The organism is Nocardiopsis sp. CC223A, assembly GCF_030766825.1.
Lineage (GTDB): Bacteria > Actinomycetota > Actinomycetes > Streptosporangiales > Streptosporangiaceae > Nocardiopsis.
The window spans coordinates 1-57,487 of sequence record NZ_JASFDV010000015.1 but is presented as its reverse complement, the minus strand read 5'-3'; the positions used below and the strand labels follow the sequence as shown (position 1 = coordinate 57,487).

48 protein-coding genes and 3 tRNA genes (1 of these 51 cut by a window edge) are annotated in these 57,487 nt (G+C 73.6%); 22 read left to right on the top strand and 29 right to left on the bottom strand.

What is annotated here, in order from left to right; genetic code table 11:
* On the top strand, positions 1–1,107 hold the 3' portion of the coding sequence (locus QJS33_RS08520) for a type IIA DNA topoisomerase subunit B (protein WP_306367326.1). Its footprint begins 1,002 nt before the window's first position; only the last 1,107 of its 2,109 coding nucleotides appear in the window; its start codon lies off the left edge, out of view; the stop codon is at positions 1,105–1,107.
* A gap of 434 nt (positions 1,108–1,541) precedes the next feature.
* Here the strand turns inward: QJS33_RS08520 and QJS33_RS08515 are convergent, their stop codons facing one another.
* The 5 genes from QJS33_RS08515 to QJS33_RS08495 all read right to left on the bottom strand — a co-directional run bounded on the left by QJS33_RS08515 (position 1,542) and on the right by QJS33_RS08495 (position 9,321).
* Positions 1,542–2,666 (bottom strand): PLP-dependent cysteine synthase family protein, encoded by a 1,125-nt coding sequence (locus tag QJS33_RS08515; RefSeq protein WP_306367325.1) that lies wholly within the window; start codon positions 2,664–2,666, stop codon positions 1,542–1,544.
* Between the two features lie 75 nt (positions 2,667–2,741).
* Positions 2,742–3,068, bottom strand: a complete 327-nt coding sequence (locus QJS33_RS08510; RefSeq protein ID WP_306367324.1) for a tetratricopeptide repeat protein — start codon at positions 3,066–3,068, stop codon at positions 2,742–2,744.
* A gap of 115 nt (positions 3,069–3,183) precedes the next feature.
* Entirely contained in the window at positions 3,184–3,714 is a 531-nt protein-coding gene (locus QJS33_RS08505; protein WP_306367323.1) for a carbonic anhydrase, read from the bottom strand.
* Positions 3,715–3,793: 79 nt separating this feature from the next.
* Positions 3,794–6,280: a DNA topoisomerase (ATP-hydrolyzing) subunit A gene (locus QJS33_RS08500; protein ID WP_306367322.1), complete on the bottom strand. Its 2,487-nt coding sequence runs from the start codon at positions 6,278–6,280 to the stop codon at positions 3,794–3,796.
* Between the two features lie 188 nt (positions 6,281–6,468).
* Complete coding sequence (locus QJS33_RS08495; protein WP_306367321.1) at positions 6,469–9,321, bottom strand: glycosyl hydrolase; 2,853 nt, start codon at positions 9,319–9,321, stop codon at positions 6,469–6,471.
* Positions 9,322–9,598: 277 nt separating this feature from the next.
* Here QJS33_RS08495 and QJS33_RS08490 point away from each other — a divergent pair, with 277 nt between their 5' ends.
* A complete protein-coding gene (locus QJS33_RS08490) occupies positions 9,599–11,764 on the top strand; it encodes an ATP-dependent DNA helicase RecQ (protein ID WP_306367320.1) in 2,166 nt (721 codons plus the stop codon).
* A gap of 371 nt (positions 11,765–12,135) precedes the next feature.
* On the opposite strand, the gene QJS33_RS08485 is transcribed toward QJS33_RS08490, so the two are convergent.
* The gene (locus QJS33_RS08485) at positions 12,136–13,071 is read right to left on the bottom strand and encodes a carbohydrate kinase family protein (RefSeq protein ID WP_306367364.1); all 936 of its coding nucleotides are present in this window, start codon (positions 13,069–13,071) and stop codon (positions 12,136–12,138) included.
* A gap of 287 nt (positions 13,072–13,358) precedes the next feature.
* On the opposite strand from QJS33_RS08485, the gene QJS33_RS08480 reads away from it, so the two are divergent.
* The 4 genes from QJS33_RS08480 (at position 13,359) to QJS33_RS08465 (ending at position 18,611) form a co-directional block, all read left to right on the top strand.
* Positions 13,359–16,073: a bifunctional GNAT family N-acetyltransferase/acetate--CoA ligase family protein gene (locus tag QJS33_RS08480; RefSeq protein ID WP_306367319.1), complete on the top strand. Its 2,715-nt coding sequence runs from the start codon at positions 13,359–13,361 to the stop codon at positions 16,071–16,073.
* Between the two features lie 130 nt (positions 16,074–16,203).
* Positions 16,204–16,776 carry a DUF5998 family protein gene (locus QJS33_RS08475; RefSeq protein ID WP_306367363.1) on the top strand — a complete coding sequence of 191 codons (573 nt, stop codon included), beginning with the start codon at positions 16,204–16,206 and terminating at the stop codon, positions 16,774–16,776.
* A gap of 289 nt (positions 16,777–17,065) precedes the next feature.
* Complete coding sequence (locus tag QJS33_RS08470; protein ID WP_306367318.1) at positions 17,066–17,887, top strand: enoyl-CoA hydratase-related protein; 822 nt, start codon at positions 17,066–17,068, stop codon at positions 17,885–17,887.
* A 70-nt stretch (positions 17,888–17,957) separates the two neighbouring features.
* Positions 17,958–18,611, top strand: coding sequence for an MBL fold metallo-hydrolase (locus QJS33_RS08465; protein WP_306367317.1), 654 nt, complete (start codon positions 17,958–17,960; stop codon positions 18,609–18,611).
* A gap of 1 nt (position 18,612) precedes the next feature.
* On the opposite strand, the gene QJS33_RS08460 is transcribed toward QJS33_RS08465, so the two are convergent.
* The 3 genes from QJS33_RS08460 to QJS33_RS08450 form a co-directional block, all read right to left on the bottom strand.
* Entirely contained in the window at positions 18,613–20,610 is a 1,998-nt protein-coding gene (locus QJS33_RS08460; protein WP_306367316.1) for a CHAT domain-containing protein, read from the bottom strand.
* A gap of 446 nt (positions 20,611–21,056) precedes the next feature.
* Entirely contained in the window at positions 21,057–21,467 is a 411-nt protein-coding gene (locus tag QJS33_RS08455; protein WP_306367315.1) for a hypothetical protein, read from the bottom strand.
* Positions 21,464–22,006 carry an RNA polymerase sigma factor gene (locus QJS33_RS08450; protein ID WP_306367314.1) on the bottom strand — a complete coding sequence of 181 codons (543 nt, stop codon included), beginning with the start codon at positions 22,004–22,006 and terminating at the stop codon, positions 21,464–21,466. The genes QJS33_RS08455 and QJS33_RS08450 overlap by 4 nt, the downstream gene beginning before the upstream one ends.
* Before the next feature lie 282 nt (positions 22,007–22,288).
* Here QJS33_RS08450 and QJS33_RS08445 point away from each other — a divergent pair, with 282 nt between their 5' ends.
* Both QJS33_RS08445 and QJS33_RS08440 read left to right on the top strand, forming a co-directional pair.
* Positions 22,289–22,783: a DUF3145 domain-containing protein gene (locus QJS33_RS08445; protein ID WP_306367313.1), complete on the top strand. Its 495-nt coding sequence runs from the start codon at positions 22,289–22,291 to the stop codon at positions 22,781–22,783.
* On the top strand, positions 22,762–22,902 hold the full coding sequence (locus tag QJS33_RS08440; protein WP_372339618.1) for a DUF3145 family protein: 141 nt from the start codon (positions 22,762–22,764) through the stop codon (positions 22,900–22,902). The genes QJS33_RS08445 and QJS33_RS08440 overlap by 22 nt, the downstream gene beginning before the upstream one ends.
* On the opposite strand, the gene QJS33_RS08435 is transcribed toward QJS33_RS08440, so the two are convergent.
* The 4 genes from QJS33_RS08435 to QJS33_RS08420 form a co-directional block, all read right to left on the bottom strand.
* On the bottom strand, positions 22,899–23,306 hold the full coding sequence (locus tag QJS33_RS08435; RefSeq protein WP_306367312.1) for a DUF1707 domain-containing protein: 408 nt from the start codon (positions 23,304–23,306) through the stop codon (positions 22,899–22,901). The genes QJS33_RS08440 and QJS33_RS08435 overlap by 4 nt on opposite strands.
* 66 nt (positions 23,307–23,372) lie before the next feature.
* On the bottom strand, positions 23,373–24,197 hold the full coding sequence (locus QJS33_RS08430) for a 3'(2'),5'-bisphosphate nucleotidase CysQ (protein WP_306367362.1): 825 nt from the start codon (positions 24,195–24,197) through the stop codon (positions 23,373–23,375).
* Between the two features lie 20 nt (positions 24,198–24,217).
* Entirely contained in the window at positions 24,218–25,252 is a 1,035-nt protein-coding gene (locus QJS33_RS08425; protein WP_306367311.1) for an ATP-grasp domain-containing protein, read from the bottom strand.
* Positions 25,253–25,505: 253 nt separating this feature from the next.
* Positions 25,506–26,042 (bottom strand): YbhB/YbcL family Raf kinase inhibitor-like protein, encoded by a 537-nt coding sequence (locus QJS33_RS08420; RefSeq protein ID WP_306367310.1) that lies wholly within the window; start codon positions 26,040–26,042, stop codon positions 25,506–25,508.
* Between the two features lie 177 nt (positions 26,043–26,219).
* Here QJS33_RS08420 and QJS33_RS08415 point away from each other — a divergent pair, with 177 nt between their 5' ends.
* Positions 26,220–27,185, top strand: a complete 966-nt coding sequence (locus QJS33_RS08415; RefSeq protein WP_306367309.1) for an LLM class F420-dependent oxidoreductase — start codon at positions 26,220–26,222, stop codon at positions 27,183–27,185.
* Between the two features lie 31 nt (positions 27,186–27,216).
* Here QJS33_RS08415 and QJS33_RS08410 read toward each other — a convergent pair whose 3' ends face one another.
* From QJS33_RS08410 to QJS33_RS08395, 4 genes are all read right to left on the bottom strand, one after another.
* Complete coding sequence (locus QJS33_RS08410; RefSeq protein ID WP_306367308.1) at positions 27,217–28,434, bottom strand: CdaR family transcriptional regulator; 1,218 nt, start codon at positions 28,432–28,434, stop codon at positions 27,217–27,219.
* 586 nt (positions 28,435–29,020) lie between these two features.
* On the bottom strand, positions 29,021–29,587 hold the full coding sequence (locus QJS33_RS08405; RefSeq protein ID WP_306367307.1) for an SRPBCC domain-containing protein: 567 nt from the start codon (positions 29,585–29,587) through the stop codon (positions 29,021–29,023).
* Between the two features lie 70 nt (positions 29,588–29,657).
* Entirely contained in the window at positions 29,658–30,266 is a 609-nt protein-coding gene (locus QJS33_RS08400) for a TetR/AcrR family transcriptional regulator (protein ID WP_306367306.1), read from the bottom strand.
* Positions 30,267–30,285: 19 nt separating this feature from the next.
* Positions 30,286–31,782 (bottom strand): MFS transporter, encoded by a 1,497-nt coding sequence (locus tag QJS33_RS08395; protein WP_306367305.1) that lies wholly within the window; start codon positions 31,780–31,782, stop codon positions 30,286–30,288.
* 218 nt (positions 31,783–32,000) lie between these two features.
* Here QJS33_RS08395 and QJS33_RS08390 point away from each other — a divergent pair, with 218 nt between their 5' ends.
* The 4 genes from QJS33_RS08390 (at position 32,001) to QJS33_RS08375 (ending at position 38,298) form a co-directional block, all read left to right on the top strand.
* Positions 32,001–32,558, top strand: coding sequence for a hypothetical protein (locus tag QJS33_RS08390; protein WP_306367304.1), 558 nt, complete (start codon positions 32,001–32,003; stop codon positions 32,556–32,558).
* Between the two features lie 130 nt (positions 32,559–32,688).
* The gene (locus QJS33_RS08385; RefSeq protein WP_306367303.1) at positions 32,689–34,695 is read left to right on the top strand and encodes a dynamin family protein; all 2,007 of its coding nucleotides are present in this window, start codon (positions 32,689–32,691) and stop codon (positions 34,693–34,695) included.
* Entirely contained in the window at positions 34,688–36,346 is a 1,659-nt protein-coding gene (locus QJS33_RS08380; protein ID WP_306367302.1) for a hypothetical protein, read from the top strand. Before QJS33_RS08385 ends, QJS33_RS08380 begins: the two co-directional genes overlap by 8 nt.
* Positions 36,343–38,298, top strand: coding sequence for a dynamin family protein (locus QJS33_RS08375; protein ID WP_306367301.1), 1,956 nt, complete (start codon positions 36,343–36,345; stop codon positions 38,296–38,298). Before QJS33_RS08380 ends, QJS33_RS08375 begins: the two co-directional genes overlap by 4 nt.
* A gap of 45 nt (positions 38,299–38,343) precedes the next feature.
* Here QJS33_RS08375 and QJS33_RS08370 read toward each other — a convergent pair whose 3' ends face one another.
* The 5 genes from QJS33_RS08370 to QJS33_RS08350 all read right to left on the bottom strand — a co-directional run bounded on the left by QJS33_RS08370 (position 38,344) and on the right by QJS33_RS08350 (position 43,401).
* Positions 38,344–39,177, bottom strand: a complete 834-nt coding sequence (locus tag QJS33_RS08370; protein ID WP_306367300.1) for a hypothetical protein — start codon at positions 39,175–39,177, stop codon at positions 38,344–38,346.
* Positions 39,174–39,944 carry a Crp/Fnr family transcriptional regulator gene (locus QJS33_RS08365; protein WP_306367299.1) on the bottom strand — a complete coding sequence of 257 codons (771 nt, stop codon included), beginning with the start codon at positions 39,942–39,944 and terminating at the stop codon, positions 39,174–39,176. The genes QJS33_RS08370 and QJS33_RS08365 overlap by 4 nt, the downstream gene beginning before the upstream one ends.
* Positions 39,945–40,263: 319 nt before the next feature.
* Positions 40,264–41,295, bottom strand: a complete 1,032-nt coding sequence (locus tag QJS33_RS08360; protein WP_306367298.1) for an iron chelate uptake ABC transporter family permease subunit — start codon at positions 41,293–41,295, stop codon at positions 40,264–40,266.
* The gene (locus QJS33_RS08355) at positions 41,292–42,338 is read right to left on the bottom strand and encodes an iron chelate uptake ABC transporter family permease subunit (RefSeq protein ID WP_306367297.1); all 1,047 of its coding nucleotides are present in this window, start codon (positions 42,336–42,338) and stop codon (positions 41,292–41,294) included. The genes QJS33_RS08360 and QJS33_RS08355 overlap by 4 nt, the downstream gene beginning before the upstream one ends.
* Positions 42,339–42,399: 61 nt before the next feature.
* Complete coding sequence (locus QJS33_RS08350) at positions 42,400–43,401, bottom strand: ABC transporter substrate-binding protein (RefSeq protein WP_306367296.1); 1,002 nt, start codon at positions 43,399–43,401, stop codon at positions 42,400–42,402.
* 143 nt (positions 43,402–43,544) lie between these two features.
* Here QJS33_RS08350 and QJS33_RS08345 point away from each other — a divergent pair, with 143 nt between their 5' ends.
* Entirely contained in the window at positions 43,545–44,300 is a 756-nt protein-coding gene (locus QJS33_RS08345) for an AraC family transcriptional regulator (RefSeq protein WP_306367295.1), read from the top strand.
* 160 nt (positions 44,301–44,460) lie between these two features.
* Positions 44,461–44,841 carry a hypothetical protein gene (locus QJS33_RS08340; protein WP_306367294.1) on the top strand — a complete coding sequence of 127 codons (381 nt, stop codon included), beginning with the start codon at positions 44,461–44,463 and terminating at the stop codon, positions 44,839–44,841.
* An 85-nt stretch (positions 44,842–44,926) separates the two neighbouring features.
* Here QJS33_RS08340 and QJS33_RS08335 read toward each other — a convergent pair.
* The 3 genes from QJS33_RS08335 to QJS33_RS08325 form a co-directional block, all read right to left on the bottom strand.
* A tRNA-Val gene (locus tag QJS33_RS08335) sits at positions 44,927–45,000 on the bottom strand.
* A gap of 15 nt (positions 45,001–45,015) precedes the next feature.
* Positions 45,016–45,086 (bottom strand) — tRNA-Cys (locus tag QJS33_RS08330).
* Between the two features lie 40 nt (positions 45,087–45,126).
* A tRNA-Gly gene (locus QJS33_RS08325) sits at positions 45,127–45,199 on the bottom strand.
* Positions 45,200–45,392: 193 nt separating this feature from the next.
* Here QJS33_RS08325 and QJS33_RS08320 point away from each other — a divergent pair.
* Positions 45,393–46,568 (top strand): molybdopterin molybdotransferase MoeA, encoded by a 1,176-nt coding sequence (locus tag QJS33_RS08320; RefSeq protein ID WP_306367361.1) that lies wholly within the window; start codon positions 45,393–45,395, stop codon positions 46,566–46,568.
* A 56-nt stretch (positions 46,569–46,624) separates the two neighbouring features.
* Here the strand turns inward: QJS33_RS08320 and QJS33_RS08315 are convergent, their stop codons facing one another.
* Entirely contained in the window at positions 46,625–48,241 is a 1,617-nt protein-coding gene (locus tag QJS33_RS08315) for an MFS transporter (protein WP_306367293.1), read from the bottom strand.
* 193 nt (positions 48,242–48,434) lie between these two features.
* Between QJS33_RS08315 and QJS33_RS08310 the strand changes: the two genes are divergently transcribed.
* The 3 genes from QJS33_RS08310 (at position 48,435) to QJS33_RS08300 (ending at position 50,920) form a co-directional block, all read left to right on the top strand.
* A complete protein-coding gene (locus tag QJS33_RS08310; RefSeq protein ID WP_306367292.1) occupies positions 48,435–48,986 on the top strand; it encodes a TetR/AcrR family transcriptional regulator in 552 nt (183 codons plus the stop codon).
* 309 nt (positions 48,987–49,295) lie between these two features.
* Positions 49,296–50,486 (top strand): mannose-6-phosphate isomerase, class I, encoded by a 1,191-nt coding sequence (gene manA / locus QJS33_RS08305; protein WP_306367291.1) that lies wholly within the window; start codon positions 49,296–49,298, stop codon positions 50,484–50,486.
* Between the two features lie 59 nt (positions 50,487–50,545).
* Positions 50,546–50,920, top strand: coding sequence for an FKBP-type peptidyl-prolyl cis-trans isomerase (locus QJS33_RS08300; RefSeq protein WP_306367290.1), 375 nt, complete (start codon positions 50,546–50,548; stop codon positions 50,918–50,920).
* Positions 50,921–50,983: 63 nt separating this feature from the next.
* Here QJS33_RS08300 and QJS33_RS08295 read toward each other — a convergent pair whose 3' ends face one another.
* A complete protein-coding gene (locus QJS33_RS08295; protein WP_306367289.1) occupies positions 50,984–52,159 on the bottom strand; it encodes an acyl-CoA dehydrogenase family protein in 1,176 nt (391 codons plus the stop codon).
* Between the two features lie 179 nt (positions 52,160–52,338).
* Here QJS33_RS08295 and QJS33_RS08290 point away from each other — a divergent pair, with 179 nt between their 5' ends.
* Positions 52,339–52,980 carry a TetR/AcrR family transcriptional regulator gene (locus QJS33_RS08290; protein ID WP_306367288.1) on the top strand — a complete coding sequence of 214 codons (642 nt, stop codon included), beginning with the start codon at positions 52,339–52,341 and terminating at the stop codon, positions 52,978–52,980.
* Between the two features lie 32 nt (positions 52,981–53,012).
* Here the strand turns inward: QJS33_RS08290 and QJS33_RS08285 are convergent, their stop codons facing one another.
* Both QJS33_RS08285 and QJS33_RS08280 read right to left on the bottom strand, forming a co-directional pair.
* Positions 53,013–54,677, bottom strand: a complete 1,665-nt coding sequence (locus QJS33_RS08285) for a hypothetical protein (RefSeq protein WP_306367287.1) — start codon at positions 54,675–54,677, stop codon at positions 53,013–53,015.
* Positions 54,662–55,456 carry an ABC transporter ATP-binding protein gene (locus QJS33_RS08280; protein WP_306367286.1) on the bottom strand — a complete coding sequence of 265 codons (795 nt, stop codon included), beginning with the start codon at positions 55,454–55,456 and terminating at the stop codon, positions 54,662–54,664. Before QJS33_RS08280 ends, QJS33_RS08285 begins: the two co-directional genes overlap by 16 nt.
* Positions 55,457–55,643: 187 nt before the next feature.
* Here QJS33_RS08280 and QJS33_RS08275 point away from each other — a divergent pair, with 187 nt between their 5' ends.
* Both QJS33_RS08275 and QJS33_RS08270 read left to right on the top strand, forming a co-directional pair.
* Positions 55,644–57,011: a sensor histidine kinase gene (locus QJS33_RS08275; RefSeq protein ID WP_306367285.1), complete on the top strand. Its 1,368-nt coding sequence runs from the start codon at positions 55,644–55,646 to the stop codon at positions 57,009–57,011.
* A gap of 4 nt (positions 57,012–57,015) precedes the next feature.
* Positions 57,016–57,487: response regulator transcription factor (locus QJS33_RS08270; RefSeq protein WP_372339615.1), on the top strand; the 472-nt coding region annotated here is incomplete at its 3' end.

The window sequence follows — 57,487 nt, the reverse complement described above, 5'->3', positions numbered from 1 at the left end:
CGGGCCCTGGTCCGGGTCATCAACGACCAGCTGCGCGCCGTCAAGCTGCTCAAGAACAGCGATGACCCCGTCACCAAGGACGACACCCAGGAGGGCCTCACCGCGGTCGTCACCGTCCGCCTGCCCGAGCCCCAGTTCGAGGGCCAGACCAAGGAGATCCTGGGCACCTCCGCGGCCGCCCGCATCGTCTCCCAGGTGGTCGGCCGGGAACTGCGCGAATTCCTCACCTCCACCAACAGGGCGGACAAGGCCAAGGCCCGCACCGTCATGGAGAAGGTGGTCAACGCCGCGAAGGCCCGCCTGGCCGCCCGCCAGCAGCGTGAGACCCAGCGGCGCAAGAACGCCCTGGAGAACTCGGCACTGCCCGCCAAGCTGGTGGACTGCCGCAGCGAGGGCCTGGACCGCAGCGAACTGTTCATCGTCGAGGGGGACTCGGCGCTGGGCACCGCCAAGCTGGCCCGCGACTCGGAGTTCCAGGCGCTGCTGCCCATCCGCGGCAAGATCCTCAACGTGCAGAAGTCGTCGGTCGCCGACATGCTCAAGAACGCCGAGTGCGCCGCCATCATCCAGGTGATCGGCGCCGGCTCGGGGCGCAGCTTCGACCTCGACGCCGCCCGCTACGGCCGGGTCATCCTCATGGCCGACGCCGACGTGGACGGCGCGCACATCCGCTGTCTGCTGCTCACCCTCATCTACCGCTACATGCGGCCGATGCTGGAGGCGGGCCGGGTGTTCGCCGCGGTTCCGCCGCTGCACCGCATCGAGCTCACCAACACCCGCCGCAAGCGGGGCGCCAAGCCCGAGGACAAGTACATCTACACGTACTCCGACGCCGAGCTGACGCGCACCCTGCTGGACCTGGAGAAGCGCGGCATCTCCTGGAAGGAGCCGGTGCAGCGCTACAAGGGTCTGGGCGAGATGGACGCCGACCAGCTGGCCGAGACCACCATGGACCCGCGGTACCGCACCCTGCGCCGCATCCGGGTGGAGCAGGCGGAGGAGGCCGCCAACGTGTTCAACCTGCTCATGGGCAACGAGGTCGCGCCGCGCCGCCGGTTCATCCAGCAGGGTGCCCAGGAGCTGGACGTCGCCCGCATCGACGCGTAGAGGCGTTGCTCTTCCGGACCTCCGCTCCGCTTCGGCCCGCCCGCCGCCACCCCCGGCGGGCGGCCCACCCGAACACGGTGTCGCGGTCGACGCCCGGGGATCGGGCGACCTCGGTGACACCGCCGCCATCGGCCATCCGTTCCAGGAACCGTGCTCGCAGACGGGCCGGTGCCTGCTTCGAGAACGACACGGTGGTCGCAACCTCCCCGAAGCCAGGGTGTCGCGACCACCGCTGGAACCCGAGGTGTCTCCCCCCGGGGCCCGGTGCCGTACCGGGGAAGCTCCTATAGATGTCAAGTGGCTTGTAGGAGCTGTTCTTCGGCCGCGCGTGTGGCGGCACCGCCCGGTGGGTCGACGATTCCCCATCAGGACAGCCGGGGCGTCAGCCAGGCGGCGGGTCAGACCCGCGAGCGGTGCCATCTACATCCTCACGGTCAGGCGGGCGGGGCCCAGACACCGTCGTCGAGGAAGCGGTCGATGGCGTCCCGGTACGGGGCGGGGTCCAGGTCGCGCTCGGCCACCCAGGCGTCGTTGTAGTAGCTGTGCCGGTAGCGTTCGCCGCCGTCGCAGATCAGGGTCACCACGCTGCCCCGACGGCCCTCTGCGCGCATTCGGGCCACCAGGTGCCACACGCCCCACAGGTTGGTCCCGGTGGAGCCGCCCGCCGACAGGCCGGTGCGGTCGTACAGGTGACGCATGGCGGCGATGCTCGCCGCGTCGGGCACCGGCATCATCAGGTCGATCACCGACGGCACGAAGCTCGGCTCCATGCGCGGGCGGCCGATCCCCTCGATGCGCGAGGGCATCCCCGTCCCGTAGTCCGCGGCGCCGGTCACCCACCCCGGGAAGAACGCCGAGTTCTCCGGGTCCACCACCGCCAGCCGGGTGTGCAGCCGCTTGTAGCGCAGGTAGCGGCCGATCGTCGCAGAGGTGCCGCCGGTGCCGGCGCCCACCACGATCCAGTCCGGGCACGGGTGCCGCTCCATCGACAGCTGCTCGAAGATCGACTCGGCGATGTTGTTGTTGCCACGCCAGTCCGTCGCCCGCTCGGCGTAGGTGAACTGGTCCATGTAGTGACCGCCGCTCTCCGCGGCCAGCCGCTCCGCCTCGGAGTACATGTCCGGCGGGGAGTCCACGAAGTGGCAGCGGCCCCCGTAGCGCTCGATCAGGGCGATCTTCTCCGGGCTCGTCCTGCGGGGGATGACCGTGACGAAGTCCAGGCCCAGCAGTCGCGCGAAGTACGCCTCCGACACCGCGGTGGAGCCGGAGCTGGCCTCCACGATCGTGGTGCCCTCCTCGATCCACCCGTTGGCCAGCCCGTACAGGAACAGGGACCGGGCCAGCCGGTGCTTGAGGCTGCCGGTGGGGTGGACCGACTCGTCCTTGAGGTAGAGGTCGATGCCCCACTCGGGGGGCAGCGGGAACACGTGCAGGTGCGTGTCGGCCGAGCGGTTCGCGTCCGCGGTCACCTTGCGGACCGCCTCGTCGGCCCAGGAGCGCCGCGAGTCGCTGCATCGGTCCACCCAGGGGGTGCCGTCGGGGTCTGTCGAAGGTGCCATGACCAGCAGGGTAGCGGGCACGTACGGCGAGACCCCCGGGACCGCACGTCCCGGGGGCCGTCTGCGCGGGCGGCCTCAGTCGAGCGAGCCGCCCGACATCACCGCGTGCATACGGCGGTAGGTGGCCGCCTCGTCGTGCCTGCTCTGGCGTTCCAGGGTGCGGGCGAGCGCGATGTGCGCCCAGTGGTCCACCGGGTCGAGTTCGATGATCCGGCGGAACGTCCGCTCCGCCTTGGTCAACTGTGCGGAGTGGAAGTAGGCGCGGCCGAGAAGCTCCAGCAGGGAACGGCTCTCGGGCTCGTCCTCCACCGCCGGTTCCAGGGTTTTGGCCGCGTAGATGGGGTCGCCCAGCTCCATGAACATGCGGGCGCGGTTGAAGATGTCGTACGTGCTCTCTTCCACGAGTGCTCCTCCCGGCGGCACGGGGGCCGTCCTCGGGTCAAACGGTCGGGGAGATGACCGCATTCCCCTGATTGATCCCCGGTCACCGGGGGCGCACACGCCCGTGAGCCCCCTCTCAGAGGTCGACGGGAGAGATCCGCCCGGTGTCCACGTCGTAGATCGCCCCCGCCACCGGCAGCCCGGCGGGCAGCAGCGGGTGGTGGCGGATGCGCTCCAGGTCGTGCCGCAGCGCCCCCAACTGGTCGTTGTCGGTGTGGAACTCCAGGCTGCGGGTGTCCACCCCGTACTCCTCCAGGATGGTGTCGTGCACCGCGTCGTCGCTGGGCACGGACGCCATCTTGCAGCGGGTGTGCGGCAGGACCAGCACCCGCTCCACCCCCAGCAGGTACACGGCCAGCACCAGGGTCCGCAGGGTGTCATCGGTGACCCGGGCGCCCGCGTTGCGCAGGATCTTGGCGTCACCGGGCTTGAGACCCAGCATGTCCAGCGGCTCGATCCTGGAGTCCATGCAGGTCACCAGGGCCAGACCGCGCGCGGCGACGGGCTTGAGCCCGGCCAGCGAATACCGGGACGCGTAGTCGTCGTTGGCGGCGATGACGTCGTCGAACGCCCCGCCCGCCGGGCTGCTCCCGCTGCCGTTGCCCATGAAGTCCCCCTCTTTCCGTGCTCAAGACGATGCCGTGCACATCGAACCAGGTCGATGTGCACGGCATGTTGCGGCTTCCTCAGGCCCCGGATCCCGGTGCCGTGATACCGAAGTCGGTTCGTCCACTCCCTACCGTAACGATCGCGCGCGGCAGAGCCTCACCCGACCCGTCCCGACGCTCGGTCGTGTCGGGCAGGCGCACCGGCCTGCCGTCGGCGCGGGCGGCCCGCGCCGGATTCCGGCCGATCCACGCCATGAGCAGGGTGTCCTCGCCCTTGAGGTAGCGGTGGCAGCGTACACCGCCGGTGGCGCGGCCCTTGGCCGGGTAGGCGGTGAACGGGGTGACCTTGGCCGCTCCGGCCTGGGTGCCCTCCAGCGCGTTGCCCGCACCGGACACGGTGACCACCACCGAGTCGTCGGGGCTGCTCACCGCGCCGAACCACAGCACGCGGGCCTCCTCCGGCAGGCGCACGCCCGCCACACCGCCGGCCGGGCGGCCCTGCGGGCGCACCGCGGAGGCGGGGAAACGCAGCAGCTGGGCCTCGGAGGTGACGAACGCCAGGTCCTCCTCGCCCGTGGACAGCTGGGAGACGCCGATGATCCGGTCGTCGTCCTTGAGGGTGATGACCTCGAAGTCGTCCTTGTTGGGCGGGTAGTCCGGGGCGACCCGCTTGACCACGCCGGCGACGGTGCCCAGGACGAAGCCGGGCCCGGAGGCGTCCATGGACACCGCCGACACCACCCGTTCGTCCCCGTCGAGCTGGACGAACTCGGTGACCGGCAGACCCGACGCCAGCGGCGGGGCCTCCTCGCCCTCGTCGGGCAGCTCGGGCAGCTCCACCACCGGGACGCGGATCATCCGGCCCAGGTCGGTGACCAGGCCGATGTCCGAACGGGAGGTGGTGGGCACCGAAACGGCGATCGCGTCGTGCCGCACGCGCAGCCCCTCGAACATGGGCGGCGGGGCGGCGCCCTTGCTGCGGCCGATCCGCCCGTCCACGTCCATGAGCACGTGGCAGGGCTGGTCGGCCATCTCCAGCGGGATCACCGCGGCGCGGGAGGCTCCGTCGCTCTCGCGCAGCTGCGTGCGGCGCGGGGTGGCGAACTTCTTGGAGACGTCGCCCAGCTCCTTGGAGACGACCCGGCGCAGCTTCTTGTCCGACTCCAGGATCGACGTGAGTTCGTCGATCTCGTTGTTGAGCTGGTCGCGCTCGGTCTCCAGCTCCAGCCGGTCGAACCTGGTCAGACGGCGCAGCGGGGTGTCCAGGATGTAGCGGGCCTGGACGTCCGACAGGCTGTAGGCCGCCATCAGCGACTCGCGGGCCGCGGTGGAGTCCTCGGCCTCGCGGATGAGCGCGATGACGCGGTCGATGTCGAGCAGGGCCACCAGCAGGCCGTCCACCAGGTGCAGGCGCTCGCGGCGCTTGCGGCGACGGAACTCGCTGCGGCGGCGCACGACCTCCAGGCGGTGGCCGACGTAGACCTGGAGGAGTTCGCGCAGGCCCAGGGTCTGGGGCTGGCCGTCGACCAGGGCCACGTTGTTGATGCCGAAGGACTCCTCCATCGGCGTCAGCCGGTAGAGCTCCTCCAGGACGGCCTCGGGGTTGAAGCCGTTCTTGAGCTCGATGACCAACCGCAGCCCCTGGGTGCGGTCGGTCAGGTCCTTCAGGTCGGAGATGCCCTGGAGCTTCTTGGACTGCACCAGCTCCTTGATGCGGGCGACGACCTTCTCCGGGCCGACGTTGTAGGGCAGCTCGGTGACGATCAGGCCGGTGCGCCGGGCGCTGACCTTCTCGATGGCGACGGTGGCGCGGGTCTTGAACGTGCCCCGCCCGGCCCGGTAGGCGTCGCGGATGCCGTCCAGGCCGACGATGGTGCCGCCGGTGGGCAGGTCCGGACCCGGGACGAACTCGGTGAGCTCCTCCAGGGTGGCCTCGGGGTGGGCGATGAGGTGGCGGGCCGCCGCGATGACCTCGCCCAGGTTGTGCGGGGCCATGTTGGTGGCCATGCCGACCGCGATGCCGGAGGCACCGTTGACCAGCAGGTTCGGGAAGGCCGCGGGCAGGACCTCGGGTTCGGTCTCCTGGCCGTCGTAGTTGGGCTTGAAGTCGACGACGTCCTCGTCGATGCCCGACACGAGCAGTTCGGCGGCCCGGTCCAGGCGGGCCTCGGTGTAACGCATGGCGGCGGGGGCGTCGTCGCCGCCCAGGGAGCCGAAGTTGCCGTGGCCGTCCACCAGGGGGACGCGCATGGCGAAGGGCTGGCTCAGGCGCACCAGCGCGTCGTAGATGGCGGAGTCGCCATGAGGGTGCAGGCGGCCCATCACCTCACCGACCACGCGGGCGCACTTGACGTGCCCGCGTTCCGGACGCAGCCCCATTTCGTTCATCTGGTACAGGATGCGGCGCTGGACGGGCTTCATGCCGTCGCGCGCGTCGGGCAGGGCGCGCTGGTAGATCACCGAGTAGGCGTACTCAAGGAAGCTGCCGCGCATTTCCTCCGAGACGTCGATGTCGATGATCTTCTCGGCGAGATCCTCAGGGGGGTGGGAAGTTGTACGGGCCATGTCCGTAATTCTGGCCCGAACCAGAGACTGAAACGTACACGGGCACGTGGTCGGGCGTGTGTGAGCCGCACGACTGATGGTTTTCGTCCGTGGTGGTGGGGTTTTATGACCCCCCGCACACGGGGGCGGCCCCGCTCCGGGAGCGAGCCGGAGCGGGGCCACCGGGGACGCCGGACGGCGTCCGCGCGTCAGTCGCCGAAGGGGACGGTCAGGGTGGCACCCCCGTCCGCGCCGGTCCGCACGGCGGAGTCGGCCGTGCCCAGGGCGCTCCAGATCCGCAGGCGCACGGTCCCGCCGTCGAGGTCGGCGAAGCCGCCGGAGACGGAGGACGGGCCCGACCCCTGCGTGTAGGACTCCCACCCGGTGACGTCGTTGGTGGCGAAGTAGGGGTAGGTCTCGGTCCGGTCGACGGTCCCGTCACCGTCGAAGTCGTACTCGACGCGCACCTGGACGGCGTTGGCGACCGAGTTCCCGGAGTCCACCGGCAGGGAGAAGGAGGTCCCCCCGCCGTCGAAGGATCCGCTGACACCCTCCAGTTCGAGCACCACCGCGTCCGCGGGCGGGGTGCCGTCGCGGTTGACCCCGCCGGCGTCGGGCACCGTGATGGCGCCCTCGGAGCCGGGGGGTTCGGTCGACAGGGCCGAGCCGCTCGGGTACAGCACGCCGTCGCCCAGGTCACCGTCCCCGGGGTCGGGGTCGCCCGGGTCGCCCCCGCCGCCCTCGCCGACGGTGGAGGCCAGGGCGCCCGGGGCCACCTCCAGTTCGGTGCCGTCGGAGAACGTGACGGTGATCGGTGAGCCGCCGGGGTTGAACGCGGTGTAGGCACGGCCGTCCCCGTCGGAGAACACCGCGTAGTGGGCGGTGTCGGCCGTGACGGAGGTGTCCACGGTGCCGACCTCGGCCAGCGTGGAGATCCACTGGTAGGTGTGCGCCTTGGAGCCGCCCGCCTCCGGTTCGTAGGTCTGCCACTGCGCCTCGAACATGTCCAGCGCGGCGTCGCCGTCCGACAGCGCCCGGTGCGCCCAGTGGATGTCGCGCCAGATGTCGGGCTCGCGGCCCAGGCGGTCCACGAGGGAGTCGTACATCGCCCCGGCGTGCGCGGGGTCGTGACCCAGGTAGAGGGAGCCCGCGGTGATCGGCAGGTAGTTGATGCCGTAGTGCTCCTCGTCACCGCCGTCCCACCAGATGCGGTAGTCGCCGCCGTCGCCCCAGACCATGCCGACCACGTCGTGGTCGAACGCGTCGGGGAAGGTCTCCCCGCCGTGGTCCTGCCAGTAGCGGGTGACGGTGGAGGCCTGGGTGGTGTGCAGGAAGACGCCCAGGTCGCGCAGCTCGTCGTCGCCGGTCAGCGCGCCGAAGAGGGCGGTGGAGGAGGCGAAGTGCATGCCTTCGGAGGAGGACTCCTGGTTGTTGCCCGCGGCGAACCCGGCGTGGCCGGAGGCCCAGCCGTGCCCGGCGTAGGGGGAGAAGGAGCGCAGGCGCGGGAAGAGGCCGTCCTCGGTGGCGGCCACGTCGTCGATGACCATGCGCACCATGCCGCCCCAGGCGTCCTCGGCCGCCCAGCCGCGGTCGTAGCGGGCGATGGTGGCGGCGGCCGATACCAGGTAGCCGTAGTGGAAGTCGTGGTCGTTGAGCTCGGTGGTGGCGCCGAAGCTGTCCGGGTAGCCCAGGAGCGTTCCCCAGTCGGCCTCGTAGTGCAGACCGCGGTCGCCTCCGGCGGTCAGCCAGTCCTCGACACGCCCCTTGAGCAGGCCCAGGAGCTCGTCGCGGGCCTCGGTGTACCCGATGGAGTCGGCGATGGGCACCAGCTGGGCCAGGCGCCCCATGGCCTTGCCGTCCCAGTAGGTGTCGCCGGGGGAGGGGAAGTGCGCGTCCTCGTCGAGCACCTCGTCGATGAGCAGGCGCAGCCGGTCGTGGTCGGCGGAGTCGACCGTGGGCAGGCTCGGCAGGATGCCCTGCGCGGTCAGCTCCGTGGTGAAGGAACCGCCCAGGGCCACGCGCATCTCCCCGCGCGGGGAGGCGTAGGACAGGCCGGCGACCTCGTCGTCGCTGTTGTCCCAGTGGTGCGGGTACATCGCCAGGACGGTGCCCTCGGTGCCGCCCTCCAGCGCCTCGGTCTCCACCCGGTAGGTGCTGGTGAGGGTGGCGGCCGCCTCGTCGTAGTCGTACTCGACGACGGAGCCGGTGACCGCGGAATGGGCGTAGGGGGCGAAGTCGTCCAGCGCGTCGGGCGAGGGCAGCAGGGCGACGGAGTAGTGCCCGCCGTCCCCGGTGGGCGCGGTGAAGGTGTTCCCCGAGCGGGACCACGGGGATCCGGTGGGCGAGAACAGGGCGTAGTGGTTGCCGTTGACGGTGGCGCCGACCGTGGAGCCGTCCTCGTGCCAGACGTCCGGGGAGCCGGTGAAGGCCACCTCGGCGTCGCCGCCGTCGGTGCGGGCGTGCGCGAAGGGCAGGCCCTGGCCGATGGTGACGTCCAGGGTGGGGCCGCCCGACCAGCGGGCGGTCACGGTCCAGTCGCCGCTGTCGGCGACCCGGGTGTCGGGGGAGTCCAGGCCGACGGCGCCCAGGGAGAGGTCGGCGGTGTGCGGGAACTCGTACTTGAGGCCGTCCGCGACGAGTCGGGGCTCGCGGGGGTGGCCCATCTCCAGGCCCTCGGCGTGGGGCCGGTAGGTGGCCGGGTGGGCGTAGAGGTTCTCGCCGTAGGGGTTGTCCGGGTAACGCTGGAAGATGAGCGAGGACCACCACTCGTTGGTGGGCGCCGGTCCTTGGAAGTCGCCGGTGACCTTGGGGTCGACCGGTGCCCCGTTGAGGTCGGAGGGGCCGGTGGCGCCGGCGGGGAGGGCGTCGTCGTAGCTCCCGGAGCCGACCGGGACGAGGGCCGTCGCCGCGGCCGCCGGGGTCGCGTTCGGGCCGGTGGCGAGGGTGGTGACGGTGAGGGCGGTCGCGCCGCCGATCGCGAGCGCCGCCAGGACGGCGGCGGTGCCGCGGCCGGGGGACCGGCGGGAGGGGGTGGGGGAGGGGGGTGGGCGGTTGTCGTCCATCGGTGCGCCTCTCTGGGTTCAGCGGGGGGTTCGCACATGGGAGCGCTCCCATGCGTGAGGAACCGTGTTCAGAGTGTGCGCAGGGGAAGATGTGGGCGCAATGGAGGAAACTTTGAAAGTTTCTGTTTTGTTACCGTTGTCGACTCCCGGGTCCGTTCGGGGACCGGCGCCCGGCGGGGTTCGCGCCGGAGGCGTCCGTTGGGGGGACGGGTGACGTGGCGGGTGCGCGCCTGTGGACAACGGCCCGGACGTCGGCCCGCTCTGGTACGAAGGAATCATGGCCACCACCCCTGACCCCACCCTCACCACCGACCCCGCCGCCGGGGAGCTGCGCGAGCGCGCCGAGGCGCACCTGCGCGCCCTGGCCGGGGACTCCGCCCGGCTGCGCGAGGACCAGTGGACCGCGATCCACGCCCTGGTCGCCGACCGGCGCCGGGCCCTGGTCGTCCAGCGCACCGGCTGGGGCAAGTCGGCGGTGTACTTCGTGGCCACCGCGCTGCTGCGGGCCCGGGGCGCGGGGCCCACCGTCATCGTCTCGCCGCTGCTGGCCCTCATGCGCAACCAGATCTCCGCCGCCGAGCGCGCGGGCATCCACGCCCGCACGGTCAACAGCGCCAACACCACCGACTGGCAGGCCGTCTACGCCGACGTGGCGGCGGGCGGGGTGGACGTGCTGCTGGTCAGCCCCGAGCGCCTCAACAACCCCGAGTTCCGCGAGCGGGTGCTGCCCGAGCTGGCCGCCGGGGCCGGACTGGTCGTCATCGACGAGGCCCACTGCGTCTCCGACTGGGGGCACGACTTCCGCCCCGACTACCGGCGCATCCGCTCCCTGCTGCTGGACCTGCCGGACGGCGTGCCGGTGCTGGCCACCACCGCCACCGCCAACGAGCGCGTCACCCGCGACGTCGCCGAGCAGCTGCGGGCCGGGACCGACCGGGACGAGACCCTCGTGCTGCGCGGCGCCCTGGACCGGGAGAGCCTGCACCTGTCGGTGGTGGACCTGCCCGAGCCCACCGACCGGCTGGCCTGGCTGGCCGATCGGCTGCCCCGCATCCCCGGTTCCGGGATCGTCTACACCCTCACCGTCGCGGCCGCCGAGGAGACCGCCCGGTTCCTGGCCGAGCAGGGCATGGAGGTGCGCTCCTACACCGGGCAGACCGACCCGGACGAGCGCCGCGCCGCCGAGGACGACCTGCTCGCCGACCGGGTCAAGGCGCTGGTGGCCACCAGCGCCCTGGGCATGGGCTTCGACAAACCCGACCTGGGGTTCGTCGTGCACCTGGGTGCGCCCTCCTCGCCGATCTCCTACTACCAGCAGGTCGGCCGGGCCGGGCGCGGCGTCGAGCGGGCCGAGGTGGTGCTGCTCCCCGGGCGCGAGGACGTCCGCATCTGGGAGTACTTCGCGAGCCTGTCCTTCCCGCCGGAGGAGACCGTGCGCCGCACCCTCGACGCGCTGGCCGAGGGCGGGCCGCTGTCCGTCGCCCGCCTGGAGACCCGGGTGGACCTGCGCCGCAGCCGCCTGGAGCAGATGCTCAAGGTCCTGGACGTCGACGGGGCGGTACGCCGGGTGCGCGGCGGCTGGGAGGCCACCGGGCGGCCCTGGTCCTACGACACCGAACGCTACGAGGCGGTCGCCAAGGCGCGGGAGACCGAGCAGCGGGCGATGCTGGACTACATCGCCCTGGACACCTGCCGGATGGAGTTCCTGCGCCGCCAGCTGGACGACCCGGCGGCGACCGCCTGCGGGCGCTGCGACAACTGCACCGGCCGCACCTGGGAGACCGGGGTCGACCCCGGCCGCCGGGAGGCGGCCGCCGCCCACCTGGACCGGCCGGGCGTGCTCATCGAGCCGCGCCGCCAGTGGCCCACCGGCATGGACACCCTGGGGGTGTCGCTGTCGGGGCGGATCAAACCCGAGCTCCAGGCCGCGCCGGGCCGTGCCCTGGGCCGGTTCACCGACATCGGCTGGGGGACCGAACTGCGCGCCCTGCTCGCCGAGGGCGCCCCGGAGGCCCCGGTGAGCGACCACGTCCTCCAGGGGCTGGTGCGCGTCCTGGCCGCCTGGGACTGGGACCGGCGGCCGGTGGGCGCGGTGGTCATGCCCTCGCGCACCCGACCACGGATGATCAACGACCTGGCCGGACGCCTGTGCGCTCTGGGCCGCCTCGCCCCGGTGGGCTCCCTGGCCTACGCCACCCCGGAGGGCCCGGGGGAGCGGCGGCACAACAGCGCCATGCGCCTGGCCCAGGTGCACCGGGCCCTGGTCCCGGCCCCCGGCCTGGCCGAGGCCCTGGCCGACCTCCAGGCCGCGACCCCGGGTCCCGTCCTGCTCATCGACGACCACACCGACACCGGATGGAGCCTCACCGTCGGCGCCGCGATCCTGCGCGAACTCGGCGCCCCCGCCGTCCTGCCCCTCACCCTCGCCACCACCGGCGGCTGACCCGCGGCACCGGGCGCACCCACCGACAGCACGCCGACGCGTGCGGCCGCGGCCGTCCGTCACGCGGTCCCGGTCCCGGGCGCGTGTTCGGTCGCCCGGGTGCGCCGGTACCGGGTGCGTCCGGCCTGCGCCGGGCCCCCTGCCTGGCGCGTGGCGGGCAGCCCGCAACGGCCGGCAGCGGCGCAGCCCCTCCCCGCCTCCCCGTCGCGTCCCGCCTCCCCGTCGCGTCCCGCCTCCTCCGTCGCGTCCCGCCTCCTCCGTCGCGTCCCGCCTCCTCCGCCGCGTCCCGCCTCCTCCGCCGCGGGTCCGGACACGCGAACGGGGCCCGGCCGCGGCCGGGCCCCGTTCGCGGAACGTCGCGGGGGTGCGGGTCAGCGGATGCGCTGGCCGCGCGGGGCGCCGCGCCGCACCGGCTGGCCGTTGCCCAGGTCCGGGCGTGCGCCCGGCTGGTGCAGGGCCCGTGCCGCCAGACGGTGCGCCCGTGCCAGGGCCTCCTTGGGGTGGCGGCCCGCCAGCCACGCGGGCAGGAAGCCCGCGATGAACGCGTCGCCCGCGCCCACCGAGCCCGGCGAGGGCTCCACCTGGTCGGCCGGGGCCCGCACCACGTCATCGCGGGTCTTGGACGCCCACAGGCCGCCCTCCTCGCCCAGCTTCAGCACCACGTTCGGGAACCAGGCGGTGAGCACCTTGGCCGCCGCATCCGGGTCCTCCCGGCCGGTCAGCACCTTGGCCTGGGCCAGGTTCGCGAACAGCAGGCGGGCGCCCTGCGTCCAGTCCAGGAAGTTCTCCGCGCCGGCCCGCTCCAGCGGGGCGTGCGAGCCGCCGTCCACCGAGATGGACATGCCGCTCTCGCGCGCCATCCGCAGCGCCACCCGCGCCGCCCGGCGCGAGTCCGCGTTGATCAGCGTGTAGCCCGACACGTGCAGGTGCCCGTCCGGGCCGAACACGTCGCGCGGCAGGTCCTCGGGCTGAAGGCGGGCGTTGGCGCCCGGGTCGCTCAGCATCGTCCGGTCGCCCCGGTGCGTGATCATCACCACGCAGGTCCCGGTCGCGACCTCGGGGTCCATCACCATCCGCGAGTCGAGCCCGTAGCCCATCAGCTCCATCTCGCGGGTGCGACCGGTGATGTCGGAGCCGCGCCGACCCACGAACGTGGTGTCGGTGCCCTCCACCGACAGCCAGGAGGCGATGTTGGCCCCCGATCCGCCGCCGTACATCACCACCGACGCCGGGGTGTCGCTGCCGCGGGCCAACGGGTGGAACGCGCGCGCTACGGCGTCGGTCATCAGATCACCGATCACGACCACTCGTGTCATATCGCCAGCCACCACCGAGTCATGAGAATTCGTGCCCGCTCGACGTTAACAGGTGAATCGTCAGCGGTGTGTAACGAAGTGACGGCACCCCGGACACGCGCTGATTCGGGAACCTCGTCCCGGAGCCGAGCCCCGTGGGCAAGCGTATCCGGCCATAGGGTGCTCGCTCCCGGATGGGGACCTTCGACCCCCGGGAACAAGGGCGGACCGCCGGCGATCTCGCACCGGCCGCATCGACTTTCCCCGGAATCGACCGATTGTCGTCTAGTCTCGCAGTCGTGCAGTCCTACCCGAACCACTGGGAAGCCGACGTCGTTCTGACCGACGGAGGCACCGCCCACCTGCGCCCCATCACCCCCGGCGACGCCGACCTGTTGCGCGAGTTCCACGGCAGACTCTCCCCGGAGACGATCTACTACCGGTTCTTCGCGCCCTACCCCCGCCTCTCCGACCGCGACGTCAGACGCTTCACCACGGTCGACTACGAGGACCGGGTGGCCCTGGTCGCCACCATCTCCGACGCCCTCGTCGCCGTGGTGCGCTACGACAAGGTCGCCCCGGAGGAGGCCGAGGTCGCCTTCGTCGTGGAGGACGCCCACCAGGGGCGCGGGCTGGCCTCCGTCCTGCTGGAGCACATCGGCGCGGCCGCCCGCGAACGCGGCATCCGCCGGTTCATCGCGGACGTGCTCCCGGAGAACCGGCGGATGATCAACGTCTTCCGCGAAGCCGGGTACACCGCCCAGCAGACCTTCGACGAGGGGGTCATCCGGCTCACCCTGGACATCCAGCCCACCGACGACTCCACCGAGGTCATGCGGGCCCGCGAACAGCGGGCCGAGTCGCGCTCCATCGCCCGGCTGCTGTTCCCGGAGTCCGTCGCGGTCATCGGCGCCAGCCGCACCGCCCACACCATCGGCCAGACCGCCCTGCGCAACCTCCTCGACAGCGAGTTCCAGGGTCCCGTCTACCCCGTCCACCCCGAGGCCAGGGCCGTCGTGGGCGTGCGCGCCTACCCCTCCGTGCTGGACATCCCCGACCAGGTGGACCTGGCCGTCGTCGCCGTGCGCGCCGAAGCGGTCGTCGACGTGGTGGAGCAGTGCGCCGAGAAGGGCGTGCACGGCCTGATCGTGGTCAGCTCGGGGTTCGGCGAGACCGGCCCCGAGGGGCGCGCCCGCCAGGACGAGCTGGTGCGCACCGCCCGCGCCGCCGGGATGCGCGTGGTCGGACCCAACTGCCTGGGCGTCGCCAACACCGACCCGTCGGTGTCCCTGAACGCCACTCTGTCGCCCGACCTGCCGCAGAGCGGGCCCATCGGGTTCTTCTCCCAGTCCGGGGCCCTGGGGCGGGCCATCCTACAGCGCGTCGCCGACCGGGGGATGGGCCTGTCCACGTTCGTCTCCGCGGGCAACCGCGCCGACGTGTCCGGCAACGACCTCATGCAGTACTGGCAGGAGGACCCGTCCACCGAGGTCGTCCTCCAGTACCTGGAGTCCCTGGGCAACCCGCGCAAGTTCACCCGCCTGGCCCGGCGCCTGGCCAAGCTGAAGCCGGTCGTGGCGGTGCGCAGCGGCGGGTCCGCGCAGACCACCCCCACCGGCCACGCGGCGGGCGGGCTGGCCCTGCCCGACTACGCCGTCACCTCGCTGTTCCAGCAGGCCGGGGTGGTCCGGGTCGACGACATCACGCAGATGTTCGACGCCGCCCAGGTGTTCGCCTACCAGCCCCTGCCCAAGGGGCCCCGGGTCGGCGTCATCGGCAACTCCGACTCCCTGGAGCTGCTGGTCAAGGACGCGGCGATCCGCCAGGGCCTCAAGCCGCACGACCCCGTCAACCTGGGCCCGCAGGCCACCGCGGACGACTTCGACCGCGCCCTGGAGGCGGCCCTGGCCGACGACGACGTCCACTCCGTCGTGGTCGTGTTCGTCCCCGCCCTGCACCCCATCTCCGACGACGTCGCGCGGGTGCTGCGGGCCCGTTCCCTGGGCTCGGACAAGCCCATCGTCACCACCTACCTGGCCCGCCAGGGCGTTCCCGACGAGCTGCGCCACGTGGGCGAGCGCGGGGAGACGCTGCGCGGCTCGGTGCCCTCCTACCCCGCGCCCGAGGACGCCGTGCGCGCCCTGGCCTATGCCACCCGGTACACCCAGTGGCGCGACCGCAAGCCCGGCCGCCACCCCGAGCTGCCCGACATCGACGGCGCCCGCGCCCGGGCCACCATCACCCGGGCGCTCAAGAACGGCCCGGGCGAGGAGGAGGTCTGGTTCGGCGGCGAGCGCCGTTACGACGAGGACACCGCGGTCTCCGCCGAGGACACCCGTGAACTCCTCTCCTGCTACGGCATCACCGCCTACCCCGACATCCCCGTGTCCTCTCCCGACGAGGCCGTGGTGGCCGCCGGGCGCCTGGGCTACCCCGTCGTGGTCAAGGCCGACTCCCCCGACCTGCGGGTGCGGTCCGGGGGCACCTTCGTCCGCGCCGACCTGCGCACCCCCGACGACGTGCGCAGCGCCTACCTGTCGCTGGCCGACCGGTTCGGTGCCGAGGCCGACCTGGTCGTGCAGCGCATGGTCGCCCCCGGGGTGCCCACCGTGGTGCGGGCGGGCGACAACCGGTCGTTCGGCTCGGTGGTCTCCTTCGGCCTGGCCGACGTCACCGCCGAACTCCTCGACGACCGCGCGTTCCGGCTGGCCCCGCTCACCGACATGGACGCCGCCGACCTCATCCACGCCGTGCGGGCCGCGCCGCTGCTGTTCGGGCTGCCCGCCGGGGCCACCTCGCTGGCCGAACAGCCCAATGTGGAGGCGCTGGAGGAACTCCTCATCCGGGTGTCGCGCCTGGTGGAGGCGTTCCCCGAGATCGGCTACATCGACCTGGACCCGGTGCTGGTCAACGCCACCGGCGCGCACGTGCTGGGCGCCCGCATGTGGCTGCGCGAGGCCCCCGACATCCGGCCCGACGCCGGGCCCCGGCGCTTGCGCGGGGTGACGTTCTGATGCGGTGGCCGGTGCCCGCGCACGGGCGAGGGGTGGCGTCCTGATCAGGCATTGGGCATCCCGTTTCGCCCAGCGGTCGCGAAGTGCCGCGGGGAGCAGGCAGGATAGGGATATGAGGAAAACACGCGCCGTGTCCACGGACTGGCGGCTGGAGATCGAACGCAGCGGCTACTATCCCGCGCTGGTGATCGACGCCGTCGCCACGGCCCTGGGCGACGAGAACGCCGAGGCGTTCGTCGTGCACCACGAGGCGACCTTCGACCCGGCGATGGAGATGCGTCGGCACATCACCGTCATGCTGCTCACCGCCACCCGGCTCGTGGTGTGCCACACCGACGAGCACCCGCCCACCGAGACCGGCGGTACCTCGCACGCGTCCACCACCACCGACAGCATCCAGCTCGGCAACATCCAGTCGGTCGCCCTCACCAGGGTCGTGCCCAACCCCGCGCAGTACACGCCCGGGAGCATGCCCAGCGAACTGGTCCTCAGCGTCAACCTCTCCGTCAACTGGGGCGCGGTCGCCCACATCGACCTGGAGCCGGCCTCCTGCGCCGACGAGAGCTGCGAGCTCGACCACGGCTACACCGGCGCCATCACCGCCGAGCCGCTCACGCTGCGGGTGAGCGAGGCGGCCGACGGGGCCGAGGCCGTCGCCACCATGCTGAACTTCGCGAACGCGCTGTCGGCGGCCACCCGCTGACACCGGATTCCCGCGGGGCCGGGGACCGCAACGGTCCCCGGCCCCGTTGTGCTTCACACGTTCGCCCTCTGACCGTGACAGGGACTTAACGAACACGGGCCACTCGGCCGTGGTGCCTTAACAATCCGTCCGTCTAGGGTGGAATCGGATTCGTGCATTCCGCCACAAGAGAGGCGCGTCCGGTCACAAACCGGGCGTTCTCGGGTGCGCCGTACCCCGACGGTGCGCACGCTCTCACACACTCCCCGCACCCGCGGAGATGATGGACCCGGAGAAAGGTCGGTCTGCGATGACGCAGCACTCGTCCCCGACGACCAAGGACGACACGCCACTGGTACGCCTTGAGGTGGACAGGGGAGTGGCCACGGTCACCCTCGACTCCCCCCGCAACCGCAACGCGCTGTCCGCGCGGCTGCGGTCGGAACTCTCCAAGGCGCTGTCCGACGCCATGGCCGACGACGAGGTGCGCGCCGTCGTCCTCACCGGCACCGGACCCGTGTTCTGCGCCGGGGCCGACCTCAAGGAGGTCGCCGCCGCCCTGGCCGGGGAGCCCGTCGAGCCGGCCCCCGAGCTGCCGGAGGTCTTCGAGCAGATCATGGGCGCCCCCAAGCCCGTCATCGCCGCCCTCAACGGCGCCGCCCGCGCCGGCGGCATCGGCCTGGTCGCCGCCGCCGACATCGCCCTGGCCCCCAAGAGCGCCACCTTCGCGTTCACCGAGGTGCGCATCGGCGTGGTGCCCGCGATCATCTCCGTCCCCGTGTCCGCGCGGATGCACTCGCGCCAGCTCAGCCGCTACTTCCTCACCGGCGAGCTGTTCGACGCCTCCGCCGCCGCCAAGGCCGGGCTCATCACCCAGGCGGTACCCGACCGTGACATGGCGCACGCCCTCGACGCGGTCCTCCAGGGCATCCGCGGCTCCGCGCCCAAGGCGCTCTCGCGCACCAAAGAACTGCTCGGCGAACTCGGCGCCGGGGCGCTGGCCGCCCCCGAACGGCGGGCCGAGGCGTTCTCCCGCATGGGCGAGCTGTCCGCCGAGTTCTTCGCCGCCGAGGACGCCGCCGAGGGGCGGCTGTCCTTCTTCGAGAAGCGCCCCCCGCGCTGGGCCAGGTGACCACGGCCGGACGCCCCTCCTTTCGGGGCGTCCGGTGCGTTCGCTCCTGTGAAGAGGTCACAATGGTCGGGTGAGCTACTCCGGAGATACCAGGGTCGGCGGCCCCGCCGACCTGCGACGACTACCGCATCTGACCATCACCAAGATCAGTGTCGGCCCCATGGAGAACAACGCCTACCTGCTGCGTTGCCGCTCCACCGGCGAAGCCGTCCTCATCGACGCCGCCGCCGAACCCGACCGCATCCTCGAACTCGTCGGCTCCGACGGACTCGACCGGGTGATCACCACCCACCGCCACCAGGACCACTGGCAGGCCCTGGCCGAGGTCGTCGGTGAGACCGGCGCCCGGACCGTGGCCCACCCCGAGGACGGAGGGGAGCTGCCCGTCTCCGTCGACGAACCCGTCGTCCACGGCTCGCGGATCCCCGTCGGGGACGGCCACCTCACCGTCATCCACCTGCGCGGCCACACACCCGGGTCCATCGCGCTGCGCTACGACGACCCCGAGGGTCACACCCACCTGTTCACCGGGGACAGCCTCTTCCCGGGCGGAGTCGGCCGCACCTGGTCCGACGAGGACTTCCGGACCCTTCTCGGTGATGTCGAGGAGCGCGTGTTCGGGGTCCTGCCCGACGACACCTGGGTCTACCCCGGCCACGGCCGCGACACCACTCTGGGCGTGGAGCGCCCCCACCTGGACGAGTGGCGCGAACGGGGCTGGTGAGTCAGGCCCCCAGACACACGAAGCCGTGCCGTCCCAGATGGGCGGCCACCGCTTCGGGCGGAGCGGCACCCGCCGCCAGCGCCCGGTGGAAACCGGCCACGGCCCGCCCGGTCCCGGCATCGCGCACCGGGGCCGGGCTGGCCACCACCGCGCGCACCCCCGCCGCCAGCAGCGCCCCGGCGAAGCGTCCGGCCCCGCACGAGGTCAGCACCACCACCTCCGGCGGTGCCGCCGACACCAGGTCCAGGGCCAGCAGCGGGCCGTCGGCCAGGGCGACCGACGACAGCAGCGGGGAACGTTCCGCCACCCGGCCGTGCCCGGACAGGTGCACCAGGTCGCAGCCCGCGGCCCCCGCCGCGACCTCGTGGACCCGGGCGGCCCTGCGCGCCCCCGAATGGACCCCGCCCAGGTCGGCGACCTCCCGAGCGGCGCCCCGCGGCGTCGGTCCCGACGCCAGCAGGACCCGCCGCCAGTGGGGGAGCGGCCGTGCCGCCCGGTCCACCCACGACCGTGCCGACGGCACCACCGCGACGGGACGACCGCGCAGCCCGGGCAGCGCACCCCACGGTGGGTGACCCAGCCGCGGATCGGCGGCGATCACCAGCGGCCGGTCGCGCACCAGCGCCAGCACGGGGGCCAGGGCCGCGGCGACCCCCCGCGCCACCCGAGCGGGCGGGCCCAGCGACCGGGCGTGCACCCGGCCGTCGACCACGACCAGCGCCACCACCTCGCCCACGACCACCAGACGCACGAACGCCCGGTCGGCCAACAGCCCGGACAACCGGGCGCCCACCGGACCGCACTCCCGGTCGGGCACGCCGCGTGCGTACCGTGCCCGCTCCCACCGCCGCGCGTACACCAGGCAGTGCCGGTCCCGCCCGTTCGCCAGCGCCTCCCGGTACCGCTCGACCACCGGGTCGCACCGCCCCGCCGGCACCCGCGGCTCCGGGGGCACGGAGAACTCGGCCCACTCCAGCGCCCCGCGCAGATCACCCCGCGCCAGCGCCACCTCCACCCCGGCCCGTACCACCTGCGGATCCCCGGCCACGTGCGGATCCCCTCCCGCCGGTCCCGCGCAAGCCGCCCACGGATCACCGATCTCCTGTGATTCATGGGTCACCCGCGGACCAGAGGTCTCCTGCCGCCCGTGGGCCGTCCGTGGGCCACCGGTCGCCCGGGGGGTCCGGGCCGGGTGTGATCCGTGGACCACCCGCGGCCCGCCGGGCATCCGCGGGGCGGGGGGCCACGGGGGAAGCCGGACGTCCACCGCCCGGTGCGCCGCCACCAGACGGGGGACGGGCCGGGAAACGCTCAACGGTCGCCGCAGCTCCAGTGCGGCGTGCGCCCGCTCCTGCGGCGAGGTGTACAACCGCTCCAACGGGGCCGCGCACACCCGGTCGGCCATCGCCTCCACCCGTACCGCCAAGCGGAACCACAGCGACCCCGGACCGTGTGCGTCCTGGACCCGGCGGACCAGTTCCCGCGCCCGGTACCGGTCACCGCGCAGCAACCGCAGCTTGGCCTCCACCAGCAGGGTGACCGGCTGCGCCGACCGGCCGTGCGCCCACGGGCCGTCCGCCAGTGTCAGCGCGGCCTCCTCCAGACGGCCCTCGGCCAGCAGGGCCTCCGCCAGGTCGGTGCACAGCGCCTCGCGCCGGTCGGCGGGCAGCCGGTGCGCCAGGTCCGTGAACACGGCGATCGCCCCGGCGGGGTCGCCCCTGCGCAGCGTCAGACAGCCCAGGTTCTGCCGGGTGACCAGTTCCAACAGGTCCAGGTTCCGCTCCCGGGCCAGGGAACGGGCCTCCTCCAGGTGGTCCTCGGCAGCGCCGAAACCGCCGCACAGGATCCTGGCCAACCCCAGGTTGGCGAGGAACCCGGGCAGGACCGGTGCGGCCTCCTCGGCCAACGGGTGCCGCCGCAGCCGGGCATGGGTGCCGTCCAGGATCTCCACGGTCTGGTCGAACAGGCCGCGTTCGGCCAGGTCGACACCGAGGATCACGCGTTGGAGGAGAAGGCGGCCGGACCTTTCCACCCGCCCGTCCCGGCCTGTTCGCCAACGGACGGAGGGGGTCGAGGAACGGGGTGCGGGAGGGGACGGGGTCAAGGTCCGGCCGCCTTTCTCCGAGGGGGAGGAGCACCTCTAGGAATAGCAGCGGGTCACCGCCCGTGTGGAGGCGTGAACCCGAAGTCACCTCGGAGTCGGTCGCTCAAACGGGGGCAAGACGGGGCGAAAACCGACGACGGCCCGGTGGTTCCTGTCGGGGTGCAATGGCAATTCGGAACCGCCCGATCTGTGACCGTTGGGCCCCGCCGCCGAGGACGGAGCCGCGGGTCACCCTCTGGGGGGTGTTCCCGGCCTTCTCCCCCGCGCAGGGTGCGCCGCCCCCGCGGGAGGCCCGAACGCGCACGGCGCCGGGGTCCCGCGGCCCGCACACCGGACGGCGGTCAGAGGGTGAACCATTCCGTGATGAGCGGGGCCTCGGCGTCACGGCGGAGGGTGAGCCGGATCGGCCCGCGGTGCAGATCCTGTAGGGCGAACTCGCCGGTCTCCTCGATGGAGGCGACGTCCTCGCGCCGGCCGCCCGGCCGGTGGGCCTCCAGCAGGGCGTACCCGAACTCGCCCCGGACCGTCCCGGACAGGGTCCGGGACGGTCCGCGGGCGTGCAGGGACAGGTCGATGCGCACGTCCTCGAACTCGAAGGCCAGCTCTCCGACGACCGGGTCGTCCACCGACCGCACCTCTTCGAGGCGGGGCCCCCGGTCGACCACGAGGGCGGCGAGGTCCATGTCGTCCGCACTCCGGTCGAAGGCCGCCAGTGCGGCCTCCCGGCCCTCCATGCCCTCCCGGCCGCTCATATCTCGTCCTCCAAGGTGTTGCGCAGCCTGCGGACCATGCGGCGGCGCTCGTTGAACGCGACCCGGCGGTCCTGCGGCGGCGGGGCGGCATCGGGTTCGAGGAAGCGCAGGGCGGCCCGGCGCTCGGCCGGGTCGCGCAGCCGGTCGACCGCCCGGCGCAGCGCCTCGTCGCGCTCCTTGCGCAGGTACTCGGCCTCCGGGTCCGGGGCGTCCCCGTCGACGTGGGCGAACTTCTCCGGATCGGTCGGGTACTGGCGGGCGTCGCGCCTGCGCTGGCGCAGGCACTTGTCGCGGGTGACCCGGGACAGCCAGGCGCGCAGGTGGTGCGGCTCGCGCAGCCGGGGCAGGTGCAGGTTGAGGGTCAGCCACACCGTCTGCACGACGTCCTCGCGGTCGGGCGCGGACAGTCCGAAGGAACGGGCGATGCCGTTGACCATCGGCAGGTGGCGGTCGACGATGTCCCGCCAGGCCCCACGGCTGCCGCACGCCGCCTGTCGCACGAGTTCGGCATCGTCAAGGTCGAGTCCGGTTGTGGCCAATGTTCGGGGACGTTCGTGCCGTGGGTCGCTGGAAAGTACGGTTTCAGGGTCCTCGTGCGACTGGTCTGGCAAACACGCCCCCACTATGATCGGACTCCCCCTATAGCACCTTCGGGGCACAGGTTACTCCGGAGGGGCGGGGGATGCCGGAAGATCCCAGAAGATCGCTGGTCCTCAGGGTGCCCTTCGGGCACAATGGGGCAAAGGCATTCAGGCGGGTATGCAACCTTCTCGTGGTACGAGGGCGTCGGGGAAGCGCACTCGTTCGTATCAGGAGGTTCGGTGTCCGCACGTGGCGTCTTGTACGTCCACTCCGCGCCCGCGGCGCTGTGCCCACACGTCGAGTGGGCGGTCGCGGGTGTCGTAGGAGTGCCCGTGAAACTCGATTGGGTCGCCCAACCAGCGGCACCCGGCAACCACCGTGCCGAGCTGAACTGGCAGGGGCGGCCGGGGACCGCGGGGGAGGTGGCCTCGGCGCTGAACACGTGGCAGCGCCTGCGGTTCGAGGTGACCGAGGAGGGGTCGCCCGGCTGCGACGGCGTGCGCTACAGCTACACGCCGTCCCTCGGCATGTTCACCGCGGTCACCAGCGCGGCCGGGGAGGTCCTGGTGCCGGAGGGCCGGCTGCGCCTGGCCGTGGAGGAGGCCGCCGCGGGCGGGTCCGACCTGGCGGCGGCGATCGACCGCCTCACCGGTCGTGCCTGGGACGAGGAGCTGGAGCCGTTCCGCTATGCCGGTGACGGTGCGCCCGTCCGCTGGCTCCATGCCGTCGGCTAGCGGGGTTCTCCCTCGTCGGGCCGAATCGCCTCACCGGTCGTGCCTGGGGTGGGGAGTTGGAGCCGTTCCGCTATGCCGGTGACGGTGCGCCCGTCCGCTGGCTCCATGCCGTCGGCTAGCGGGGTTCTCCCTCGTCGGGCCAGATGAGGGAGGCCAACAGCACCGCCGCCCAGATGCCCAACGGGACGAGCGGCCAGTACGGCACGAGTTCGCCGCCGATGAGGACCGCCGCGCCCCACACCCCGGTGAGGAGTACGGCGATGCCCAGCCACCAGCGCCACTCGTCGGCGTGCTCCCAGCGGGGCTCCTCCCGGGCGGGCGGTACGAGCGGCGGCCGGGCGGGCGCGGGCAGGTCGGCGATGAGTCGGTCGAGCTCCCCGATCAGCACCGCGCGCAGTGCCGACTCCACCCGGCGCTCGTACTCGACCAGGTCCAGGCGGCCCTCCACGAACGCCGTGGTGAGCCGTTCGACGATCTGCTCGCGCTCATCGTCGGAGGCGCGTGTACGGTACCCGTTCTCCACTTCCCACCCCCTGGGGCGCGGTGCGGTGCCCACACGATACGCGCGCGCCCCGGGGCGGGGGAAGGGTCATCGGTCGGCGAGCCAGCGCGCGACCGTGCGGCAGGTCGCCGGGTCGGCTCCGCCGACCAGCCCGGTGTGCTCGTACCCTCCGCGGTACCGGAAGGGCGTGCCGTCCAGCCGGGTGAGCAGCCCCCCGGTCTCGGCCAGGATCAGGCCGGGAGCGGCCACGTCCCAGTCGCGCACGGGCACGTCCTTGACGAACAGGTGGGCGGTCCCCTCGGCGATCAGGCACAGTTTCAGGGAGATGCTGCCGCTCTCCAGGTAGCCGTCGTACCCGAAGTGCTCGGCGACCCGGGCGGCGATGCCGCGCGGCTCGGGGGTGTTGTCGGTGAGCACCCCGTGCCCGGGCGGGGCGGCCCGGTGCCGGGGCAGGGGGACGCCGTCGCGGCGGGCGCCCCGGCCGCGCACGGCGGTGTACAGGGTCCGGGGCTCGGGGGCGTACACGGCGGCGACCTCGGGGCGGTCGCCGATGACCAGGGCGGCCTGGGTGACGTACCCGGGGAACCCGTGCGCGTAGCTGGCGGTCCCGTCGATGGGGTCGATCAGCCAGTACCGGGGCGGACGCTCCCGGGCCAGGGAATCGGGGTCCTCCTCGCTGACCACGGGGATGCCCGGATCGATCGCGGTGAGCCGCTCCGACAGCGCCCGGTGCGCCCGGGCGTCGGCCTCGGCCTTGAACTGGCTCCCCTCCCACACGCCCCGCAGTGCCGCGGCGTCCGCGCGCCACTCGCGCAGCAGGACGCCGACCTCGGTGACCGCCCCGGCCACCGCCTCCGCGAGCGGGTGCCCGCCGCCCGGCTCTCCCGTGGCCGCGCCGCCCGTCCCGCCCATCGGCTCGCTCACGGTCCCGCTCACCGACCCGTCACCGGTACCACCGGCGCCGGGCCGGGGTCCCGGACCGGAACGCCGACGGTGGCGGGCGCCGGGCTGATGCCGTGCGAGGTGAACTGCTCCTCGTCGATGAAGTCGTCGGTCCAGCGCCGCACCATGGTCACCCCCTCGCGCCAGTCGTCGGCGAGCCGCGGGCCGTTCCCGATCGCCTGGCCCACCAGGCCGGCGATCTCGTCGACCCCGGCGGCGGCGGTGAGCGCGGAGGTGGAGGAGAAACGCGGGTTGATCTCGAACACCCGGGGCGTGCCGCTCTCGTCCAGGCACAGCTGGACGTTGAAGGGCCCGTCGGCCCGCAGGGACTCCTGGACCGCCCGGCAGGTCTCGATGACCGCCTCGTTGCGGCGGGTCACCGCGTACTTGGTGACGCCCTGCTTGAGGACGACCTCCTTGGGGACGACGGCCTGTACACCGCCGTCGCGCCAGGCCACCACGGACACGGTGTACTCGGGGCCGGTGATCCGTTCCTGGACGATGAGCTCGTCGGCGGGGTGACCGCTCTCGGCCACGACCCGGGCCAGGTCGTCGACCGAGTCGATGATCCGCACCCCGCGGCTGCCCCGGCCGCTGCGCGGCTTGACCACCAGTCCCCGTTCGGCGTCGAAGGTGTCGGTGGGCCATTCGGAGGCGAGCCGGGTGCGGGGGACACCGATCCCGGCGGCGTCGAGTTCGCGCATGAGCCGGTACTTGTCCAGGCAGGTGGCGACGAACTCGGGCAGCGGCAGCAGCACGGCGACCCCGTCCTCGGCCAGGCCGCCGACGTGCAGCAGTTCCTCGTCGACCAGGGGGATGACGGCGACCGCGCCCTCCTCGGCGCACAGCGCGCGCATGCGGGGCAGGAAGGCCTCGCTGTCACCCGGGGGGACGAGGTGGCCGCGGTCGGCGAGGTACAGGCCCGGTGCGGTCGGGTCGACGTCGGTGGCGACCACACGGTAGCCCTGCGCCCGCAGGTGGAGGATGGTGCCGGGGGTGGGCGCCGACCCCGCCGTCGTCACCACGATGGTCGGTTTCCTCGAAGACTTCTCTGGCACCGGACGAACCCTTCCAAGCCGTGTCTGGCGGATCGCGGGGGGATGGACCGAGAGTAGTCTCCGGCGGGCGTGATGGCCCGTCATTGGCCGGATCCGGCTCGGCGGTGAACCGTTGGACCCCCTCGCGCGTGTATCCATCGGCCCCCGGGAGGAAGAGGGCCGAGGGCGGGTGCTCTCTGGGGAGAGGACACCCGCCCTCGACACGCCGTCCGTCCCCGCCCTACTTCTGTTCGTAGACGGGGGTGATGATCGCGCGCCCGATGGAGTGCGAGAACAGGTTGAACCCGAGGAACGCCGGGCTGGCGGAGGCGTCCACGGCCAGTTCGGGCACGTTCACGGCGTGCACCACGAAGAAGTACCGGTGCGGTCCGTGCCCGGCCGGCGGTGCGGCGCCGATGTAGCGGTGGCCGCCCGCGTCGTTGCGCAGGGTGACGGCACCGGCGGGCAGGGCGCCGGCCTCACCGGATCCGGCCCCGGCGGGCAGTTCGGTGACGTCGGCGGGGATGTTGGCCACGGCCCAGTGCCAGAACCCGCTGGCGGTGGGGGCGTCGGGGTCGAAGCAGGTCACGGCGAAGCTCTGCGTCCCCTCGGGGGCGCCGCTCCAGGACAGCTGTGGCGAGACGTCCTCGCCGCCCGCGCCCATGATCCCGCTGACCTGGGCGCGGGACAGGAGCCGCCCGTCGGCGACGTCGGTGCTGGTCACGGTGAACGGCGCGACCGGGGGCAGGAAGTCGTAGGGGGAGGGTGGTACGGCCACGGTGAGGGCCTCTTTCGTCCGCTGTGTTCTTCGGGCCCTACGAACATACTCCGGTGCGGGACCGCACTTCCGGTGCGGGACCGGGTCGCCATGTCGCGGGCCCGCCCGAAGACAACAGACCGACCGGGCGGTATGGTCGGGGGTCACCGGCACGGACGACACCGACAGGGAGCCACCATGACCAGTCGCTGGGGCATGACCGTTCCGCTTGAGGGGATCCCGCTCCTCGACCAGCGGGCGATCATCGAGCGCATGCCCGACCAGGGCTACACCGACCTGTGGTCGGCCGAAGCGGGCGCCACCGACGCGTTCACCCCCCTGGCCCTGGCCTCGGTCTGGGCTCCCGACCTGCGCCTGGGCACCGCCATCGTGCCCGCCTACACGCGCGGCCCGGCGACCCTGGCGATGAGCGCGGCGACGATGGCCGCGGCCGCGCCCGGCCGGTTCGCCCTGGGGATCGGCACCTCCTCCAACGTCATCGTCGAACGCTGGAACGCCATCCCCTTCACCGAGCCCTTCAAGAAGGTCCGCGACACCGTCCGCTTCCTGCGCGAGGCGTTCACCGGCGCCCGGGTCAAGGCCGACTACGACACGTTCTCCGTCCAGGGCTTCACCCTGGGCGCGGTGCCGCCGCAGGTCCCGCCGATCCTGGTGGCGGCGCTGCGGCCGGGCATGCTGCGGCTGGCCGGGCGTGAGGCCGACGGCGCGATCATCAACTGGCTGTCCCCCGAGGACGTGCGGACCGTGGTCCCGTACGTGCACGAACAGGGCGAGGGCAAGGAGATCGTCGCCCGGATCTTCGTCATCCCCGGCGCCGACGCGGACACCGCCCGGGGGATCGGCCGCTGGGCGATCTCGGCCTACCTCAACGTCCCGGTGTACCGGGCGTTCCACGAGTGGCTGGGCCGCGAGGAGCTGAACCCGATGTGGAAGGCCTGGGACGAGGGGGACCGCAAGGGCGCGCTGGCCGCCATCCCCGACTCGGTGGTCGACGAGCTGATCGTGCACGGCCCGGCCGAGTACTGCCGTGAGCGCATCGGCGCCTACGTCGAGAACGGGGTGACCACCCCGGCCCTGGCCCCGATCCTGCCGCCGGGGATCGACCCGGCCGGGGTGGTCCGGGACCTCGCCCCGCGGGACTGACCCCGATCCGCCCGGGGCCTCCGTGCGACCCTCACGGGTCTTCGACGGTCCCGGGCAGCCGGCGGGCGCGCAGCACGAGTTCGAGTTCGAACCGCTCGCCGGGGTCGCGCAGCCGCGCCCCGAACAGCTCCTCCAGCCGCCGCATCCGGTACCGCACGGTCTGCGGGTGGATGCGCAGCCGCTCGGCGGCCTCGTTGGCGTTGGATCCGGCCTCCAGCCAGGCCAGCAGGGTCTGGGCCATCCGCTCCCGCTGGTGCGGGCGCAGCTCGGCCAGCGGAGCCAGCCGGGCCCGGGCCATCGCGGAGAGCAGGCCGGTGTCGCGGGAGAACAGCAGCGCCAGCAGGTGGTCGTCCCAGCGCACCAGGCCGTTCCCGGGGACCGCCCCGGAACGCACGAGTTCGGCCAGATCCCGGGCCCGCTCCAGCGACTCCGGAACTCGCTCCAGCGGCACGCTCGGCCCCAGTACCGCGCAGGCGCCCCGCAGCGACCGCTCCAGCGCCCGCAGCCTGCCGGGGCCCTCGGGATCGGGGAGCAGCGCGCAGGGTTCGGGGCGCTCCAGGTCGACCAGCGCGTCGGGCGGCAGCGACGGGGGCAGGGTGTCGGGCCGCCCGGCCCCGCCGCCCGCCGGCCCGGGGCGGACCAGGACCACGGCGGCGCGCTCGGGTGTGCGCCAGTGGGCGCCGCGGGCCAGCGCCGCGACCGCCGCCGGGTCCCGGCCGACCCCGGTCAGCAGGGCCTCCAGCAACCGGGTGCGGCGGTGCCGGGAGGCGTCGACGCCCGCGGAGCTCACCCGGGCGTGCCCCTGGGCGGCGGCCGCGCCGAGCTCCTCCTGGAAGAGCAGGACGGCCTCGCCCAGCGGCCCCAGCCGGTCGCGGGACAGGGCGTCGTCGTCGGACAGGACACGCCAGACGACGGCGGCGATGACGCGCATTCCGGCGTGCAGGCGCTCCAGGCCGCGTCCGTGTCCGGCCTCGTGGGCGCCGAACGCCCGGAAACGCGCGAGCAGTGCCTCGTCGGGGCCGCGATCCGTCCCCAACCGCGCCATGAAGCCCTGCACCCCGATGTCGAGCAGGCGGCGCGCCCCGATCTTCGAGCCCGGTGCCACCAGGGCCTCACCGAGCCTGCGGTGGATACCGGCGAGGGCCTCCTCCACCAGCACCGGCGCCAGGGAGCGCAGGCGGGCGCCCACCTCCGGGGGGATGTCGGAGAACGGGTCCGTGCGGCCGCTCTCCCGCGGGGGACGGGTCATGTCTCCTCCGGCGCGGACGCACGGCGGAGCCGTCCGTGGCACGCCCGCGCGTGCTCCGTGCGCCAGATCGGGGGGTGCGTCCCGCCGGGGGTGACGGGGGACACACCAATATCACCAGAGCCGTCCTCCGGGGACAAGACCGGCCCCCTGGTAACGCGGCCCGGGCGGTACCGGGACCGGAAGGGGCCGGCCGCCGGTCACAGACCGGGACGACGATCCGGTCGGCCAGGACGCCCGGTGCCGGGCCCGGCTCCAGGCGGACGAAGCCGGTGGTCCTCTGGCAGACCATCGGGTACCCGGGCCTCCTCTCGACCTTCCGGACGTCGGCGGGCGCCACCACGACGGCCGGCACATCGCCGGTCTGCAACAGGGTCTTGGGCGGCGCCGGGGCCTCCCCCCGCCCCGATCCCGGCCGCCGCTCACCTTCTGCTCTTCCGCCACAGCCTCGCCGACTCCTCGCGCAGGTCGAACCGCATGATGCGGGGCGCGATCCGGCCGGTCGGCGGCACGATGGTGAGGAGACCGCACAGGTGGCCGACGGTGTAGGCGGTGGCGACGTCGTCCTGTGGCTCCGTGGCCGGTACGGCTAGCCGAAGAGCAGGTAGCCCAGCAGCATGCTGCCCGCCACCACCAGCAGGGCGGCCGCCGACCACAGCCGCTGGACGCCGACCCCGTCCCGCTTCGGCGCGGCCGGGCCCCCGTCCGTGCCGCCCCGGGGCGCATGCTCGTCCAGGCGGCGGGCACAGCGCTCCATCAGCCCGCCCGCGACCTCGGTGAGCACGGGCTCGCTCCAGCGGGTCAGCCCGCCGGTCAGCTCCAGGTCGGTGGTCACGGACACGGCGGTGTGCTCCCCGCGTCCGTGCAGGTCGGCGGTGATGAGGGCCGCGCCGGTCCCCTCGCCGCGCCGGGACCGGCCGGTCGCCTCGACGACGATGCGGCGGGCGCTCTCGTCCTTCTCCACCAGGCGTGCGGTTCCGTGGCAGGCGACCACGGCGGGGCCGACCTTGATGCGCGCCTCGGCCAGGTGCGTGTCGCCGTCGGCCCCGACCAGCCGTACCCCGGGAATACAGGGGACGAGGGACTCCACGTCGGTGAGCAGCTCCCAGGACCGCTCGACGGGTGCGTGGACGACGAATTCGTTGCTGATCCTCATGGGATGCCCTCCGCTCGGGCCCTGGAGGAGGTGCGGACCCGGCGGGCCCTGTCCCGGGTACGGTGCGACGTCAGGTCCTGCGGCCCGGAACCGCCGACGTCGCGCCGCGTGGTCCCCGGCCCCCGGCGGGCGGGTCGGGTACGGCGGGGGCGCAGGCGTCGATGTGGGCCTGCACGGCCGGAGCGTACAGGTCCAGAAGTTCCTCGTCGGGGAGCTTCCGGAACAGGCCCACGACCCGCAGGCCCTCGGCGAGCCCGATCATCTGGCAGGCGACGGCGCTCGCGTGGCGCCGGTCCGGGGTGGTGTCGCCGATGATACGGGCCACGCTGTCCAGGAGTTCCTCGCACACCGGAACGCGGTCGGCCCCCGGGGACTCGCGCACCCGGGCGGTGGTCATCAGCCAGTTCTCGGGCAGACCGTGCCTGTGGCGGGTGAGGACCTTCTGCACCAGCGCCCGGCCCAGCGCGGACCGGGGCAGGTCGAGGTCGCCCGTGGGGATGCGGTGCGGCCCCATGGCGTCGAAGAGTTCGGCCTTGCTCCCGTAGTGCTTGATGACCAGGGCCGGGGAAACACCGGCCGCCGCGGCGATGTCGCGGACGGTCACCCCTTTGTACCCGTGTTCGCTGAAGAGCGCCCGGGCGGCGGCGATGATCGCCTCACGGCTGTCGGTTCTGGTCACGGTGCGGAGCTCCCGGCGTTCAGGTCCCCGTGGATTCCCGGGGATGACGAGGGTAACCGTCCGCGTCGGGGGCCGGCACCGAGTGGTCCCGGGGCGGTGCCGGCACGGGACCCGGGTCGGGTTCGGCCTCCCGCCCCCGCACCGGGATGAACAGCCCGACGGCGACGCCCGCGGCGCAGGCCGCGACCCCGGCCCACAGCGCGGCGTCCATGCCCGCGGCCGACGGGTGGGGCACGCCGTCCACGGTCACCGTCAGCGACGCGAACAACAGGGCGAGCAGCGCGCTGGCCGAGGAGGTGCCCAGGGAGCGGACCAGCGCGTTGATCCCGTTGGCGGCGGCGGTCCCGCCACGGGGCACCGCGCTCATGATCAGGACGGGCATCGCCGCGAAGGAAATGGCCGTGCCCACACTGACCAGGGTGCTCCCCAGGACCGCGTTGACCAGGGAACCGGGGACCAGTACCCGGACCAGGTAGGTCAGCCCCATGAGGGCCAGCCCGATCAGCAGGGTCGGCTTGCCGCCCCACCGGTCGAGCATGCGGCCGGCCACGGGGGAGAACGCCAGCATCATCAGCCCGCTCGGCACCATGAGGAGACCCGCCGTGACCACCGGCAGCGCCAGGCCGTACCCGGTCTCCGTCGGCACCTGGAGCTCCTGGGTGAGGACGAGGCCGTTGAGGAACATCGCGAACCCGGCGAAGTAGGACGCGATGTTGGTCAGCAGCACCGGCGGCAGCACCGCCGTGCGCAGGTCGACCATGGGGGCGCGGGTCTTGAGCTGGAGCGGGATCCACAGGGCCAGGAACAGGACCGACACCCCGGTCAGGGCGAGCACCCGCGGTCCGCCCCAGCCCCAGGCGGCGCCCTTGGACAACACGAGCAGCAGGCCGACCAGGACGACGGACAGCACCAGGGCGCCCAGGATGTCGAAGCGGCCCGGGGAGCGCTGCGGCGACTCGGCGACCGACAGCCGGATGAGCGCGATGAGCACGGCGCCGACGGCGGCGGTGGACCAGAACAGGGACGTCCATCCGAACGCGCCGTAGAGCACCCCCGACAGCGGGAGTCCGAGCGCGCCGCCGATGCCCAGGGTCGCGCTCATCAGCGCGACGCCCCCGGCCAGTTTCTCCCGGGGCAGCTGGTCGCGCATGATGCTGATGCCCACCGGGATGAGGGAGGCCCCGAACCCCTGCATGGCGCGCCCGATCAGGAGCGGCACGAAGCTCCCGCCGACGGCGGCGATGAGGGACCCGGCCGTCATCACCGCGAGCGAGACCAGCAGCATGCGGCGCTTGCCGTACATGTCGGCCATGCGGGCGACGATCGGGGTGGCCACGGCGCCGGCCAGCAGGGTGGCGGTGACCAGCCAGGAGGCGTCGTCGGCGGACACGTCCAGGATCCCGGGCAGGTCCGGGAGGAGCGGGATGACCAGGGTCTGCTGGAGGGCGACGATCATGCCGCAGAGGGTGAGGACGCCGGTGGTGAGCCAGGCGGGCATCCGCGGTGCGGACGACATGGGGCCTCCGGGGGGTGGGAGGGGGTGAACAACTGTTCACCGCCAGGGTAAACAGTGTTCAGTCCCGGTGGCACGCCCCGGCGGCCGAACGTGGCGTGGATCACCTCCGATCCCTGGGCGCACCCGCGAAATCACGTACGCGCGGATACGCCGCACGCTGTACGCCGTGTCGCCGCCCCACACGAATACTGGCCGCACAGGTGATGAGCGGAGGGGCCATGGACACGGCGGGAACCACGGAGCGGACACGGCGGGGCGGGCGGAGGCGATCACGGCCGACCCCGCGGCGGCGCCCGGGCAGGCTCGGCCCCCGCACCCGCAAGGCCGTCCTCATCGTGCACATCGCGGCCTCCGGTGCCTGGCTCGGGCTCGATCTGGTCCTGGGGATCCTGGTGGTCACCGCTCTGCTGGGCGGTGACGGAGCGGCCCTGGCGGTGGCCGCGGCGGCGTTCGCCACCTGGCCCATGATCGCGGTCGGCGCACTCACCCTGGCCAGCGGTGTGGTGCTGGGACTGGGGAGCAGGTACGGGCTGGTGCGCTACAAATGGGTGCTGGTCAAGCTGGTGCTCAACGTGGTCCTGGTGCTCCTGGTGGTCTTCGCGCTCTCCCCGGCCGTCGGGGCGCTGGCCGAGGAGGCGCGGGCGGCGTCGGCCTCCGGGGGTGCCCTGGCCTTCGATCCGGAGATGCTCTTCCCTCCGGTGGTCTCCTCCACGGCGGTCGCGTTCGCCATCGCGGTCTCGGTGACCAAACCCTGGGGGCCGACGACGGGGCGTTGACGGCCCCCGCCCACAGGGTGCGGTGGGTGACGGGGCGGCCGCGTAGGGGATTGCTCCGCGGAACCGAGCATTTGCGCTATTCAGCCCGGTCGATGCCGTGGTCTCGTTCTCTCGAACGAGGGGAGCGGCCATGCGGATGCCACCAGGGGTCACGGCGGCCGGGGAACGGCTCGACTTCGCCGAGGGACTGCTCGGCCTGTACGACGGGGACGACCCGCGGCGCGCCCTGTGGGGCGCGACGCTGGGCCGTGCCCGCAGGAGGCTGGCGGAACAGCACTACCACCTGGCGGTGCTGGGCGCCTTCAGCAGCGGCAAGAGCACCTTCATCAACGCGCTCCTGGAGATCGAGCTCCTGGCCTCAGGGATCGGCGAGACCACCGCCGCGGTGGTCCACATCTCCTACGGCCGCCGGTTCACCCTCCGGGTCGGGTTCCGGGACGGAGACCGATGGGAGGGGGAGGGCCCGGTACCGGTCGGAGAAGGACGGCTCCGACCGGTCCGGGCCGCCACCGCCGCCCGCGCCGTCCACGAGGTGAAGCGGGCACTGGACGTCCTGCCGCTGCGCGACGCCCTGCGCACCGTCACGACCGACCCCGCCGTGGCGCCCCTGGTCGCCTCGGTGCGGGTCGAGCTCCCCTCGCCCCTGCTGGCCAGCGGGCTCGTGCTCATCGACACACCCGGCGCCGAGTCCACCCGCGGGTACGCCGACCTGACCCGGCAGGCGATCGCCGACGCCGACGCCGCCGTCGTCGTCAACCAGCAGAGCAAGGTCCTGCCCGAGAGCATGGCGGCGTTCCTCACGGAGGAACTGGACGACGGGCTGCGCGCCCGCTGCGTGTTCGTGGTGACCCGCGCCGACGACATCGAACCGGACGAGCTCGACCCCATGGACGCCGCCGCCCGCCGCCGGATCGGCGACCACCTCGGGGTCGATCCCGATCTGGCGTGGGTCGCACCGCTGCACGTGGTCAGGTCGCTGCGCCCGGAGGGGGCCGCGACCGCGGACCGCGTCTGGGTGGAGCGCTTCGAGCTCACCCGGACCTGGCTGCGTCGCGTCACCGAGCTGCGCCGCCCCTCCGCGGTCGCCGACACCGCCCTGCGGGTCGTCTCCGGCGCACTCGCCGAACTCGAACAGGACCTCGGGGAGTACCGCGACGGCCTCGAACGGCGACGTGTCGAACTGGACGCGGCCACCCCCGCCGACATGAACGAACTCCTCGCCCGCCAGGTCGAGACCGGTCTGGGCGCCCTCACCGCCGAACGCGCCTCCCTCGGCACCGACCTCCAGCGGGACGCCGAGAACACCCTCGCCGGCATCCGCGAGCGGATGCACGAGGCCATGAAACCCTGCGCCAACGCCGCGCAGGTGCGCCAGGTGCTCACCACCGACATCGCCCCCTGGGCGGACACCCGGCTGCGGGTCTTCCTGGACATGGGCGCCGATCGCGTCCACAGGCGGATCGGCGGCTGCCTGGACTCGGTGCTGGCCGATCTGCGGGCCGCCTTCATGCTGGCCTACGACGCGCTCCGCAGGATCGACACGGCGCCCCGCGCCGAACTCGCCCGCTCCGACGCCCGCGGCGGTGCCCTCGACATGCGCCCCGCCGCGCACGACTTCGTGGCGGCCGAGGCGTTCCTCGCCGCCGACGGCCGCCGCGACGTCATGTCCATCGGCGGCGGCTTCGGCGCCGGAGCCCTCATCGGGTCGTTCCTACTGCCCGGGGTGGGCACCGTGCTGGGCGGCATCATCGGAGGCTTCCTGGGCGGCCACCTCTTCGTCCGGGACATGGAAACGGTCCGCGACGAAGCCGTCACCCGGGCCTACGGGCCGTTGGAGGACGCGGTCTCCGACATCGTCGACCACCTGCTGGAGGCCGCCGACGGCCTGGTCGCGCAGGCCGAATCCGAACTGCGCGGCCGCGCCCGCTGGTACCGGGACACCTACGCCGACACCGTGGCCGCCCTGCACCGCGCCCACCGCGCCGAACAGGAGACCCTCACCGAGCGATCCCGTGCCCTGGCCGAGGGGCACGCCGAGGCGGTCGCACACCGCGCGGAGGTCGCGCGCGAGCGCGCCCGGCTGCGCGGCGTCGCCGCCCTCACCACCACCGACCACTTCGGAGGTCTCGATGACTGAGCCGCCGCGCCCCTTCGGCGAGCGACTCTCCGCCGCCCGTACCCTGGCCGACCTGGCCGGGGCCGACACCGCCCTGCTCGACGAACTCTCCGACATCGCCGCGCACGCCGAACGCGAACAGGTCCGTGTGGCCGTCGCGATGGGACCCGTGCCCGAGCGCATCCGGCTGCTCAACGCCCTGGTCGGCCGCCCGATCCTGCCGCGCGGCCGGGGCGCCGACCTTCCGGTGCTGGTCCACCCCGCCGACCGCGACACCTGGGAGGCCCGGACCGGCCGGGGCTGGACCCGCCTGGAGGCGGCGCCCGGACCCGACCCGGAGATCACCGCCGTCCGGGCCGGCACCCCGGCGCTGGCCGACCGGGGGCTGGAGTTCCTCCTCGTCCCCGAGGGCGACCAGGCCGCCCACGCCGCCGACGCCGTCCTGCTGACCCTGACCGCGACCGCGGCCTTCACCCTCACCGAACGGTCGCTCCTGGAGGGGCTGTTCGACCGCGGCCTGGCACCCGGGCACGTCCTCATCGTCCTCGTCCACACCGAACTCGTGGACGAGGAGGAGCGTGACGAGGTCGTGCGCTACGTCCGCGAGCGCGCTCACGAGATGTCACCGGACCTGGGCGTCGCCGTCGTACCGGCGGGGGACGGCTCCGCCCCGCTCCCCGAGGACGTCCGCGCCTGGCTGGCGTACGCCGCCGACGGGCCCGGCGCCGCGCGCGACCACCACGTCGCCCACCGGCTCGCCGCCTGCCTGACCCGGATCGGAGAGCGCGCCGCGGCGGGGGAGCGGGAGGCCGCCGCCGACCGCGCGCTGCGGGCCCGGGAGGCCGCGGCCGCCCGGCACGTCCACGAGGACCGGCTCCGCGAGTTCGACCTGCTGCGCGAGGACGTCCGCGCCCGCCGCAACGCCGTGTACACGCGCCTGCGGGAGGACCGCGACCGCACCCGCGACACCCTGGCCGCCGCACTCCGCTACGAACTGGGCAACAGCACCAACCCCCAGCGCTGGTGGACCCGCGACCTGCCGCACCGGATCGGGCAGCGGCTCACCCTCTGGAACGAGCAGATCCGCCTCAAGCTCCAGCCGGTCGCGGCCCAGGACATCACCGCGGTGGACGCGGCCCTGTCGGAATCCTTCGGCCTGCACCTGCGGGTACCCGACCCGCCGGCCTCCGGGTTCGCCAGGGTCGAGGTCCCGGTGCCCGACGACCGGGACCTGACCGACCTGGGCCGCCGCCGGGTCGTCTACCGGGTCGCGCCCTCCGGGGCGGCCCTGGCGGCGGCGCTGCTGCTGCCCGGCTTCGGCCCGGTGCTGGCCCTGACCGCCTCGGTGGTCGGCACCACCCTGGGCGAGGTCCGGTTGCGCTCCCTCGCCCAGGAGCAGCGCGACACGGTGGGAGAGCGGCTGCCCGTGCTGGTGGACGCCGAGATCGACGCCTGCGCGGACGCCGTCCGCGACGAGCTGGACCGGCTCTACGGCTACCTGGAGGACGAGGTGACCCGCTCACGCGAGGAGTGGCACCGCGGCGACGGGCCCTCCGTGCCCGCCATCGAACCCGGACCGGACTGGACCGCGATCGCGGACCGGGTCCGGGAACTGACCGCCGAGGTCCTCGCTGAGGCGGGGCCCGTACAGACGAGGGGAGCGGGACGATGACCCGGACCACACGGGTGATCAGCGGATACCAGGCGTTCGGCCAGGTGCGGGGGGAACTCCTGGACCTGGTGGACGGGCTGGCCGGAGCGGTCGGGGAACTCGGCCAGAGGACACTGGGGGGCCAGGTCGCCGACCTGCGCCACCGTGTGCTCAGGGACGACTTCTCGGTCGTGTTCATGGGCGAGTTCAACGCGGGCAAGAGCACCCTCGTCAACGCCCTGCTCGGCGAGAAGGTGCTCCCCGCCAAGGGGTGGCCGACCACCGCCGTCCTCACCGTCGTCACCTGGGGAGAGGAGCGCGCCGTCACCCTCCACCCGCTCGCCGCGGACGCGCGGCCACTCGCCGTCGCCCCCGAGGAACTCGTCCACCACATCACGATCGACGCCGACGGCACCTCACCCCGGACCTGGGAACGGGCCGAGGTCGCCTGGCCGCTGGAGCTGTGCCGCAACAACGTCCGGATCGTCGACTCGCCCGGCCTCAACGAGGACCCCGAGCGCTCCCGCATCACCCTCCGGTACACGGCCGAGGCCGACGCCGTGGTGTTCGTGGTCAACGCGGTCCAGGCCCTGACGGAGAGCGAGCGCACCGTCATCGACCAGGACCTGGGCGTGTTCGACCACGACAACCTCTACCTCGTGGTCAACCGGATCGACCAGGTGGACCAGGACGAGGTCGACGAGTTCCGCGAGAACGTGCTGCGCCGGGTCCGCGACAGGTGGGGGCTGACCGGGGAGCGGGTCCTGTTCACCGACGCGCGCGGCGCGCTGCGCGGGCGCACCGAGGGCGCGCCGGGCGCCCTCGCGGCCTCCGGCGTGCCCGAATTCGAGGAGAACCTGGAGCGCTTCCTCACCGAGCAGCGCAGCCGGGTCAAGATCATCGGTGCGTCCTCGGAGATCCGCGCCCTGGCCGCGCGGGCCCGCTCCACCATCGACGACCTGTACACCCTCATGGACCAGGACCTGGAACGGCTCACCGAGGAGTACGAGCGCCAGCAGATCCCCCTGGACCGGCTGTGGGAGGAGCGCAGCGGTATCGACCGCACCGTCCGCAACCACCTGGAGGCCACCCGGCTCATGGTGGTCGACGCCGCCGAGCGGATGCTCCGGTCCGCCGCCGCCTCCTGCGTCGAGTGGGCGCAGGAGGGCGATCACGAGAGCCGGGTCACCCTCAAGTTCTGGAAGGCCAGGTCCCAGGCCCAGGCGCGGGCCCAGGAGGTGACGGAGGACCTGAGCGGCCGCATCATGGCCCACGTCGAACACTGGCGGGAGACGGAGCTGGCGGCCCTGCTGGACGAGCGCGCCACCGACCTGGAGGAGCAGATCGGCGAGCGGTTCGTCTCCTTCGCCGAGAACCTCGAATCGATCCGGACCTCCCTGCTCAACGCCGGCGACCCCGACGGCGGGGAGCACCTGCCCTCCACGCTCTCCCGGATCACCGGGGTCGGCGTCGGCCTGCTCCTCAACCCGGGAGCCCTGCTGGTCGGCTCCCAGCTCGGGTTCAAGGAGATGGCCAAGACGCTCGTCCCGCAGCTGGCGGTCGCCTTCGGCCTGAGCATGCTGGGCTTCGGCCCCGTCATGCTCGCCGCCGCGGTCTTCACCACCGGGTTCGTGAACACCCTGCTCAAGATGGACAAGCTGAACGACAGGATCGTGCGCACCACGGCCGAGTCCGTCGCCGCGACACTGCGCGCCAAGGTCCCGGAGCTGGCCGCCGACCTCGCCGCCGACGTCCACCGGGAACTGGACGCCCACCGGCAGCGCGTCGACCGCGACCTCGCCGACTCCATCACCGAGGTCCGCGACCAGGTGCAGTACGCGCTCCAGCAGCGGGACCAGGCCAAGGAGGCCGCCGACGAGCGCAGGCGGCGGCTCGCCGGGCACCAGCGCTCCCTGGACTCCATCCAGGACCGGGCGGCGCGCAAGGTCGAGGAGTGGGCCGCCGCCCGTTGACCGGACCGCGGACGCCCGGCCGGGCCCCCGCGGTCCGGTCGGGCCTCACCCCGCGTCGGCGTCCGTGCCGCCGTCCGCTTCGCCGCCCGCACCGGGGTCCTCCTGCGCGTCGGCCGGGCCCCCGTCCCCGTCGGAACCGGAGGACAGGGTGTGGTCCAGCACGAACCCCATGGCGGCGGCCCCGGCCGCGGCCCCCGCCCCGCGCGCCATCCCGTCGGTCAGGGACAGGCCCAGCCCCCGCACCCGCCGGTCGTGTTCGGGCGCGGCCCGCGGGCCGGGGGCGGCGGCCGTCTCCGGCAGGCCGATCCAGGCGTCCCCGGACAGCCGCTCCGGCCGCAGCTCCACCGCCACCCGGGTGAACCCCTCCGGGGCCAGACCCGGGTAGTCCCCCTGTTCGACCAGGTCCCGGTACAGGTGGTGGGGCAGGATCACCCCCACGTCGCGCCCGGGGTTCTCCGCCAGGGCGGCGCGCAGCGGCCCGCAGTCGCACAGCCGGGACACCTCCAGTACCCCGTCGCCGCTCCACCCGTTGGCCCCGCGGTGGGTGATGCCCTGGCCGACGGCCACCCGCAGCCGCATGCGCAGGGAGGCCCGCACCCGCAGGTTGCCCCGGCCCACGGCGTCGCCCAGGGCCGTGTACAGCAGGGACACCGCCCGCGGCTCGTCGTCCAGCTTCTGCGGAAGCAGGACCAGCAGCCCGTCGCCCTGTTCCTGGACGTCGACCCGCCGCCGGGGGACCCCCGCGGCGGTCACCGCCTCCTCCACCACGGAGCGCAGCCGTTTCTGGAGGGAGAGCTGTTCGGTGTTGCGCCGGGTGCTGTACGACTCGATGTCCGCCATGAGGCAGACGCGCCGTTTCCCGGGCGGCAGCCCGCTCACGTCCTGCGCCTCGCGGGCTCCGGAGCCGTCTCCTCCGCCAGGGCGGCCAGCCGGTCCGTGTCGGCGATGACCAGGGACCGGTACCGGGTGAGCAGCACCCCGGAGGAGCGGAGCACGCCCAGCGCCCGACGGACGCTCTGCTCGGTGGCGCCCACCAGGGCGGACAGGTCGGCCTGGCTGAGCGGGACGGAGATGGCCAGGCCCTCCTCGGTGCGGCGGCCGCAGTACCGGCCCAGCCGGTCCAGCACCCGGACCAGCCGCAGCATCACCGGCGCCCCGGAGCTGTCCGTGCGGTGCCCGATGGCCTCGCGCAACTTGGCGTTGACGTTGTGCTGCACGGCGGTGCCCACCCCGGGGTGCTCGTGCAGGAAGGTCCGCAGCGCCCCGCCGCCGATGGTCCGCACCCGGGTGGGGGCGGCCGCCTCCACCGTGGCGGACCGGGGCCGCCCGTCCAGGACCGAGAGTTCGCCCACGATGTCGCCCGCCATGCGGACGGCCAGCAGGGTGGTGTGGCCGTCGGCGTGCCCGCCGAGCACCTTCACGCAGCCGTCGAGGATCAGGTGCGCGTCGTGTCCGGCCTCGCCGAACCGCATCAGCATCGCACCCCGTTCGAAGCGGCGCGGGGTGCCCAGGCGCAGCAGGGCCGCCCGGTCGTCCGGTGGGAGCGAGGCGAGCAGGCTCCGCGGATGCCACGCCGTCTCGCGTGCGGTGTGCGCTGAGGTCGCCGGGGTGTCCGAGGGGGGTCGGACCGCTGAATGGTTCGCCATGACAGCCGCCAGGGGTCGGGTTTCGGAGGTCTCGACGGTTCCGTCGCCGCAGCGGGGAGGGATCCGCGGCATGGCGGGCGGGGACGGGGGTGCTGAAGTCCGCCATCGCAGCTTAGCCCGAAGCCCCCCGGGGTACGGCGAACTCCGGGAAAAGCCTCACTCCGTGACGAAGTGCGGGGAAAGCCGCGACGGAACAGGAGGGACGGCTCATCGGACCGTCCGGGGAAACGCTGCCGGGGGACGGCGAACGCGGGCCCGGACGCCCGGCGGGGCCGCCCCGGGGCACGGGGCGGTGCGCGGTGCCGCGGCGGCTCCGCGGTCAGGAGCGGCCGCTCTCGCGTACCAGCAGCCACACCAGGTACCCGCCGCCCAGGCACACCGTCACCGCACCCACCGGCAGTGCCGTGTCCGGCAGGGCGTGCTGCGCGACCAGGTCGGCCAGCGACAGCAGGACCGCGCCCACCAACGCCGCCCCCACCGGGTCCACCGCCCCGCCGCGGCCGGTGAGCCGCCGGGCGATCTGCGGTGCGGCCAGGGCCACGAACGCGATCGGTCCGGTCACCGCCGTCACCACGGAGGTGAGCCCCACGCCCGCCACCATCATCAGCGCCTTGGTCCGCTCCACGGGCACCCCCGACATGGACGCGGTGTCGTCGCCCAGCTCCAGTTGGCGCATGCGCGGCACCAGCACCGGCATCGTCAGGAGCAGGGCGGCGGCCGCCACGGCGCAGGCCGCCACCGGCGGCCACGACGTCCCGTTGAGCGTCCCCGCCCCCCAGACGGCGGCGCGCAGCGCCACGTCCAGGTCGGCCTTGACCGAGAACCACGTGTTGACGGAGCCGAGCATCGCGCTCACCGCGATCCCCACGACGATGAGCCGGAACCCCCGCATCCCCCGGCGCAGCGCCAGTACGTACACCAGTGCCGCCGTCCCCAGCCCGCCCAGCACCGCGCCGCCCGCCAGCACCGCGAACCCGGTGCCGCCCAGCAGCATCACGCACACGACACCGGTGAACGCACCCGTGTTGAACCCGATGACGTCCGGGCTGCCCAGCGGGTTGCGCGTGAGCGACTGGATCAGCCCCCCGCTCAGCCCCAGGCAGGCGCCGAACAGCGCCGCGGCCACCGCCCGCGGCGCCCGCCACTCCACGACGACCATCCGGTCCGGCCCGCGGGCGTCGGGGCCCAGCGCCGCCAGCACCTCGGCGGGCGACAACGGGCGCGAGCCCAGTGACAGGGCGGCCGACAGACAGCAGACCAGCACCACGGCGGCCAGTGCGTGGACGGCCAGAGCCCGCCGGGAGAGGCGCACGCTCACCCGCCCGGCCCGCAGGACGACCGCGCCGCTCACAGCGCACCCGCCCGGGCCCGGCGGACCAGCAGGATGAGCACCGGCGCCCCCACGAAGGCGGTGACCACGCCCACCTGAACCTCCGCGGGACGCACCACCAGGCGCGCCAGCACGTCGGAGACCAGGACCAGCGCCGGCGCCAGGACCAGGGTGAACGGCAGGATCCACCGCAGGTCCGGGCCCGTGACCAGGCGCACCGCGTGCGGCACCATCAGGCCCACGAACCCGATCGGCCCCGCGGCCGCGGTGGCCACCCCGCACAGCACCGTGATCGCCGCGATCCCGCAGCCCCGGGTGAGCGCGACGCGCGCCCCCACGGCGCGCGCGAGGTCGTCGCCCAGTGCCAGGGCGTTGAGCGGACGGGCCAGCGACAGCGCCACCACCAGCCCGGCCAGCACGAACGGCACGATGGTCGCCACCGTGTCCTCCGGCCGGTCGGCGAGGGTGCCCGCGCCCCAGTACCGCATGCGGTCGAAGGCCCGGGGGTCCAGCAGGGACAGGGAGGAGGCCGCACCCTGGAACACCGCGCCCAAGGCCACGCCCACCAGCGTCAGCCGCAGCGGGTCCGCCCCCGCCGGACCGCGGGCCGCGATGAGGTACACCAGGGCGGCGGCGGTGAACGCCCCGAGGATCCCCAGCCACAGGTACTGGTGCAGGCGGGTCACCCCCAGCGCGGCCACGCCGACGGCGATCGCGAAGGCGGCCCCCGCGTTCACGCCGAGGATGCCGGGATCGGCCAGCGGGTTGCGGGTCAGCGCCTGGGCCAGCACCCCGGCCACCCCGAGCGCCGCCCCCACGAGCAGCCCCAGGAGGGTGCGCGGGACGCGCAGGCCCACCACGGTGAGGTGGTCGATCCCCTCACCGGCCGAGGTCAGGGCGGCCCACACGGTGGACACCGGCAGCGGGGCCGATCCCACCAGCAGGCTCGCGGTACAGGCCAGGGCGAGCACGAGGACGGCCGCGAGCAGCCACAGGGGGCGCAGGCGGGCGGGGCGGACGCCTTCCGCGTCCGCCCCGCCCGCACCGGCCCCACTCCGGAGCACGGCGTTCACCGTTCGGAGCACGCGGCGCTCCCGTGCAGGGGCCACCGCGGGGGAGCGCACCTCACGAGAACCGCTCCTCGACGATGTCCAGCAGGGCGAGCTCCTCGTCGTAGTCGCCGCGCAGGACCCAGTAGGGCAGGTCGTAGGCGTTCCCCTCCTCGAATGCGGGCAGCGCGGCGTACACGGGGGACTCCGACAGGGACGCCACGTCGGCGGTGTCGCCGTTGAACCCGAGCACGAACACCGTGGAGGCGGTCACCAGCTGCCCGACCTGCTCGGTGGAGAGCTCGAACATGTCGCCGCCCGCCGTGTAGGGCTCCACGTCGTTCTCGGCGAACAGCGGGTCCGTCTCGAATCCCAGGCGCTCGAAGGCCAGGGGCAGGCCGGTGTCCTCGATGAGCACGTAGGGCGTCTGGTCCGCGGTCACCACCAGGAAGGTGACCTCGCCCTCGGGCGGCGTGATCGCCGCCTTCACCTCCTCCACGCGCTCGTCGTGGGCGGCCACGAGTTCCTCGTAGCGTTCGCCCTCGTCGAAGACCTCCTCGGCGAGGAATCCGAACTGCTCCTGCCAGGTGGTGTGCGAGCCGCTGACGATCACCGTCGGGGCGATCTCGCTCAGCCGGTCGTAGGCGTCGACCGCCTGGACCAGCGGGAAGCCGAGGCCGCCCGCGACGATGAGGTCGGGCTCGGCGCCCAGCACCGCCTCCAGGTCGAACCCGTCGGTGCTCCAGGGCAGGTACTCCGTGCCGTCCGCCTCGGCGTCCTCGGCCCAGAACTCGGAGTGGACGCCCTCGCCGTCCGCGTCCTCGGGGGTCGTGGCGACCACCGGGACGTCCAGGCCGTAGAGGTACCCGGCCAGGGCGTAGTTGAGGACCACGACCCGCTGCGGATCCGCGGGGACGGTCACCTCGCCCTGGTCGGTCTGCACGACACGGGTCTCCGCGGACCCGTCGCCGCCCCCGGACTCGGCGGCGGTCTCCGGGGAGCCGCACGCGGACGACAGCAGGGCCACGGCCGCCAGCGCGGACATGAGGGGAACAGGAAGGGGTCGTAGGGAGAGCATGGATCCTCGGTAGGGGAGAGGGTGCGTGAACAGCACGAACCGCAGGTAGATAAGGTAAGGCTAGGCTAATGCCCGGTTCGCCGTCGGTCGTGCCCCGGACGACATCGGTGGCTGCCCGAGACGACATGTTCCCTGGAGTGAGGATGACCCCGGACCAACTCTGCCGGATCGTGCCCGAGAACTCGGTCCGCTTCCTGGGGCACGACACCCACGAGCACGACGTGCCCCACCTGATCCACGTGGTCTCGGGCGCCGCCGAACTGGTCGTCGACGGCCGGGAGGTCACCCTGGGCGCGCGGCACAACCTGTGGCTGGCCCCGCACGTCCCCCATTCGATGCGGATCCGCGACGGCGGGATGGCCCTGGGGCCGATGCTCTCGCCGGACACGCGGCCCCCGGAGCGGGTCCACCTGCTGGGCGCGGTACCCGCGGTGACCCGGGTGATGATGACCGTCCTGGGCGCGGCCCCGGCCACCCCGGAGCAGATCGCGCCGTTCCGCGAGGTCCTGGACTCCGTACTCGGTGAGCTGTACCGGCCGGGGTTCCCCGTGCCGCTGCCCGAGCACCCGGCGGCCCGCGCCATCGCCCGTGAGGCGGGGGTCTCCGGCGCCACCCTGGACGAGCTGGCCCGCCGCCACCACACCAGCGTCCGCCACGTCCAGCGGCTCTTCGCCGAGCAGACGGGACTCTCGTTCACCCGGTGGCGCACCCGTGCCCGGCTCAACACGGCGCTGGCCCGGCTCCGCGCGGGGTACGGCCTCACCGAGGCGGCGCGCGCCGCCGGCTACCTGAGCCGCAGCGGACTGCTGCGCGCCCTGCGCCGGGAGACCGGCCTGCCCGAGCACCTGCTGGCCGCCGACCCCCTGGCCGCGGTCGAGGCCCGGCGCCCGGCCGCCTGACCCCCCTATCCGGACCGGGGGCGGGCCCGGCCCTGCCCCTGCCGTTCGCCCGGCTTCTCACCCGTGTCCGGCAGGCGCTGGGCGAGGGGCCCCTGGAACCGCCGCTGCGCGCCGCGACACTGACCGCACACCGACTCGTCACCATGGAACAGGAGGCCGCATGACCGCCCACGGAGAAGCGCAGTTCGCCCGGTTCGAGGCGATGGACGAGGAGGAGCTCTACGAGGAGCTGGGAAGGCTGCTGCTGGGCTCCGGCCCCGGGCTGGCCCCGGACGACGACAGTGAGGCGGCCGACCACGGGCGGCGCTGGTTCCGGGCCCACTACGCACGGCTCCAGCGGAGCGTGTGCCTGCACCCCCGGGTGCGCCCCGTCCTCAACGACGACCCGGTGAACACCGTCGTCGACCTGGGCACGATCGGCACGATCCTGTCCGGGGACCTGGTCTCCGACCCGACCCAGGCCGCCGTCCTCGCCGCCCTCATCACCCGCCTGGGCCTGAGCACCTTCTGCGCGGGCGTCCGCCCCGATACCGACGACTGATCCCGGGGCGGGGCCCGGCGGGAACGACGGAAAGACCCTGTCGGGCGGCCTCGGGCCGTCCGACAGGGTCTTTCCGCGAGTGAAGTGGGCGATACAGGATTCGAACCTGTGACCTCTACCGTGTCAAGGTAGCGCTCTAACCAACTGAGCTAACCGCCCGCGTGAAGCGATGTGAGGTGGAGACGGGATTCGAACCCGTGTAGACGGCTTTGCAGGCCGCTGCCTCGCCTCTCGGCCACTCCACCGAGTTCCACGCGAGCACCGGGTGCCTGCGCGTCTCCTCCGAGCGGACGACGGGATTCGAACCCGCGACCCTCACCTTGGCAAGGTGATGCTCTACCAGCTGAGCCACGTCCGCTTGCAGACCGGGCGGGCCTTGTTCCCTCGGCCGTTGCCCTGTCGCTGGTTAGAACTTTAGCGGAAAGTCGGCAGACGGCAAATCGGGTTTCCGCGGGCCTTCGCCCGCACGCTGGGAGGGGACGGGAACGCCGCCGTCACGGCCCCGGGTGGACAATGGTGGCCAGGCCGTTGACGACGGGGAGGGCGACGCCATGGGCGGGTGCGGATCGGGCCGCGAGGGGCCGCTGGGCTGGCCGGCGGCCCGGGACCGGGCGCACCGGGCGGGGGAGCGGCTGCCCGTGGCGGTGCGCGAGGTGCCGCTGGCCCGGGCGCTGGGCGCGGTGCTGGGCGCGGACGTGCGCGCGCTGACGGGGGTTCCGGCGTTCGACGCCTCCGCGATGGACGGTTTCGCGGTCGCGGGTCCGGGCCCGTGGGAGCTGGTGGGCGCGGGGTTGGCGGGTGCGCCGGTGGCCGTCGAGGGGTTGGCGCCGGGCGAGGCGGTGGAGATCGCCACGGGCGCGCGGGTGCCCAAGGGGACCGAGGCGGTCCTGCCCTATGAGCTGGCCGAACGTTCCGGTGACCGGGTCGCGGGCCCGGCGCGGGCGGGGCGGCACGTGCGCTGGGAGGGAGAGGAGACCGCCCCCGGTGAGACGGTGCTCACCCGGGGTCGTGCGGTGGGTCCGGCGGTGCTGGGCCTGGCGTCCTCGGTGGGCCACGAGACCCTGCCGGTGCTGGCCCCCCGGGTCGAGGCGCTGGTCACGGGCGCGGAGGTCACCACGTCGGGGCTGTCCGGCGAGGGCTTCGTGCGTGATGCCATCGGCCCGATGCTGCCGGGCCTGGTGACGTGGGCGGGCGGCCGGGTGGAGCGGGTGCGTCACCTGGGGGACGAACGCGACGTGCTGGCGGCGGCGATCGCCGGTTCCGGCGCCGATGTGCTCGTGGTGTGCGGTTCCTCCTCCAAGGGCCCCGCCGACCACTTGCGCTCGGTGCTGGCCGACCTGGACGCGGAGGTCCTGGTGGACGGGGTGTCCTGCCGCCCCGGGCACCCGCAGCTGCTGGCGCGCCGGGGGCGCACCGCGGTCGTCGGCCTGCCCGGGAACCCGGGGGCGGCCCTGGTGGGTGCCCTCACACTGGTCGTTCCGCTGCTGTGCGCGATGGCCGGGCGCTCCGACCCCACGGTGGCCCCGGACCCGGTGCCGGTGGCCGGGGAGGTGAGCGCCCACCCCCGGGACACCCGGCTGGTCGCCGTCCGGCTGGAGGACGGCCGGGCCGTTCCGGTGGGCCACGACGGCCCGGCCAGTCTGCGCGGTGCCGCACTGGCCGACGCCTACGCCGTGATCCCGCCCGACTGGCGGGGCGGCGAGGCCGACCTGCTGCGCCTGCCCTGAACGGGGAAGGACCCCGCGGGGACGTCCCCGCGGGGTCCTTCCGCCCGGGACCCGGGTCAGCCGACCCGTTCCTCCCCGCGCCGTCCGGCGGGCACCGGCGGCGCGGGCCGCTCGACCGCCGGGTTGCCCCGGCCGCGCAGCAGCAGCCACGCCTGGACGGCCGCCGCCATCACGATGGCCACGGCGATCGTGCTGGTCAGGTGCATGCCGCTGGTGAACGCGGTGCGCGCGGCCTCCATCAGTGCCGCCCCGGGCGCCCCGCCCAGGTCGGCGGCGGCGTTCGCGGCGCCGCCCAACGTCTCGCGGGCGGCGCCCACCGCGTCGGCGGGCACGCCCTCGGGCCCGGTCAGGTGCGAGCGGTAGAACGCGGTCAGCGCACTGCCCAGCACGGCCACGCCCAGGGCCGCGCCCAGCTCGTAGGCGGTCTCGGAGATGGCCGAGGCCGCACCGGCGCGCTCGGGCGGGGCCGCCGACATGATGGCGCCGTTGGTGAGCGTCTCGGCGAACCCGGCGCCGGTCGCGATCAGAGCGAACCCGGCGGTCACCACCGCCACGCCCAGCGTGACGTCGTTCACCGGTGCGATGACCAGTACCGCGAACCCGGCGGCGGTCACCAGCAGGGACCCGCCGACCACGGTGGCCAGGCTCAGCCGGCGCGACAGCCGCACCGCCACCAGACTGCCCAGGACCGACAGCGCCAGCCCCGGGACCAGGACGATCCCGGCCCGCATCGGCGAGATGCCCAACACCAGCTGGAGGTACTGGGTCAGGAAGAACAGGGACGACACCAGCGAGAAGACGATCATCAGGTTGGTGACCACCGCGACGCTGAACACGCGGTCGCGGAACAGGTCCACGTCGATGAGCGGGTCGTCCAGCTTCTTCTGCCTGCGCACGAACAGGTGGCCCAGGGCCAGGCCGATCGCCAGTGACGCGACGGGTACCACGGACAGGCCCTCGGTCGCGAGCTTCTTGACGCCGTACACGGCGGGCAGCATCGCGGCCAGGGACAGCACCACGCTGATCGGGTCCAGGCGGCCCGCGTCGGGGTTGCTCGACTCACGCACCAGCAGCGGCACCAGGATCAGGATCAGGGCCATCACCGGCAGGTTGATGAGGAACACCGAGCCCCAGAAGAAGTGCTCCAGCAGCCAGCCGCCGAGGATCGGCCCCAGCGCGGCGCCGGCGGAGAACCCGGAGGCCCACAGGGCGATGGCCAGCAGCCTCTGGCGCGCGTCCAGGAAGATGTTGCGCAGCAGGGACAGGGTCGAGGGCATCAGCGAAGCGCCGGCGACGCCCAGCAGGGCGCGGGCGGCGATGAGGATCTCGGGGGTCGGCGCGAAGGCGGCCAACAGGGAGGCGGCGCCGAACGCGGCCGAACCGATCATCAGCAGTCGGCGGCGGCCGATGCGGTCGCCGAGCGAGCCCATGGTGATCAGCAGTCCGGCCAGGATGAAGCCGTAGACGTCGATGATCCACAGCAGCTGGCCCGCGGTGGGCGCCAGCTGTTCGCTCAGTGCGGGCACGGCGAAGCCGAGCACGGTCGAGTCGACCGAGATCAGGATCACGGGCAGGACCAGGACGGCCAGTGCGGTCCACTCGCGGGGACCGGCCGGTGCGGGGCTGCCGTTGCGTGCGCGGTCGTGGCCGTTCCCGGCCTTGACGGAAGTCATCTCTCCTCGTTCACGTGTCGCTGTTCTCGCGCCTGCGGCAGTGGCCGGGGCGCGGGTCCGGCGGGAAGGCGGGCTCCGGGCCGAACGGGTGGGACGGGAAGCGCTGTCGACCGTGCGGTGCGCCGGGCGCACCTCGCGGGATTCTTCAACCGTCCAGACGGTACAGTACCGTCCGGCCGGTACAGTGTCAATCGTGAACGCTTCCAACACCCGCGACCGCATCCTCGACGCCCTCCAGGAGATCCTCGTCCGGGAGGGCTACTCATCGGTGACGCTTGAGGCGGTGGCCCGCGCCGCCTCCGTCTCCAAGGGCGGCCTCCTGTACCACTTCCCCTCCAAGGCCGCCATGCTCACCGGCCTCATCGAGCGCCTGTCCGTCCTGGCCGAGCAGGAGTTCCGCGAGGCGACGGAGGGCGAGGAGGGCGTGGTCCGCGTCTTCCTGCGCACCTCGCTGCCGCAGAGCTCGGAGGAGCGCGAGCTCTACTGGGCGATCATCGCCGCGCTGCGCAGTCAGGACGACATGCCCCCGGAGGCCTTCGTGCACGTCCGGGACCTGTTCGACCGCTGGCGCCGCCTGCTCCACGAGGAGTTGGAGGACCCGGTCCTGGCCGAGATCATCCTCCGCGCCGGAGACGGGCTGTACCTGTCGGACATCGCCGGTCTGCCCACCGCCGAACCCGGGCTGCGCCAGGCCATGATCGACCGCCTGGTGGCCGAGTCCGACCGGGTCCGCCGCGAACGCTGAACACTCCGGGCGCTCCGCGGGTCCCGGGGCGCCGCCGTCCCGCGCCGTCCGGACCTCGACCGTTCGCCGGACGGTGGCACGGCGGTGCTGTCCATGTGTCCGGGATCATGATTTACTTGCCGGTAACTTCATTGCCGCCGCCGGGTCCCGGGGCCGCCGGGTGCCCGCCCACACCGTGAGGTGATGCGTGCACCACCGCGGGGGGTGGGGCGTGCCGGGTCGACGGGGGGCTCTCCGTTGGCCAGACTGGGCCCACCTCGCCGGAGCGCCCACGAGGTGAGAACACGCAGACGGGAAAGCGGGGAGCGGATGCACAGGCTCACCAACCAGGTCCGACCGTACGCCTGGGGTGCGCGCACGGCCATCCCCCGGCTGCTGGGTCTGGAGCCGGACGGCACCCCGCAGGCGGAGCTGTGGCTGGGCGCCCACCACGGCGCCCCCAGCACCGCGCGGTGCGAGCAGGGCCCGCTCCCGCTGCCCGAACTGATCGCCGCCGAACCCCACCGGGTCCTGGGCCCGGAGGTCGTCGACCGATTCGGCGTGCGCCTGCCGTTCCTGCTCAAGGTCCTGGCGGCCGACGAGCCCCTCTCCCTCCAGGTGCACCCGAACGCCGACCGGGCCCGGTCGGGGTTCGCCGCCGAGGAGGGCCGGGGCATCCCGGTCGACGCACCGCACCGCAACTACCGCGACCCCCACCACAAGCCGGAACTGCTGCTGGCGCTGGAGCCCTTCGAGGCCCTGTGCGGCTTCCGCGAGCCGGCCGCCGCTCACCGCGACCTGCTGGACCTGTCCTGTGAACTGGCCGCCCTGCTGCGCGAGGACCTCTCCCGGGAGGACGACCGCGCCGCGTTGCGGGCGGCGCTCACCCGCCTGCTCACCCTGGACGGCGCCGACCGCGAACGGCTGATCGGCGGGTTCGTGGACGAGTGGGAGCGGGTCCGCCCCCGTTGCGCCCACGCCGGCATCATCGGCGACCTGGCCGCCCGCTACCCGGGCGACCCCGGAGCGGTGGCGTCGCTGCTGCTCAACCGGGTCACCCTGTGGCCGGGCCAGGCCCTCTTCCTGCCCGCGGGCAACCTGCACGCCTACCTCCAGGGCACGGCCGTGGAGGTGATGGCGGGTTCCGACAACGTGCTGCGGGCCGGGCTGACCCGCAAGCACGTGGACCCGGCCGAGCTGCTCGACGTGGTCGACTTCTCGGTCCTGCCCATCCCGTACTCCCTGCCGACCTTCCAGGGCGGGCGGCGGCAGTTCCACCCGGCCGCGCCGGAGTTCGCCCTGCACGAGATCGGCCCGGGCCGGGTCACCGCCCACCTGCCGGGGGAGGGGCCCGCCGTGGTGCTGGCCCTCAACGGCCGGGTCGAGCTGATCCCCGAGGTCGGCCGCCGGACCGAGCTGCGCCGCGGCGAGTCGGTGTTCGTCCAGGCCGACAGCGGACCGGTCAAGATCGAGGGTCAGGGACACGTCGTCGCCGCCACCGTCGGCGCACTGCTGGACTGAGTCCCCGGACCGATACGCTGGCCCTCTCTGTTCACCTGTGTCACAGAAGAGGTAGCACCATGGCTCTGGAGCGTCCGGAGATCGACCCCATCGACGGCCCGCCCCCGGCGGACCTGGAGATCACCGACACCGTGGTCGGCGAGGGGCGGCAGGCCGGACACGGCAACACCGTCGACGTTCACTACGTGGGCGTGGCCTTCTCCAACGGCGAGGAGTTCGACGCCAGCTGGAACCGCGGCGCCCCGCTGAGTTTCACCCTCGGCAAGGGCCAGGTCATCCCGGGCTGGGACCAGGGCGTCCTGGGCATGCGCGTCGGCGGCCGCCGCAAGCTGGTCATCCCGCCGCACCTGGCCTACGGCCGGCACGGCGCGGGCGGTGCCATCGGCCCGAACGAGACCCTGATCTTCGTCTGCGACCTGGTCGGCGTCCGCTGAACCTCCCCGGCCGACCGTGCGTGAAGGGCCCGTGCCGCGTCGGCACGGGCCCCGTCCCCGCGGTCAGCCCAGGGTTGCGCCCACCTTGACGTGGCCCTTGAGCAGGTCGCGGGCGATCGTGCGGCGCTGGATCTCGTCGGTGCCCTCGAAGATGCGCAGCAGGCGCAGGTCGCGGTAGAACCGCTCGATGGGCAGCTCGCGCGTGTACCCCATGCCGCCGTGGATCTGGAGCACGCGGTCGACGATCTCGTTGGCCTTGACGCCGCCGAAGAGCTTGGCGATGGACTGCGCGTGGCGCGAGTCGCGGCCCGCGCCCACCTGCCAGGCGGCGTGCAGCACGAGCAGGCGCAGCGCCTCGATCTCCACCTGGGAGTCGGCGATCATCCACTGGATGGCCTGGCGGTCGGCGATCGGCGCGCCGAAGGTCTCCCGGGTCTTGGAGTAGTCGACGGCCATGGTCAGCAGGCGTTCGCAGCTGCCGACGGCGCGCGCGGGCAGCAGGTAACGGCCCTTGCCGATCCACTGCATGGCCAGCGCGAAGCCCTGGCCCTCCTCGCCGAGGATGTTCTCGTGCGGGACGCGCACGTCCTGGAAGATCAGCGCGGCCGGGCGGCGCTCGCCCATGGTGTCGATGGGCTCGGCGGTCCAGCCCATGTCGCGGTCCACCAGGAAGCAGGTCACGCCCCCGTTGGCGCCCTTCTCGGGGTCGGTGATCGCGAAGACCATGGCGAAGTCGGCCTCGTAGCCGCCGGTGATGAAGGTCTTCTCGCCGTTGATGACCCACTCGTCGCCCTCACGGACGGCCCGGGTGCGGATGGCCTTGGCGTCCGACCCGGCGCCCGGCTCGGTGATGGCGAAGCAGGAGCGCTTCTCCCCGGCGATGGTGGGCAGCAGGTAACGCTCCCGCTGCTCCTCGTTGCAGTGGTAGAGGATGTTGTCGGCCTCGCCACCGAACTTGAAGGTCAGGAAGGTCCGTCCCAGCTCGATCTCGATGACCGCGGCGGTGACCGGGTCCAGGCCCATGCCGCCGTACTCCACCGGGGTCTCCACACCCCAGAAGTCGGATTTGCGGGCGAGGTCGCGCAGTCGGATGCGCTCATCCCGGTTCAGGCCCGGGGGGTGCCCCTCGCGTTCGCGTCGCAGCACCTCGTTCTCCAGCGGCATCAGCTCCCGCTCGACGAAGGTCCGGACCCAGTCGCGGACGGCGCGCTGCTCTTCGCTCAACGAGAAATCGATCACGGCCTGCTCCCAATTAACCTAACAGTGTTCGGTTATGTGAGGGTACGACGATCCCGGCCGCCGGTGCAAGAGGGGGCGGGCCCTTCCGTAACGAACCCGTCCGGCCCGGTACCGTGCGATGATCGGGCCGGACACCGGTAGGGGCCGGTGTCGGCAGACCGCAGAGGGGACCTACGCCCGTGGCCCGACCCAAGACACCGATCCTGAGCCGTGAGGCCATCCGCCGCGCCGCGCTCGCGCTCATCGACCGGGACGGACTGGACGGGCTGTCCATGCGCAAACTCGCCGAGGAGCTCGACGTGCGGGCCGCCTCCCTGTACAGCCACTACCGCACCAAGGAGGAGCTGCTCACCGCGATCGCCGAGGAGGTCACCCGGGACATCGAGGTCGCCGAGTTCGAGAGCGGTGACTGGCGACGGGGCCTCACCGCGTGGGCGCGCTCCTACCGCGGCGCCCTGATCGCCCACCCCAACCTGCTGCCGGTGATCGCCGCGGGCCCCGGCCGCCGGGAGGAGGCGCTGCGCCGCGCCGACGCCATCCACGGCGGCCTGGTGGGCGCGGGCTGGCCGCCCCGCTACGCCACCATGATCGGCGCCTCCACCCGGTACCTGGTCCTGGGGTCGGCCACCGGCTCCTTCGCCCGCGGCTTCGACGACGACGTGCGCGTCTACCGGGACCGCTACCCCAACCTGTCCCAGGCCCACCGGCTGGCCGAGCACGCCGCCGAGATCGACGAGGACAGCTTCGACCTGGCCCTGTCGTCCTTCCTGGACGGCCTCGACGTCCTCTACGAGAAGGTCCGCGCCGACTCCGGACGCTGAGCCCGGGCGCCTCCCGCGCCCCGGCCCGGCGTTCACGACCCCTGCGGCCGGGTCTCCTCGTTGCCGGAGATCGCCGTCCGCTCCAGCCGGTCCAGCAGGGACCCCCGCTCCGGCACCGACCGGAGCGCGACCTCCCTGCCGTAACGGATGCGGGTGAACGTCTCCGGCAGGCGGTCGGCCAGCCGCCGGTGCGCGACCCGCCCCAGCCACCAGGCCCCGAGCAGGCCGTTGGCCGCCCCCACCGGTAGCGCCGCCCACGGTGCCCCGGCCAGGCCCAGGAACACCGCCGCCAGCACCGCGGGGGTCGTCAGCACCGGCAGCGCCGCCAGCGACAGCCACACCTGCACCTGGTTGTCCCCGCTGTCATTGGCGTCCACCCGCAGCTGCGGGTCCACGCCGGGGGACAGGGCCACCACCGAGAACAGCAGGGACAGACCCGACCCCACCCCGAACACCGCCGCCAGCCCGGTGGACACGTAGGGCCACGTCCAGTGCTCACCGGTGAACACGATGAACAACGCGCTCAGCGCCAGCGACACCGGGGCGCTCAGCAGCCAGATCGCGATCTGGCGGCCGCGCACGTCCGCCCTGGCCGTGCCCGGGCCCTGGCCCACCACCGCCTGCCACAGCGCGGTCCCGTCGTGGCCGTACATGTTCGCCGTGGCCAGCACCATGATGAACGCGCAGATCACCCCCGAGAACGGCGCGAGGAACGAGAACGCCCCGCTCCACCAGCTCAGCAGCCCGATGAACAGGCCCGCCCACAGCGAGGCGCGCACCTCCAGCCCCCGCCACGGGTCGCGCCACCACTGGCGCAGCTCCTTGCCGACCACCGCTCCCAGCGGAGTGTCCGGCAGCAGGCCGCGGGCCGGGCGGGACAGCGGCCGGGCGCCCAGGGGGCGCCCCCGGCGCCGCACCCCGTGCGCCCCGACCCGGGGCGCCAGCAGCACCGCGGTGACCGACGCGAGCACCAGCGCCGTCAGGGCCGAGGCCGCCAGCCAGCCCAGGGCCGGGCCCCAGGCGCCCGCCCCCGCCGCGTCCACCGCGTGCACCGGCCAGGACGTGGGCAGCGCGGCCAGGACCGCGCCCGCCGCCCCCTCGCCCAGGCCGTGCTCGCGCAGCTCCAGGGTCGCCGCCAGCGCCGGCTGCACGGCCATCCACCCGAAGAAGATCAGGGCCAGGATCAGTCCCCACTGCACCGAGGCGATCTCGACGCCGAGCCGCGAGTGCATCGCCGCGCCCAGGGCCCGGAACACCAGACGGGACAGGGAGATCAGCGAGATCCACAGCAGCAGTGCCGCGGGCACCGCGACCACGGCCGCACCCGCCGACAGCGTCGCGCCGTGCCACACCGGCGCCGCCGCCGCGACCAGGGTCAGTGCCGGGCCGACGTCCACGAACGCCGTGACCAGCAGCAGCGCTCCGGTCCGTCGGCGGTCCATCGGCAGCAGCGCGAAGTACTGCGACCGCAGCGTCCCCGCCCCGTTGGCGACCGTGGGGCCCAGCGCCCAGCCCACCGCCCACACGGCGAAGACCAGCGCGAACAGGTCCGACCGGATTCCCGGATCCGGGACGAACAGGGTGAAGTACCAGGTCGCGATGACACCCGGCAGGGCGAGGACCAGCCCCAGGACGCGCATGCCGGTGAAGGAGCGGCGCATCAGCGCCAGCTTCAGGCGGATCAGGACGACAGCCACGACAGCTCCTCCTCGCCGATCCCGCGCGCGCCGACCAGCCGTACGAAGGTGTCCTCCAGGGCGGTGTCCGGACCGCGCACCTCGTCCAGGGTGCCGTCGGCCAGCATCCGGCCCCGGGCGATGATCGCCACCCGGTCGGCGAGCCGCTCCACCAGGGCCATCACGTGGCTGGAGACGACCACGGTGCCGCCGCCGTCGGTGAAGCGCCGCAGGATCGCGGTGAGCACCCGCGCCGACACCGGGTCGACCGCCTCGTAGGGCTCGTCCAGCACCAGTACGCGGGGAGCGTGCAGCAGGGCCGTGGCCAGGCCGATCTTCTTGCGCATGCCGGTGGAGTACTCCGCGACCAGGACCCCCCTGCGGTCGGCCCCGTCCAGCTCCAGCACCCGCAGCAGCTCCTCGGCCCGCTCGCGGACCAGGTCGCGGCCGAGCCCGCGCAGCCCGCCCCAGTAGGTGAGCAGCTCGCCGCCGGTGAGCCGCTCGGGCAGGGACAGGCCGTCGGGGAGCACACCGAGCAGGCGCTTGGCGGCCACCGGGTCGGACCACATGTCCACGCCCAGCACCCGGGCCGTCCCCGAATCGGGGCGCAGCAGGCCGACGGCCATGGAGATGGAGGTGGTCTTGCCCGCGCCGTTGGGCCCCACCAGGCCCAACAGGGACCCGCGGGGGACGGAGAGGGTCACCCCGTCGGCGGCCCTGGTCCCGTTGAAGGTCTTGGTCAGCCCGACCAGTTCCAGGGCGGGCACGTCTTCCGGGGGTGGTAAGGCGTCGTTCACCATGCCCCCGATCGTCCCGCCGCGGGCCGGGGCCGGGCATCGGCCGATCGACCGCGTTCCACCGCTGCCGCGGTGGCCGATCGGCCGACGTCCCCGCCGGCCGCCCCGCCCGCAGGATCGGCCTTTCGGCCGAGGCGGGGCCGCCTGCCCCCGCCCTACCCTGAGATCGACATCGATCTCGGGGGGCGTGATGGTGGAGGGCGGCGACGCGTTCGGAGGTGACGGAGGCACGGCGAACGAGGCCCCGCGTGCCGACCGGCGGCGGTTGGCCCGCGGGACGATGGTGGCCGTCGGGGTCGGGCTGGGCTGGGCGGTGCTGTACGCCTTCCTGTACCGGGCGGGGTACAACTCCTACGTGCCCGCCTGGCTGATGGGGGTGGACGTGGCGCTGGGGGCGGCGGCCGCCCTGACCCTGGTCGCCCGGCCCCGGTACCCCCTGGCGGCGGCCGTGGCCGTCGGCCTGTTCTCGGCCGTTTCCTCCGCAGCCCTGGCGGCGCTGGTCATCGCGCTGATCGGACTCACCGCCCGCCGCCCCTGGTGGCAGGCGGCCTCGGTGGCGGCGGGCACCCTGCTCCTCGGGCTGCCCTGGTTCCTGCTGTTGGTCCCCCGCGACCAGCTGTTCTTCGCGATCGCGGTCACCGTACTCCTGCTCTCGGGCTGTCTGGGCTGGGGGTCGGCGATCAGGTCCCGACTCCGGCTGATCGAGCGGCTGCGCGAGGACGTGCTGCGCGCCCGCGCCGACCGGGACCGCAGACTGGACGAAGCGCGTGCGGACGAGCGTCGGCGCATCGCCCGGGAGATGCACGACGTCCTCGCCCACCGGATGTCCCTGTTGTCGGTGCACGCCGGAGCCCTGGCCTACCGGGTCCGCCGGAGCGAGCAGGGGCAGGCCCCGCCGCCGACCGCCGAGGAGCTGGGCGCGGCTGTGGAGGTCATCCGCGACAACGCCCACCGGGCGCTGGACGAGCTGGGCGGTGTCCTGGCGGTCCTGCGCGCCGCCGACACCGCCCGGACCTGGGGTGACGGCGGCACGGAAGAGGAGGGCACCGCCCCACCCCAGCCGACCCTCGCCGACCTGGACCGGCTACTGCGCGAGGCCACCGGCTCCGGGCAGCGCGTGAGCGCCCGAGTGGAACTGCCCGGGGGAGCCGCCCCCCTCGACCGGGTGGGTCGCAGCGCCTACCGGGTGGTGCAGGAGGGGCTGACCAACGCCCGCAAGCACGCCCCCGGAGCCCGGGTGGAGGTGCGGGTCCACGGCGGCCCGGGGCTGGGGCTGGCGGTGTCCGTGCGCAACCCGCTGCCGGTGGGGACGGCCGTGTCCGAGATCCCCGGGGCGGGCGCCGGGATCACCGGACTGGCCGAACGCGTCGGTCTCGACGGCGGCACCCTGACCCACGGTCCCGACCAAGGCCTCTTCCTCCTCGACGCGCAACTGCCCTGGGCCGACGGTGTCCCGGCGGCGCGACCACCCGGGACGGAGCCGGCCCCGCGACCGTTCGCCCATCGACCCGTCCCGGCGGCGAGCCCGGCCCCCTACGACTCGGGGGTGCGATATTAGGGGTGTGGACACACCCGTGCGCGTTCTCCTCGTCGATGACGACCCGTTGGTACTGACCGGGCTGCGGATCATGCTCTCCGGGGCGCCCGGCCTGACCGTGGTCGGCGAGGCCGCCGACGGGGAGCAGGTGGTCGCCGCGGTGGCCGAACACCGGCCCCACGTGGTGCTCATGGACGTGCGCATGCCCCGCCTCGACGGGATCGCCGCCACCCGGGCGCTGCGCACCGGCGGCGCGGACGACCCCCAGGTCATCGTGTTGACCACCTTCGACGCCGACGACACCGTCGCCCGGGCGCTGCGCGCCGGGGCCGCCGGATACCTGCTCAAGCACACCGAGCCGGAGCGGATCGTGGAGGCGGTGCACCGGGCCGCCGTCGGGGAGCCGGTGCTCTCGCCCGCCGTGGCCCGGGCCCTGATGGACCGGGTCGCGGCGACCACCGACCACGGCGCAGGAGCCTGGGACGGTGCCGTCGATC

Bases quoted from the DNA above. Each gene is read 5' to 3' on its own strand.
- QJS33_RS08345 (WP_306367295.1), top strand. From the start codon at position 43,545: ATGACCCCGGACCAACTCTGCCGGATCGTGCCCGAGAACTCGGTCCGC.
- QJS33_RS08350 (WP_306367296.1), bottom strand. From the start codon at position 43,401: ATGCTCTCCCTACGACCCCTTCCTGTTCCCCTCATGTCCGCGCTGGCG.
- QJS33_RS08495 (WP_306367321.1), bottom strand. From the start codon at position 9,321: ATGGACGACAACCGCCCACCCCCCTCCCCCACCCCCTCCCGCCGGTCC.
- QJS33_RS08455 (WP_306367315.1), bottom strand. From the start codon at position 21,467: ATGAGCGGCCGGGAGGGCATGGAGGGCCGGGAGGCCGCACTGGCGGCC.
- QJS33_RS08315 (WP_306367293.1), bottom strand. From the start codon at position 48,241: ATGACTTCCGTCAAGGCCGGGAACGGCCACGACCGCGCACGCAACGGC.
- QJS33_RS08470 (WP_306367318.1), top strand. From the start codon at position 17,066: ATGACGCAGCACTCGTCCCCGACGACCAAGGACGACACGCCACTGGTA.
- QJS33_RS08490 (WP_306367320.1), top strand. From the start codon at position 9,599: ATGGCCACCACCCCTGACCCCACCCTCACCACCGACCCCGCCGCCGGG.
- QJS33_RS08380 (WP_306367302.1), top strand. From the start codon at position 34,688: ATGACTGAGCCGCCGCGCCCCTTCGGCGAGCGACTCTCCGCCGCCCGT.
- QJS33_RS08385 (WP_306367303.1), top strand. From the start codon at position 32,689: ATGCGGATGCCACCAGGGGTCACGGCGGCCGGGGAACGGCTCGACTTC.
- QJS33_RS08410 (WP_306367308.1), bottom strand. From the start codon at position 28,434: ATGACCCGTCCCCCGCGGGAGAGCGGCCGCACGGACCCGTTCTCCGAC.
- QJS33_RS08320 (WP_306367361.1), top strand. From the start codon at position 45,393: ATGGGCGGGTGCGGATCGGGCCGCGAGGGGCCGCTGGGCTGGCCGGCG.
- QJS33_RS08505 (WP_306367323.1), bottom strand. From the start codon at position 3,714: ATGGGCAACGGCAGCGGGAGCAGCCCGGCGGGCGGGGCGTTCGACGAC.
- QJS33_RS08500 (WP_306367322.1), bottom strand. From the start codon at position 6,280: ATGGCCCGTACAACTTCCCACCCCCCTGAGGATCTCGCCGAGAAGATC.
- QJS33_RS08275 (WP_306367285.1), top strand. From the start codon at position 55,644: ATGGTGGAGGGCGGCGACGCGTTCGGAGGTGACGGAGGCACGGCGAAC.
- QJS33_RS08390 (WP_306367304.1), top strand. From the start codon at position 32,001: ATGGACACGGCGGGAACCACGGAGCGGACACGGCGGGGCGGGCGGAGG.
- QJS33_RS08405 (WP_306367307.1), bottom strand. From the start codon at position 29,587: ATGAGGATCAGCAACGAATTCGTCGTCCACGCACCCGTCGAGCGGTCC.
- QJS33_RS08415 (WP_306367309.1), top strand. From the start codon at position 26,220: ATGACCAGTCGCTGGGGCATGACCGTTCCGCTTGAGGGGATCCCGCTC.
- QJS33_RS08300 (WP_306367290.1), top strand. From the start codon at position 50,546: ATGGCTCTGGAGCGTCCGGAGATCGACCCCATCGACGGCCCGCCCCCG.
- QJS33_RS08395 (WP_306367305.1), bottom strand. From the start codon at position 31,782: ATGTCGTCCGCACCGCGGATGCCCGCCTGGCTCACCACCGGCGTCCTC.
- QJS33_RS08375 (WP_306367301.1), top strand. From the start codon at position 36,343: ATGACCCGGACCACACGGGTGATCAGCGGATACCAGGCGTTCGGCCAG.
- QJS33_RS08280 (WP_306367286.1), bottom strand. From the start codon at position 55,456: ATGGTGAACGACGCCTTACCACCCCCGGAAGACGTGCCCGCCCTGGAA.
- QJS33_RS08365 (WP_306367299.1), bottom strand. From the start codon at position 39,944: ATGGCGAACCATTCAGCGGTCCGACCCCCCTCGGACACCCCGGCGACC.
- manA (WP_306367291.1), top strand. From the start codon at position 49,296: ATGCACAGGCTCACCAACCAGGTCCGACCGTACGCCTGGGGTGCGCGC.
- QJS33_RS08515 (WP_306367325.1), bottom strand. From the start codon at position 2,666: ATGGCACCTTCGACAGACCCCGACGGCACCCCCTGGGTGGACCGATGC.
- QJS33_RS08430 (WP_306367362.1), bottom strand. From the start codon at position 24,197: ATGGGCGGGACGGGCGGCGCGGCCACGGGAGAGCCGGGCGGCGGGCAC.
- QJS33_RS08340 (WP_306367294.1), top strand. From the start codon at position 44,461: ATGACCGCCCACGGAGAAGCGCAGTTCGCCCGGTTCGAGGCGATGGAC.